Annotated in this window: 47 protein-coding genes, 1 tRNA gene, 1 pseudogene and 1 riboswitch (1 of these 50 only partly in view); of the genes and pseudogenes, 22 read left to right on the top strand and 27 right to left on the bottom strand. The window is 70.7% G+C overall.

The window, feature by feature from the left end; genetic code table 11:
* Positions 1–129: 129 nt before the first annotated feature.
* Positions 130–3,744: a transcription-repair coupling factor gene (mfd, locus tag V1457_RS11490; protein WP_200069262.1), complete on the bottom strand. Its 3,615-nt coding sequence runs from the start codon at positions 3,742–3,744 to the stop codon at positions 130–132.
* Between the two features lie 329 nt (positions 3,745–4,073).
* On the opposite strand from mfd, the gene V1457_RS11485 reads away from it, so the two are divergent.
* Positions 4,074–5,255: a sorbosone dehydrogenase family protein gene (locus V1457_RS11485; RefSeq protein ID WP_295150233.1), complete on the top strand. Its 1,182-nt coding sequence runs from the start codon at positions 4,074–4,076 to the stop codon at positions 5,253–5,255.
* Here V1457_RS11485 and V1457_RS11480 read toward each other — a convergent pair.
* The 3 genes from V1457_RS11480 to V1457_RS11470 all read right to left on the bottom strand — a co-directional run bounded on the left by V1457_RS11480 (position 5,247) and on the right by V1457_RS11470 (position 7,726).
* The gene (locus tag V1457_RS11480) at positions 5,247–5,870 is read right to left on the bottom strand and encodes a Uma2 family endonuclease (RefSeq protein ID WP_338603334.1); all 624 of its coding nucleotides are present in this window, start codon (positions 5,868–5,870) and stop codon (positions 5,247–5,249) included. The genes V1457_RS11485 and V1457_RS11480 overlap by 9 nt on opposite strands.
* 121 nt (positions 5,871–5,991) lie before the next feature.
* Entirely contained in the window at positions 5,992–6,588 is a 597-nt protein-coding gene (locus V1457_RS11475; protein WP_200069410.1) for a TetR/AcrR family transcriptional regulator, read from the bottom strand.
* Between the two features lie 172 nt (positions 6,589–6,760).
* A complete protein-coding gene (locus V1457_RS11470) occupies positions 6,761–7,726 on the bottom strand; it encodes an acyl-CoA desaturase (RefSeq protein ID WP_338603331.1) in 966 nt (321 codons plus the stop codon).
* 333 nt (positions 7,727–8,059) lie between these two features.
* On the opposite strand from V1457_RS11470, the gene V1457_RS11465 reads away from it, so the two are divergent.
* The 4 genes from V1457_RS11465 (at position 8,060) to V1457_RS11450 (ending at position 13,057) form a co-directional block, all read left to right on the top strand.
* Positions 8,060–8,130, top strand: a tRNA-Gln gene (locus V1457_RS11465).
* 61 nt (positions 8,131–8,191) lie between these two features.
* Positions 8,192–10,030, top strand: a complete 1,839-nt coding sequence (locus tag V1457_RS11460; protein ID WP_338603328.1) for a GGDEF domain-containing protein — start codon at positions 8,192–8,194, stop codon at positions 10,028–10,030.
* Between the two features lie 425 nt (positions 10,031–10,455).
* Complete coding sequence (gene glmU, locus V1457_RS11455; protein ID WP_338603325.1) at positions 10,456–12,048, top strand: bifunctional UDP-N-acetylglucosamine diphosphorylase/glucosamine-1-phosphate N-acetyltransferase GlmU; 1,593 nt, start codon at positions 10,456–10,458, stop codon at positions 12,046–12,048.
* A 37-nt stretch (positions 12,049–12,085) separates the two neighbouring features.
* Positions 12,086–13,057 (top strand): ribose-phosphate diphosphokinase, encoded by a 972-nt coding sequence (locus V1457_RS11450; protein WP_233626980.1) that lies wholly within the window; start codon positions 12,086–12,088, stop codon positions 13,055–13,057.
* A gap of 81 nt (positions 13,058–13,138) precedes the next feature.
* Here the strand turns inward: V1457_RS11450 and V1457_RS11445 are convergent, their stop codons facing one another.
* On the bottom strand, positions 13,139–13,753 hold the full coding sequence (locus tag V1457_RS11445; RefSeq protein ID WP_295150683.1) for a malonic semialdehyde reductase: 615 nt from the start codon (positions 13,751–13,753) through the stop codon (positions 13,139–13,141).
* A 76-nt stretch (positions 13,754–13,829) separates the two neighbouring features.
* A complete protein-coding gene (locus tag V1457_RS11440; protein ID WP_200069255.1) occupies positions 13,830–15,149 on the bottom strand; it encodes an Nramp family divalent metal transporter in 1,320 nt (439 codons plus the stop codon).
* Between the two features lie 553 nt (positions 15,150–15,702).
* Here V1457_RS11440 and V1457_RS11435 point away from each other — a divergent pair.
* Positions 15,703–16,332, top strand: a complete 630-nt coding sequence (locus V1457_RS11435; protein ID WP_200069254.1) for a 50S ribosomal protein L25/general stress protein Ctc — start codon at positions 15,703–15,705, stop codon at positions 16,330–16,332.
* Between the two features lie 110 nt (positions 16,333–16,442).
* Entirely contained in the window at positions 16,443–17,018 is a 576-nt protein-coding gene (gene pth, locus V1457_RS11430) for an aminoacyl-tRNA hydrolase (protein WP_200069253.1), read from the top strand.
* Between the two features lie 15 nt (positions 17,019–17,033).
* Here pth and V1457_RS11425 read toward each other — a convergent pair whose 3' ends face one another.
* Together V1457_RS11425 and V1457_RS11420 are read right to left on the bottom strand one after the other, a co-directional pair.
* Complete coding sequence (locus tag V1457_RS11425; RefSeq protein ID WP_338603317.1) at positions 17,034–18,683, bottom strand: fatty acyl-AMP ligase; 1,650 nt, start codon at positions 18,681–18,683, stop codon at positions 17,034–17,036.
* 184 nt (positions 18,684–18,867) lie between these two features.
* Positions 18,868–19,434: a TetR/AcrR family transcriptional regulator gene (locus V1457_RS11420; RefSeq protein WP_338603314.1), complete on the bottom strand. Its 567-nt coding sequence runs from the start codon at positions 19,432–19,434 to the stop codon at positions 18,868–18,870.
* A gap of 87 nt (positions 19,435–19,521) precedes the next feature.
* On the opposite strand from V1457_RS11420, the gene V1457_RS11415 reads away from it, so the two are divergent.
* Positions 19,522–19,983 (top strand): nuclear transport factor 2 family protein, encoded by a 462-nt coding sequence (locus V1457_RS11415; RefSeq protein ID WP_200069250.1) that lies wholly within the window; start codon positions 19,522–19,524, stop codon positions 19,981–19,983.
* 212 nt (positions 19,984–20,195) lie between these two features.
* On the opposite strand, the gene V1457_RS11410 is transcribed toward V1457_RS11415, so the two are convergent.
* The 9 genes and pseudogenes from V1457_RS11410 to V1457_RS11370 all read right to left on the bottom strand — a co-directional run bounded on the left by V1457_RS11410 (position 20,196) and on the right by V1457_RS11370 (position 30,629).
* A complete protein-coding gene (locus tag V1457_RS11410) occupies positions 20,196–21,983 on the bottom strand; it encodes an ABC-F family ATP-binding cassette domain-containing protein (RefSeq protein WP_338603311.1) in 1,788 nt (595 codons plus the stop codon).
* 34 nt (positions 21,984–22,017) lie between these two features.
* Positions 22,018–22,974 (bottom strand): 4-(cytidine 5'-diphospho)-2-C-methyl-D-erythritol kinase, encoded by a 957-nt coding sequence (locus V1457_RS11405; RefSeq protein ID WP_200069248.1) that lies wholly within the window; start codon positions 22,972–22,974, stop codon positions 22,018–22,020.
* 210 nt (positions 22,975–23,184) lie between these two features.
* Positions 23,185–24,186 carry an ATP-binding cassette domain-containing protein gene (locus V1457_RS11400; RefSeq protein ID WP_338603307.1) on the bottom strand — a complete coding sequence of 334 codons (1,002 nt, stop codon included), beginning with the start codon at positions 24,184–24,186 and terminating at the stop codon, positions 23,185–23,187.
* 120 nt (positions 24,187–24,306) lie between these two features.
* Positions 24,307–24,576: a hypothetical protein gene (locus tag V1457_RS11395; RefSeq protein WP_200069246.1), complete on the bottom strand. Its 270-nt coding sequence runs from the start codon at positions 24,574–24,576 to the stop codon at positions 24,307–24,309.
* A gap of 4 nt (positions 24,577–24,580) precedes the next feature.
* A riboswitch (SAM riboswitch) is annotated at positions 24,581–24,668 on the bottom strand.
* Positions 24,669–24,870: 202 nt separating this feature from the next.
* Complete coding sequence (gene rsmA, locus V1457_RS11390) at positions 24,871–25,746, bottom strand: 16S rRNA (adenine(1518)-N(6)/adenine(1519)-N(6))-dimethyltransferase RsmA (RefSeq protein ID WP_307849947.1); 876 nt, start codon at positions 25,744–25,746, stop codon at positions 24,871–24,873.
* A 181-nt stretch (positions 25,747–25,927) separates the two neighbouring features.
* Positions 25,928–27,496 (bottom strand): resuscitation-promoting factor, encoded by a 1,569-nt coding sequence (locus tag V1457_RS11385; protein WP_295141469.1) that lies wholly within the window; start codon positions 27,494–27,496, stop codon positions 25,928–25,930.
* A 675-nt stretch (positions 27,497–28,171) separates the two neighbouring features.
* Positions 28,172–28,423 (bottom strand): annotated as a pseudogene (locus V1457_RS11380) (transglycosylase family protein); the annotation flags it as partial.
* A gap of 268 nt (positions 28,424–28,691) precedes the next feature.
* A complete protein-coding gene (locus V1457_RS11375) occupies positions 28,692–29,531 on the bottom strand; it encodes a TatD family hydrolase (protein ID WP_338603297.1) in 840 nt (279 codons plus the stop codon).
* Between the two features lie 75 nt (positions 29,532–29,606).
* Positions 29,607–30,629: a DUF4185 domain-containing protein gene (locus tag V1457_RS11370; RefSeq protein WP_338603294.1), complete on the bottom strand. Its 1,023-nt coding sequence runs from the start codon at positions 30,627–30,629 to the stop codon at positions 29,607–29,609.
* Positions 30,630–30,765: 136 nt separating this feature from the next.
* On the opposite strand from V1457_RS11370, the gene V1457_RS11365 reads away from it, so the two are divergent.
* Together V1457_RS11365 and V1457_RS11360 are read left to right on the top strand one after the other, a co-directional pair.
* Positions 30,766–31,653 (top strand): helix-turn-helix transcriptional regulator, encoded by an 888-nt coding sequence (locus V1457_RS11365; RefSeq protein WP_338603291.1) that lies wholly within the window; start codon positions 30,766–30,768, stop codon positions 31,651–31,653.
* Positions 31,616–31,801: a DUF397 domain-containing protein gene (locus V1457_RS11360; protein ID WP_338603288.1), complete on the top strand. Its 186-nt coding sequence runs from the start codon at positions 31,616–31,618 to the stop codon at positions 31,799–31,801. The genes V1457_RS11365 and V1457_RS11360 overlap by 38 nt, the downstream gene beginning before the upstream one ends.
* Before the next feature lie 6 nt (positions 31,802–31,807).
* Here the strand turns inward: V1457_RS11360 and rsmI are convergent, their stop codons facing one another.
* A complete protein-coding gene (rsmI, locus tag V1457_RS11355) occupies positions 31,808–32,653 on the bottom strand; it encodes a 16S rRNA (cytidine(1402)-2'-O)-methyltransferase (RefSeq protein ID WP_338603285.1) in 846 nt (281 codons plus the stop codon).
* Positions 32,654–32,676: 23 nt separating this feature from the next.
* On the opposite strand from rsmI, the gene V1457_RS11350 reads away from it, so the two are divergent.
* Positions 32,677–34,245, top strand: a complete 1,569-nt coding sequence (locus V1457_RS11350; protein WP_338603282.1) for a phospholipid carrier-dependent glycosyltransferase — start codon at positions 32,677–32,679, stop codon at positions 34,243–34,245.
* Positions 34,246–34,344: 99 nt separating this feature from the next.
* Here the strand turns inward: V1457_RS11350 and lat are convergent, their stop codons facing one another.
* Complete coding sequence (lat, locus tag V1457_RS11345; protein WP_338603279.1) at positions 34,345–35,703, bottom strand: L-lysine 6-transaminase; 1,359 nt, start codon at positions 35,701–35,703, stop codon at positions 34,345–34,347.
* Between the two features lie 169 nt (positions 35,704–35,872).
* Positions 35,873–36,367 carry a MarR family winged helix-turn-helix transcriptional regulator gene (locus V1457_RS11340; protein WP_295141486.1) on the bottom strand — a complete coding sequence of 165 codons (495 nt, stop codon included), beginning with the start codon at positions 36,365–36,367 and terminating at the stop codon, positions 35,873–35,875.
* A gap of 45 nt (positions 36,368–36,412) precedes the next feature.
* On the opposite strand from V1457_RS11340, the gene V1457_RS11335 reads away from it, so the two are divergent.
* The 3 genes from V1457_RS11335 (at position 36,413) to V1457_RS11325 (ending at position 38,949) form a co-directional block, all read left to right on the top strand.
* Positions 36,413–38,002 carry an FUSC family protein gene (locus V1457_RS11335; RefSeq protein ID WP_338603275.1) on the top strand — a complete coding sequence of 530 codons (1,590 nt, stop codon included), beginning with the start codon at positions 36,413–36,415 and terminating at the stop codon, positions 38,000–38,002.
* Positions 38,003–38,106: 104 nt separating this feature from the next.
* Positions 38,107–38,487 carry a DUF2267 domain-containing protein gene (locus V1457_RS11330; RefSeq protein ID WP_200069235.1) on the top strand — a complete coding sequence of 127 codons (381 nt, stop codon included), beginning with the start codon at positions 38,107–38,109 and terminating at the stop codon, positions 38,485–38,487.
* Positions 38,488–38,547: 60 nt separating this feature from the next.
* Positions 38,548–38,949, top strand: a complete 402-nt coding sequence (locus V1457_RS11325; RefSeq protein WP_200069234.1) for a DUF2267 domain-containing protein — start codon at positions 38,548–38,550, stop codon at positions 38,947–38,949.
* Positions 38,950–39,047: 98 nt separating this feature from the next.
* On the opposite strand, the gene V1457_RS11320 is transcribed toward V1457_RS11325, so the two are convergent.
* From V1457_RS11320 to V1457_RS11305, 4 genes are all read right to left on the bottom strand, one after another.
* Positions 39,048–39,845: an enoyl-CoA hydratase/isomerase family protein gene (locus tag V1457_RS11320; RefSeq protein WP_200069233.1), complete on the bottom strand. Its 798-nt coding sequence runs from the start codon at positions 39,843–39,845 to the stop codon at positions 39,048–39,050.
* Between the two features lie 23 nt (positions 39,846–39,868).
* Positions 39,869–41,509, bottom strand: a complete 1,641-nt coding sequence (locus V1457_RS11315; RefSeq protein ID WP_200069232.1) for a class I adenylate-forming enzyme family protein — start codon at positions 41,507–41,509, stop codon at positions 39,869–39,871.
* A 67-nt stretch (positions 41,510–41,576) separates the two neighbouring features.
* Positions 41,577–42,317: an SDR family NAD(P)-dependent oxidoreductase gene (locus V1457_RS11310; RefSeq protein ID WP_295147803.1), complete on the bottom strand. Its 741-nt coding sequence runs from the start codon at positions 42,315–42,317 to the stop codon at positions 41,577–41,579.
* Positions 42,318–42,335: 18 nt separating this feature from the next.
* Positions 42,336–43,484, bottom strand: a complete 1,149-nt coding sequence (locus V1457_RS11305) for an acyl-CoA dehydrogenase (RefSeq protein ID WP_338603267.1) — start codon at positions 43,482–43,484, stop codon at positions 42,336–42,338.
* A gap of 214 nt (positions 43,485–43,698) precedes the next feature.
* On the opposite strand from V1457_RS11305, the gene V1457_RS11300 reads away from it, so the two are divergent.
* On the top strand, positions 43,699–44,373 hold the full coding sequence (locus V1457_RS11300; protein WP_200069229.1) for a TetR/AcrR family transcriptional regulator: 675 nt from the start codon (positions 43,699–43,701) through the stop codon (positions 44,371–44,373).
* 80 nt (positions 44,374–44,453) lie between these two features.
* On the top strand, positions 44,454–45,413 hold the full coding sequence (locus V1457_RS11295) for an NADPH:quinone oxidoreductase family protein (RefSeq protein ID WP_338603264.1): 960 nt from the start codon (positions 44,454–44,456) through the stop codon (positions 45,411–45,413).
* Positions 45,414–45,418: 5 nt separating this feature from the next.
* Here the strand turns inward: V1457_RS11295 and V1457_RS11290 are convergent, their stop codons facing one another.
* Positions 45,419–46,369 (bottom strand): LysR family transcriptional regulator, encoded by a 951-nt coding sequence (locus V1457_RS11290; protein WP_233626979.1) that lies wholly within the window; start codon positions 46,367–46,369, stop codon positions 45,419–45,421.
* A 135-nt stretch (positions 46,370–46,504) separates the two neighbouring features.
* On the opposite strand from V1457_RS11290, the gene V1457_RS11285 reads away from it, so the two are divergent.
* From V1457_RS11285 to V1457_RS11265, 5 genes are all read left to right on the top strand, one after another.
* A complete protein-coding gene (locus V1457_RS11285) occupies positions 46,505–47,569 on the top strand; it encodes a PrpF domain-containing protein (protein WP_200069227.1) in 1,065 nt (354 codons plus the stop codon).
* Between the two features lie 14 nt (positions 47,570–47,583).
* Positions 47,584–49,053 carry an FAD-dependent tricarballylate dehydrogenase TcuA gene (gene tcuA, locus V1457_RS11280; RefSeq protein WP_338603259.1) on the top strand — a complete coding sequence of 490 codons (1,470 nt, stop codon included), beginning with the start codon at positions 47,584–47,586 and terminating at the stop codon, positions 49,051–49,053.
* 66 nt (positions 49,054–49,119) lie between these two features.
* Positions 49,120–50,367, top strand: coding sequence for an SLC13 family permease (locus tag V1457_RS11275; protein ID WP_295142177.1), 1,248 nt, complete (start codon positions 49,120–49,122; stop codon positions 50,365–50,367).
* A gap of 307 nt (positions 50,368–50,674) precedes the next feature.
* Positions 50,675–53,899, top strand: a complete 3,225-nt coding sequence (gene ileS / locus V1457_RS11270) for an isoleucine--tRNA ligase (protein WP_338603254.1) — start codon at positions 50,675–50,677, stop codon at positions 53,897–53,899.
* Positions 53,900–53,969: 70 nt separating this feature from the next.
* The gene (locus V1457_RS11265) at positions 53,970–54,575 is read left to right on the top strand and encodes a TetR/AcrR family transcriptional regulator (protein ID WP_338603251.1); all 606 of its coding nucleotides are present in this window, start codon (positions 53,970–53,972) and stop codon (positions 54,573–54,575) included.
* Positions 54,576–54,609: 34 nt separating this feature from the next.
* Here V1457_RS11265 and V1457_RS11260 read toward each other — a convergent pair whose 3' ends face one another.
* A complete protein-coding gene (locus tag V1457_RS11260; RefSeq protein ID WP_338603248.1) occupies positions 54,610–55,809 on the bottom strand; it encodes a transposase in 1,200 nt (399 codons plus the stop codon).
* 25 nt (positions 55,810–55,834) lie between these two features.
* On the opposite strand from V1457_RS11260, the gene tnpA reads away from it, so the two are divergent.
* Positions 55,835–56,254 (top strand): IS200/IS605 family transposase, encoded by a 420-nt coding sequence (tnpA, locus tag V1457_RS11255; RefSeq protein ID WP_338603245.1) that lies wholly within the window; start codon positions 55,835–55,837, stop codon positions 56,252–56,254.
* Between the two features lie 263 nt (positions 56,255–56,517).
* Here tnpA and V1457_RS11250 read toward each other — a convergent pair whose 3' ends face one another.
* Positions 56,518–57,671, bottom strand: the 3' portion of a protein-coding gene (locus tag V1457_RS11250; protein WP_295142168.1) for a lipid-transfer protein. The gene runs 16 nt beyond the window's last position; the window shows 1,154 of its 1,170 coding nt (coding positions 17–1,170); the start codon falls outside the window, past its right edge; it ends in the stop codon at positions 56,518–56,520.

Below are 57,671 nucleotides of genomic sequence, written 5' to 3'. Positions count from 1 at the left end.
CCGGACAGCGCACGAGGTTGCCTCGCGGCGATTTTCCCGTTCTCCGCGGGAAAAAATACGGCAGAGTGAACGCGGGCGTCGCAACGAGCTCGGCGGAACGGTCGATCGCCAAGCAGCGCGAACGGCGGATCAGCCCACCGCGGCGGGCTTTCCGGCCAGCGACGCGAGCAGCTGCGTGCACCACTCCAGCAGCGCAACGTCGCGCAACGGCGGTGCGCCGATCCGCCCGCCCGCGGCACCCTCGGTCGGACGCGGCACCGACACCGTGCGCACCGCCGCCTTGTACACCGCCTTCGGGTACAGCCGCTTGAGCCGCATCTGCTGCGAGTCCGCCAGCTCCATCGGCGCCACCCGCAGCGACGAGCCCTGCAAGGTCACCTCGGTGACCCCGTACTCGCGGCAGACCTGGCGGAACCGCGCGACCTTCAGCAACCGTTCCACCGGCTCCGGCAGCTGCCCGTAGCGGTCGCCGAGCTCGGCGCGCACCGCGTCCAGCGACTCCTGATCCACGGCCGCGGCGATCTTGCGGTACGCCTCCAGCCGCAACCGCTCCCCCGGCACGTAGTCGTGCGGGATGTGCGCGTCCACCGGCAGGTCCACCCGGACCTCGGACAGCTCCTCGTCGGCCGAACCGGGTTCCGCGCCCGCGTGCTGCTTGAACGCCTCCACGGCCTCCCCGACCAGCCGCACGTACAGGTCGAACCCGACGCCCGCGATGTGCCCGGACTGCTCGGCGCCGAGGATGTTGCCCGCGCCGCGGATCTCCAGGTCCTTCATCGCCACCGCCATGCCCGCGCCCAGCTCGGAGTTCTGCGCGATCGTGGCGAGCCGGTCGTGCGCGGTGTCGGTGAGCGGCTTCTCGCCCGGGTACAGGAAGTACGCGTACCCGCGCTCGCGCGCCCGCCCGACGCGCCCGCGCAGCTGGTGCAGCTGGGACAGCCCGAGCATGTCCGAGCGCTCCACGATCAGCGTGTTCGCGTTCGAGATGTCCAGCCCGGTCTCGACGATCGTGGTGCACACCAGCACGTCGTGCTCGCGCTCCCAGAACCCCTGGATGATCTTCTCCAGCCGGTCCTCGTTCATCTGCCCGTGCGCGGTGACGATCCGCGCCTCCGGCACGAGCTCGCGCAGGTGCCGGGCCGCCTTCTCGATCGTCGACACCCGGTTGTGCACGAAGAACACCTGGCCGTCGCGCAGCAGCTCGCGGCGGATCGCGGCGGCGACCTGCTTCTCGTCGTAGGCGCCGACGTAGGTCAGCACCGGGTGCCGCTCCTCCGGCGGGGTCAGGATCGTGGACATCTCGCGGATCCCGGCCATGCTCATCTCCAGCGTCCGCGGGATCGGCGTCGCCGACATCGTCAGCACGTCCACGTGCGTGCGCAGCGCCTTGATGTGCTCCTTGTGCTCGACGCCGAAGCGCTGCTCCTCGTCCACGATCACCAGGCCGAGGTCCTTGTAGCGCACGCCGGTCTGCAGCAGCCGGTGCGTGCCGATCACGATGTCCACCGAGCCGTCCGCGAGGCCCGCAGTGGTCTGCTCCGACTCCCGCGCGTCGGTGAACCTGGACATCCCCTTGATGGTCACCGGGAAGGAGCGCATCCGGTCGGTGAAGGTGTTCAGGTGCTGCTGGGCCAGCAGCGTCGTCGGCACCAGCACCGCGACCTGCTTGCCGTCCTGCACCGCCTTGAACGCCGCGCGCACCGCGATCTCGGTCTTGCCGTAGCCGACGTCGCCGCAGACCACCCGGTCCATCGGCACCGCGCGTTCCATGTCGGACTTGGCCTCGTCGATCGCGGCGAGCTGGTCGCCGGTCTCGGTGTAGGGGAAGGCGTCCTCCAGCTCGCGCTGCCACGGGGAGTCCGCGCCGAAGGCGTGCCCGGTCGAGGACTGGCGGGCGGCGTAGAGCTGCACCAGCTCCGCGGCGATCTCCTTGACCGCCTTGCGCGCCTTGGCCTTGGTGTTCTTCCAGTCCGAGCCGCCGAGCTTGTTCAGCGTCGGCAGCTCACCGCCCACGTAGCGGGAGACCTCGTCGAGCTGGTCGGTGGGCACGAACAGCTTGTCACCCGGCTGGCCGCGCTTGCTGGAGGCGTACTCCAGCACCAGGTACTCGCGGGTCGCACCGCCGACAGTTCGCTGCACCATCTCGACGTACTTGCCGATGCCGTGCTGCTCGTGCACCACGAAATCGCCCTGCTTGAGCGCCAGCGGATCCACGGCGTTGCGCCGCTTGGACGGCATCCGCCGCATGTCCTTGGTCGAGGTGCCGCCGCGGCCGCCGGTCAGGTCGGCTTCGGTGAGCACCACCAGGCCCGCGTCCGGAGCCGCGAAACCGTCCTCCAGGCCGCCGCGGACCACGGTGATCACACCGGGCTGCGGCGCCTCGACCAGGCCCTCCTTGGCGGGCTGCACCGGCAGTTCGGCCTCGCGGAACTGCTGCACCGCCCGCTGCGCCGTGCCCTGCCCGGGGACGACCAGCACGGCCGCGCCTCCGGAAGCGGTGTGCGCGCGCAGGTCCGCGTACGCGCGCTCGACCTCGCCGCGGTACGCCTCGACCTGCTTCAGCGGCAGCTGCAGCGCGCCTTGCTCGCCGTCGCCGGACAGCTGCGTCAACGTCCACCACGGCAGTCCGAGCTCGCGGGTGTGCTCGGCGACGTCGCTCAACCCGCGGTAGGCCGAGGCCCCCAGGTCGATCGGGGCGCGGCCGCCGTCGGCGGCGACCATCCAGGACGCCTCCAGGAACTCCTGGCCGGTGCGCACCAGGTCCGCCGCGCGCGCCCGCACCTTCTCCGGATCGGCCAGCACCACGTGCGTACCCGCCGGGACGAGGTCGGTCAGCAGCCGCATCTCCCCTTCGCACAGCGCGGGGATCAACGCCTCCATGCCCTCCACCGCGGCGCCGCCGGCGATCTTGCCGAGCATCTCGGAGAGGTGCCCGTCGGCGGAGTGCTGCTCGGCGAGCTTCCCGGCGCGCTCGGCGACCTGATCGGTGATCAACAGCTCGCGGCAGGCGGGCGCGTACAGGTCGGTGTCGGTGGCTTCCGGCAGCGAGCGCTGGTCGGCGACGGAGAACGGGCGGATCTCGGTGACCTCGTCGCCCCAGAACTCCACGCGCAGCGGGTGTTCCTCGGTGGGCGGGAACACGTCGACGATGCCGCCGCGCACGGCGAACTCGCCGCGCTTCTCCACCATGTCGACCCGGGTGTAGGCCAGGCCGGTCAGCCGCTGCACCAGCTCCTCGAAGTCGTGCTCCTGCTCCAGTTCGAGCCGCACCGGGGGCAGCTCGCCGAGGCCGGGTGCGATCGGCTGGATCAGGCTGCGCACCGTCGAGACCAGCACCCGGACCGGGCCTTCGGCGTGCTCCTCGGGATGCGCGAGCCTGCGCAGCACCGCCAGCCTGCGGCCCACGGTGTCCGCACGCGGGGAGAGCCGCTCGTGCGGCAGCGTCTCCCACGACGGGAAGACCGCGACGCCGTCGGCGCCGATCAGGTCACCGACCGCTGTCGCGGTCTCCTCGGCTTCCCGGCCGGTCGCGGTGACCAGCAGCACCGGCGCCGAGGCTCCTTCGGCCAGCGCGGCGGCGGTGAGCGGACGGGCCGCCACGGGACCTTCCAGCACCACGTGCGGACTGCCCGCGGACTCGATCAGCCGCTGGAAAGCGGCATCGTCCAGCAGCGGGCCGAGCAGCCCGCGCAGCGCGGCGGCCGGCGCCGCTTCCGTAGCCGTGGCAGGACCAGCCTGGGTCATGGAGCATCCCTCGCACCGAGAATCACCGGAAACGCGCACAGACCCGTCCCCGGGAACGACTTTGCCTCCGGCCCATCGGCGTACCCGGTTGCTGGCCGAGTCGTGCGGCCGCACCCGGCGTGGATCGGTGATCCGGGGCGGCACCACCGGGGGCCGGTAGCTCCGGGAACCGTGCTGATCTCGTCCGGGAATCGGGCACGTCCCGGGAGGTCCGGGCGGCGGGAGTCACCGTCCAGCCTACGACTCCGCACCGACGCTTCTGGGCCGCCCCGGATCGATGGCTCCCGTTCGCTGGACCGGCGGCTATGCCTTGCTGACATACTGTGACCATGCGCACAGTCCGGTTCGCCGCTTTCGCCGTGACCCTGCTGCTCGCTGCGTGCAGCGCTCCGGACGGCACGCCATCGGAGGCCGCCGCGAGGGCGCCGGAACCGGCCGCGCTCGGCGTCGAAGTGGTCGCGGGCGGGCTGACGCACCCTTGGGACATCGGCTTCCTGCCGGATGGCACCGCACTGATCCCGCAGCGCTCCGGCAAGCTCGGACTGCTCACCGGCAACCGCCCGGGAGCGCAGGTCCGGCCGGTGCGGGCCGACTTCTCCGACGTGTTCGCGCGCGGCGAGGGCGGGCTGATGGGCCTGCTGGTGCATCCGGATTTCGCCAGCACGCGGCAGTTCCTGACGTGCCAGACGTACCAGGAGAACGGGCGGCCGGTGGACGTCCGGCTGATCAACTGGCGGCTCTCCGAAGACGGCAGCAGCGCGCAGCGGGTCGGGCCGCCGCTGCTCACCGGGCTGCCGGTGAACCAGGGCGGCAGGCACTCCGGTTGCCGCCCCGCGCTGGCCGAGGACGGTTCGCTGCTGGTGACCACCGGTGATGCCGCGGACCCCGGAGCCGCGCAGGACCGCAGCGGCCTGGGCGGGAAGGTGCTGCGAATGGACTTGCGCACCGGAGAACCGCTGCCGGACAACCCGTTCGCGAACTCGCCGGACCCGGCCGAGCGGCTGATCTACACCTACGGGCACCGGAACGCGCAAGGCATCGCGCCGCGCCCTGGTGGTCAGGTGGTCGTCGCCGAGCACGGTCCGGATCGCGACGACGAGCTCAACGTGCTGGTCCCGGGCCGAAACTACGGCTGGGACCCGTCGCGCGGCGGCAGCTCGGACTCCTACGACGAGTCGGTGCCGATGACCGACCTGCGGCGGTTCCCGGACGCGGTACCCGCGGTGTGGTCGTCCGGCGACGCGACCGAGGCGGTATCCGGAGCCACGTTCCTCACCGGCCCGCAGTGGGGCGAGCTCGACGGGATGCTCGCAGTGCCCGCGCTCAAGGGCTCGAAGCTGCTGCTGTACCGGCTGGAACCCAACGGCGCAGTGCAGGAAGTCCTGATCCCATCGGAGCTCGACGGCACGCACGGCCGTCTCCGCGCCGCACGCCAAGGCCCTGACGGTGCCCTCTATGTCACGACGTCCAACGGCGAGAACGACCAGGTGCTGCGCATCTCGTCAACGTGACCAGGCACCGAAGATCTGCTCGTACAGCACGTCGACGTCGAGATCGACGTCCACCGGAGCGGCCTTGACCGTGGCGGGCCGACCGGACTCCACCACTGCGGACTCGGCGTACTCTCCCTTGTCGAGCTGAAAACAGAAGATCGCGGGCGGCGCCCCGGGCATCGGCTCGACCCGCCAGTAGAACGGAACTCCGGCCTGCGCGTACGCCTCGGGCTTGACCATGCGGTCGTCCTTGCGCGTCCGCGGCGAGACGACTTCCACCGCGAGCAGCACTTCGGACGCCGCCACCTTGATCGTGCCGTCGCTCTGCGCGGGAACAACGCTGATGTCCGGAACGAACCCCATGCCCTCGACGACGCTGATTCCCAACGCGCTCACCGCCACGAGGTCCGAACGTTCCTCGCGGCGCAACGCCTGCCGCAGGAGCAGCCGGAGTTCGTCACTGATCGCCTGATGGGCGTAGCTGGGCGCAGGAGTCACCTTGAAATGTCCGCCAATCAGCTCCACCCGGTTGCCGCCCGGGTCCTCGTCGAGCGACTCCCAATCGGCCAGCGCGTAAGGCGGACCGCCGGTGTACGCGAGTGCACTACTCATAGTGTTCAGATCATCGCACACCGTGATCACCTCAGTTTCAGCGGACCTCTCGTCCCATTATTGCCCAGTCGTAAAGCGAAGTTCCGGAAGTGAACGGACCGTGCGCCCGGTCGGTCCAGCGGACCGTTCACTCGGGGAGGATTCACCGCCAGTTGCCCAGCTTGGGCTTGTGCTCCAGGTGGGACAGCCCGTTCCAGGCCATGTTGACCAGGTGCGCGGCGACCTCTTCCTTCTTCGGCTTGCGCACCTCCAGCCACCACTGGCCGGTCAGCGCGACCATGCCCACCAGCGCCTGGCTGTAGAGCGGCGCCAGCTTCGCGTCGTAGCCCTTCGCGCTGAACTGCAGCCCGAGGATGTGCTCGACCTGGCTGGCGATGTCGTTGAGCAGCGACGAGAAGGTGCCCGTCGTGCTGGCCACCGGCGAGTCGCGCACCAGGATGCGGAACCCGTCGGTGGAGTTGTCGATGTACTCCAGCAACGCCGTGGCCGCCTGTTCCAGCAGCGCACGGGGGTGACCGGCGGACAGCGCGGAGACGACCAGGTCCAGCAGGTTGCGCATCTCGCGGTCCACCACGACCGCGTAGACGCCTTCCTTGCCGCCGAAGTGCTCGTAGACGACCGGCTTGGAGACCCCGGCCCGGTGCGCGATCTCCTCGATGGAGGCCGCCTCGAACCCCTTCTCCGCGAACAGGGCCCGCGCCACGTCGAGCAGTTGCTGGCGCCGTTCCTCACCGGTCATCCGGACCCGGGCCGTGCGCGCCGAACGGCGTCTGGTCTCCGAGTCCGGGGAGTTCCGCTTCCGCCGTCCCGCCACGCGGCAACCCTAGCCGCCGCTGCCGGGCACGATGCGGACCTCCCCGGACGCGTGCCGAGTTCGCGCCGCCCGCTGCGTTCCGGTCGTGCCGCCCGGTTCAGCCCTTGTGCTCGGTGACCGCGATCCGGGCCAGCCGCTTCTCGTTCGGCCAGCGCACCTTCCACGCCCAGCCCAGCTTCTCGAACGCCCAGATCGTCCGCGCCGAGATGTCCAACTGCCCGCGCAGCACCCCGTGCCGGGCGCAGGTCGGATCGGCGTGGTGCGAGTTGTGCCAGGACTCACCGAACGACACGATCGCCAGCGGCCAGAAGTTCGCCGCCTTGTCCCGGCTCTTGAACGGCCGCTCGCCGATCATGTGGCAGATCGAGTTCACCGACCACGTGATGTGGTGCAGCAGCGCGACCCGCACCAGACCGGCCCAGAAGAACGCGGTCAGCGCGCCCCACCAGGACCAGGTCAGCAGCCCGCCGAGCACCGCGGGCAGCACCAGGCTCAGCGCCGTCCACAGCACGAACAGGCTGTTGAGCCGCACCAGCGCGGAGTCCTTGCGCAGGTCCGGGGCGAACCGGTCCTCGTTGGTGAACGCGCGCTCGAACAACCAGCCCATGTGCGCGTACCAGAAGCCCTTGGCCAGCGCCGCGGGCGAGCTGCCGAACCGCCACGGCGAATGCGGATCGCCGTCCCGGTCCGAGTAGGCGTGGTGCCTGCGGTGGTCGGCGACCCAGGTGATCACCGGGCCCTGCAGCGAGGTCATGCCCGCGATCGCCAGCGCAGCGCGCAGCCCGCGCTTGGCCTTGAACGAGCCGTGCGTGAAGTGCCGGTGGAAGCCGACGGTGACCCCGAGCCCGCTGATCACGTAGAAGACCGCGGCGAGCCCCACGTCGACCCAGCCCAGCCCCCAGCCCCAGGCGAACGGCACGGCAGCGATCACGGCCAGCGTCGGCACGGTGACGAACAGGTACACGAAGAACTGTGCGACTCTCGGCCGATCGCCCGCGGTCAGCGGTTTCGGTCCGGTGTCGGCGCTGGGCGCCTCGGGCGCAACGCTCGTTGCTGCTGTCATGCTCACTACCTCAACTGGTCAGGTGGTGGGAAGGACGGTCTGCCTGCGCCGGGTGCGCGGCCGTCGACCCCGAATCCTACGGGACCGTAACCTACGGCAGCGTAAGTTCGTGGATGCACGATCGTCACCCCCCGGCGATGATATTGCGGCGTGTCGCACCAGCTCGGGCGTGTCCGGAATTGATCTGCCGGGCAGGCGCGCTGGACGAACGTGCCACCATGTCGACTGGGCTGACACGGCCTGCAGGCGTGCCGGTAAGCTCTGCCGCCGAACCGGTCCGTGCGCAGGCCGGCCGAAGCGGCGGGCTCGCGAGCGGGACCGCCCACCGACCGATCCGCCGTGGTGTAAAGGCAGCACCTCAGATTTTGGTTCTGATGGTCCAGGTTCGAGTCCTGGCGGCGGAGCAGCGGTCGCAGGCGGTGCGGCCGGGCCGGTAAGGCGGTTGCCGGTCCTGCCGGGTGCGCGATGCCCGGCGCAGCCGTGACGATCGCCGACCTCCCGGCCCCGGCCGGGCTGATTCCCAGCAGGGGGTGTGCGCCGCTGCACGAGGACGCGACGGACGTGCGCGACGACGCGACAACCGCGCTGAGCGAAGTCAGCGACGCGTGGTTGGTGGGTCGCGCGCGCGAACTGAGCGCCGTCGGGCAGAACAGCGACGCACTCGGCCAGCGCGGCACCATCCGCGAAGCCGACGGCCTGCTCGCCGAGGCGCAGCGCCGCGGCGAACCGCGCATCGTCGCCCAGCTGCTCCGGCACTGCGCCGCGATGCGGCTGTCCACCCCCGGCCTCGCGCACGGCGCGGACCCGCTGCTGGACGAACTGCTCACGCACAGCCGCAGGCACGGCCTGCTGGTGCTGGAGGCGGACGCGCGGGCGCTGCGCGGCAGGCGGCAGCTGCTGGCCAGCGGTGAGGACAACGCGATCAGCGAGGTCGCGTGGGGCCTGGCGATGCTGGAGGACGAACTCGTACCGGACACCGCGCTGGGGCGGCGGTCCTGGGACCGGCTGCTGGCGACCGCGCTGATCGACCTCGGTTACGTGCTCACCCAGCTCGGCGTCTACGAGATGGCCGAGGTCGTCATGGGCCGCGCGCACCACCGCATCCGGGAGAGCGGCGGGCCGCACGAGATCGCGGTGCACATGATGAACCGCTGCCGGATGCTGCTGGGCTGGGGACTGCGGCTGGAGCGCATCGGCGAGGACGACGAGGCCGGTGAGCGGTTCGCCACCGCCTCCGCGCTGGCCTACGCGGTCGAAGGCCCGTGGCAGGAGTCGTTGTTCCCGCGGCTGCCGGACCGCACCGCGTGGGACCAGATCCCGCTGCTCGGCGCCGCGCACGCGCTCGCGCAGCCCGGTCCGGAGCACATCGAGCGGTTGCAGCGGTTGCGCTCGCTGGACCGCGCGATCCACCCGCGGGAGAAGATCATCGTGGCGATCGCGCTGTCCCGCTGCCTGATGTCGGCCGATCGGCGCGCGGAGGCCGTGTCGGTGCTCGCCCCGTCCAGGGCGGCGGGGCAGGACTCCCGCTCGCACGTCACGACCGACACCTCCGACCCGACGCTGCGGATCTCGCTGGCCAGGGAGTACGCCCGGCTGGTCGAGATCGACGAGCCGATCAGCGACGCGCTGGGCGAGTACGTGCTCGAGCTGGAGACCGAGCTGTGGACGATGCGGGAGGCGCGGTACTCGACGCTTTCCAGCCGGTTGGAGAACGCGCGGCTGAACCTGCGCCACGACGCGATCACGCAGCAGGCGCTGCAGGACCCGCTGACCGGGTTGTCCAACCGCCGGGCGCTGGACGACCGGCTGGACTCGCTGCTGGGCAGCGCGGAGGCGCAGCCGCTGTCGATCGCGCTGGTCGACCTGGACGGGTTCAAGGAGGTCAACGACCGCTGCTCGCACGCCGAAGGCGACGACGTGCTGCGCGTCGTCGCGACCACGTTGCGGGACACGCTGCGGGTGGACGACTTCGTGTCCCGCTACGGCGGCGACGAGTTCGTCGTGCTGCTGCCCGTCGTGGCGCTCACGGACGCGGAATCCGCGTTGCAGCGCACGGTCGAGGCGATCGCCCGGTTGCCGAAGGCCCTTTCGCGCGGGGTGACGTTGTCGATCGGCGTGGTCGCGATGCGCGCGCAGGAGTCCGGCGCCCAGGTGCTGGCCCGCGCGGACGCGGCGATGTACCAGGCCAAGCGCGGCGGCGGGAACCAGGTCGCGACGTTCGCGGCGGCCGAGGACGCGCAGTACCCGGCGGGGCCGAGCGGCCCGCGCGAGCAGGAGACCTGGATCCCTCCGCAACCGCACTGAGCGCGGGTGCGTCCCCGCCGCCACACGGCGGCTTCGTCGGAAATCACCCCGATCGCGCTATTGCGTCCACGGCTCGCACGCTCGGTGATCAACCTGATGCCTTCTCCGCACATTTGCCGCTATTCCGGCGCCGCCATCCGCCTGCGGTGGCCGCGCGCCGCAGCAGCTACGCGTCCGATCACGAATACCCAGTTGAGACGGGCCATGGCGACGGGGCCGGACCTTGCGGGGGAGGTATCATCGGCTTCCGCCGGAACGAGCGGACGGGGCACCCGGCCCGACCCGGAGTCGATCCGGTTACCCTTCACCCGCTTGGACGCCATCAGCAGTCGGCCAGCGGCGCCATAGCGCACCGTGGCCGCACCGAACAGGGCGACTCCGGCGTATCGGCGTCGAACCCGCTTGAGACCCGAGGGAGTGCGTTGATGCCCCAGGGCGCGAACGCCCGGCCCGCCCCCGACAGCACGTCCGGCGCGGCTGCTTCCGGCTCCCCCGGTGGCGGCTCCCCCGGTGGCGGTTCCCCCGGTGGCTGGTCCCCGGACGACGCCCGGGTGCACGCGATCGTGCTGGCCGCGGGCGAAGGCACCCGGATGCGTTCGGCCACGCCGAAGGTCCTGCACCGGCTCGCCGGCCGCCCGCTGGTGGAACACGCGGTGCGCGCCGCGGCGGGCACCGATCCCGAGGACCTCGTCGTCGTGATCGGGCACGGCAAGGACGCGGTCGGCGAGCACCTCGCCGACGTCGCGGGCGAGCTGGACCGCGACGTCCGCACCGCCGTGCAGGACCAACAGCTCGGGACCGGCCACGCGGTGGCCTGCGGGCTCGACGCGCTCGCGGACCGCACGTCCGGCACGGTCCTGGTCAGCTACGGCGACGTGCCGCTGCTGGACGCGACGACGCTGAGCGCGTTGCTGCGCGAGCACCACGACAACGGCAACGCGGCCACCGTGCTCTCCGCGGTCGTCGCGGACCCCACCGGCTACGGGCGCCTCGTGCGCGACGGGTCCGGGCAGGTCACCGGGATCGTCGAGCAGAAGGACGCGACCGCCGAGCAGGCGGCCATCGACGAGATCAACTCCGGGGTCTACGCCTTCGACGCCGCGGTGCTGTCCGAGGCGCTGGCCCGGCTCTCCACCGACAACGCGCAAGGTGAGCTGTACCTGACCGATGTGCTCTCCATCGCCCGCGGCGACGGGAAGTCCGTGGGCGCGCTGGTGTGCGCGGACACGTGGCTGGTCGAGGGCGTGAACGACCGGGTGCAGCTGGCGCGGCTCGGCGCGGAGTTCAACCGCAGGCTCGTGCTGGACTGGATGCGCGCGGGTGTCACGGTCACCGACCCGGCCTCGGTGTGGCTGGACTGCGACGTGTCCTTGGACCGGGACGTGCTGCTCGAACCGGGCGTGCAGCTGCGCGCGGGCACCAGCGTCGGCGAAGGCGCGGTGATCGGGCCGGACACCACGCTCACCGGCTGCGCGGTGCGGCCCGGCGCGTCCGTGGTGCGCTCGCACGGCGAGGGAGCCGAGGTCGGCCCCGGTGCCTCCGCGGGCCCGTTCGCCTACCTGCGCCCCGGCACCCGGCTCGGCGCCGACGGCAAGATCGGCACCTTCGTGGAGACCAAGAACGCCGAGATCGGCGCGGGCAGCAAGGTGCCGCACCTGACCTACGTCGGCGACGCCGAGGTCGGCGAGAACAGCAACATCGGCGCGGCCACCGTGTTCGTCAACTACGACGGAGTGGCCAAGCACCGCACCGTGATCGGATCGCACGCCCGCACCGGCGCGGACAACATGTTCGTCGCTCCGGTCGAGGTGGGCGACGGCGCCTACACCGCCGCCGGTTCGGTCATCACCCAGAACGTCCCCCCGGGCGCCATGGCGGTCGCCCGCGGGAGGCAGCGCAACATCGAAGGCTGGGTGGCTCGCCGCCGCCCGGACACCGCCGCCGACCAGGCCGCTCAGCGGGCGCTGGAGCGGTCGGGATCTGACCTGACCACCAATCCGATCAGTGACTCCCGATGATGGGCGTCAACGGGGAGGGACGATGACCGTGAGTGCCATGTCTGCGACCCCGAAGAAGAGCTTGAAGCTCTTCTCCGGGAGCAGCCACCCGGAACTTGCCGAGGAGGTGGCCAAGCAGCTCGACGTGACGGTCACGCCCCAGGCGGCCTACAAGTTCGCCAACGGCGAGATCTTCGTCCGCTACGACGAGTCGGTCCGCGGCTGCGACGCCTTCGTAATCCAGTCGCACTGCACGCCGCTGAACGACGCCATCATGGAACAGCTGATCATGGTGGACGCGCTCAAGCGGGCCAGCGCGAAGCGGATCACCGTGGTCATGCCGTTCTACGGCTACGCACGGCAGGACAAGAAGCACAAGGGCCGCGAGCCGATCTCGGCGCGGCTGATGGCGGACCTGTTCAAGACCGCCGGTGCGGACCGGATCATGACGGTGGACCTGCACACCGACCAGATCCAGGGCTACTTCGACGGGCCGGTGGACCACCTGCTGGCGCAGACGGTGCTGTCGGACTACGTGCGCGAGACCTACTCCGAAGAGAAGATCACCGTGGTATCGCCGGACTCCGGCCGGGTGCGCGTGGCCGAGAAGTGGGCGGACAACCTCGGCGGGACTCCGCTGGCGTTCATCCACAAGACCCGGGACCCCACGAAGCCGAACCAGGTGGTCGCCAACCGCGTCGTCGGTGACGTCGAGGGCAGGCTGTGCGTGCTGGTCGACGACATGATCGACACCGGCGGCACGATCACCAAGGCCACCGAGCAGCTGCTGGAGGCGGGCGCCAAGGCCGTGATCATCGCGGCGACGCACGGCGTGCTGTCCGGCCCGGCGGTGGAGCGGCTGTCCTCCTGCGGAGCCAAGGAGGTCGTGCTGACCAACACGCTGCCGATCCCGGAGGACCACCACTTCCCCACGCTGCGGGTGCTGTCCATCGCCCCGCTGGTGGCCGAAGCGATCCACCAGGTCTTCGAGGACGGCTCGGTGACCAGCTTGTTCAACGGCCACGCCTGAGCGTCCCCAGAACGCCGAAAAGCCCGGTCCCCCGCTTCGGGGGCCGGGCTTTTCGGTGTCGTGCCGGGTGTTTCCGGGCCGTCAGAGCGTGGTGACGACCTCGTCGTAGTCGAGCCGGGGCAGGCGGTCGAACCAGGGGTTCTCGCCGGGCTTGCCGATGTTGACCACGACGAGGACCTTCTCGCGGCCGTCCGGGAAGAACTCGGCGTTGATGCCCGCGGCGTCGAAACCGGTCATCGGGCCCGCGGCCAGCCCCGCGGCGCGCACGCCGAGGATGAAGTAGCCGACTTGCAGGGTGCCGTTGAGCTTGGCGTGCTCGGCGCGGAACCCGTCGTCGCCCGCCCACATGTCCTTGGCGTCCGGCTTGTGCGGGAAGACCTTGGGCAGGTTCTCGTGGAAGTCGGTGTCCGCGGACAGGACCGCGACCAGCGGCGCCGACTCGGTCTTGGCCCGGTTGCCTTCGGACAGGTGCGGCAGCAGCCGCTGCTTGCCCTCGTCCGAGCGCACCAGCGCGATCCGCAGCGGCTGCTGGTTCATCGAGGTCGGGCCCCACTTGACCAGGTCGTAGATCGCGCGGATCTGCTCGTCGTCGACCGGTTCGGAGCTGAAGGAGTTCGCGGTGCGGGCGGCGCGGAACAGCAGGTCCTGCGCGTCCTCGGAGAGCTGGAAGGCTGCGGCGCGGTCGGTCGAGGTCATGATCACTTCCTGTCCGGGCGGTGTTTGCCCGCCAGAACATCCGGCGCACCGGCCGGAATTCCAGCCGCGACGGAGATCACATCACCGCGCCGACGAGTTCGTTGACCGCCACCCCGACGAACAGCACCAGGCACAGCCCCAGCAGCACGTTCGAGACCCAGCGGGAGCGGTGCTCGGGCGGCATCATCGAGCGCGAGTTCAGCAGCACCAGCAGCGTGCCCGCCAAGAACGGCATGAACAACGCACCCAGCACGCCGTAGACCAGGGTGAGCTGGAACGGCTTGCCGAACAGCAGCAGGATCATCGGCGGGAACGTCAGCCACAGCAGGTAGAGCCGGTACGGAGTGCTGTGCATCCCCGCCTTGTGGTCGTAGGTCTCGGCGGTCTCGGCCGGGGCTTCCTTGGGCAGCCGCCAGGTCCGCCACCAGTCGGCGAACAGCAGGCTCACCCCGTTCCACACCCCGATCACCGAGCTGAACGCGACCGCGAAGAACCCGACCAGGAACGGGATCCGCGCCCATTGGCCGTAGTCCGCGGCGAGCACGTCGCTGAGGTTGAGCAGCCCCTTGTCGCTGTCGGTGAGGTCCTGGCCGAGCAGGATCTCCGCGCCGACGACCAGCATCGCGACCACGAAGATCCCGGTGGTGACGTAGCCGACCGCGTTGTCGGTGCGCATGATCGGCAGCCACTTCGGCCCGCGCCAGCCCTTCGCGAAGGTCCAGTAGCCGTAGGCGGCCATGGTGATCGTGCCGCCGACGCCGCCCATCAGGCCCAGCACGTAGGCGACCGAGCCGTCCGGCAGCGTCGGCACCAGCCCCTTGCCGAGTTCGAGCAGGTTCGGCCCGACCAGGATCGCGGTGCCCACGACGGTCACGAACATGACGCCGACCAGCACCGTCATGAGCTTTTCCAGCACCGCGTAGCGGCCGAACCACACCAGTCCCAGCCCCAGCAGGCCGCAGACGATCGCCCATCCGCTGACCGGCAGCACCGGGAACAGCGCGTTCAGCGGCAGCGCCGATGCCGACATCGCGGTGGCGCCGTAGACGAAGCCCCACACCACGATGTAGGCGCCGAAGTAGCCGGTGGCCCAGGAGCCGAGCGTGCGCCAGCCGGAGAGCATGGTGCGTTCGGAAGCGAGGTGCCAGCGGCCGACGGCCTCGCCCAGCGCGAGCTTGAACACCGTGCCGAGCACGACCGCCCAGAACAGGGCGTAGCCGTAGCGCGCACCGGCGATCATCGTCGCGACCAGGTCGCCCGCGCCGACTCCGGTGGCGGCGGCCATGATGCCGGGGCCGACTTGCCGGAGCCGGTCGGCCCAGCCGGTGGCCGGTTCGGCCCCGGCTTGCGCGCTCCCGTGGTCCTCGGTGGAACCGGAGCTGGTGTCAGCGGACATGAGCGTCAAACTAACGCCGGGCGGTGCCGCGGTCATCCGCAAGCGACCAAACCGTGACGGTCGCTGAATCGAGGGACGAACGAACACCCACCGCACGCGGACGAGCGGGCGGGCGCGAACTCGGCTGACCCGATCGGGAAGCAGCTGCGCGAACCCGGCGGCACGTCGCCCGCCGCGACCCGCCGGTGAACACGGCACGGGTCGAGTGCACCCGGTTCTCGCAGGCACAGCGGATCATCCGGTTAGACCGGCCGAGGCCGGATCGGTACCCCAGCAAGCAGCTGCCGCGCGGCGGCTCCTAAACTGTTCGGGTTGCCTCGGCGAGGCCGGGTACGCGACCCGGCGTGATCGACGCGGCGGCACGGTGTTCGCCCCTGTGGCCGCGAGAGACGCCGGTGCCGCCCACATCGCGGCCGTTGTCCGGCCGCGAGCGGCACCGACCCCCGCAGGGCCGGTGTTCGCGAGCACGGCGTCGGCCACGTCATCGGTCGCACCCGCCGCCGCAGGCCGCCGACATTTCGATTCCGCCCGACTTCACGAGGAGTGCAGCACCGTGTCCGAGGTACGTCTTTCCGTCGAGCCGCGCACCGAGTTCGGCAAGGGTGCCGCCCGCCGCACCCGCCGCGCGGGCAAGATCCCCGCGGTGCTCTACGGGCACGGCTCCGACCCCAAGCACCTGTCGCTGCCCGCCATCGACTTCGCCCGCGCCGTGCGCGAGAACGGGCAGAACGCGGTGCTGACGCTGGAGGTCGCCGGGTCGGCCAGCGAGCTCGCGCTGACCAAGACCGTGACCGCGCACCCGATCAAGAACTACATCGAGCACGTGGACCTGCTGCTGGTCCGGCGCGGCGAGAAGGTCACCGTGAACGTGCCGGTCGTGCTCTCCGGCGACCCGGCCCCTGGTGTCCTGGTCACCCAGGACGCCAACGAGGTCGAGGTCGAGGCCGAGGCGCTGCACATCCCCGAGCAGATCGAGCTGTCGGTGCAGGACGCCGAGGACGGCACCCAGGTGCACGCCTCCGACCTGCAGCTGCCGCGCGGCGTGACGCTGCAGGCCGACCCGGAGACGCTGATCGTCAGCGTCTCCGAGGCGCCGACCGCCGCCGACATGGAGTCCGAGCTGGACACCGAGGGCGCGGGCGTCGTCGAGGAAGCCTCCGACGAGGAGACCGCGAGCGAGTGAGCTCCGACCCGCCGGTGACCGGGACGCGGCGAGCACCGCGCCCCGGTCCCGGCCGGGCCATCGCATTCATCCGCCGCCGCTTCGGCGGTGCGTCCGAGGGAAACGATCAGGTGAGCACTCCCGAACCGCCCGCGCTGATCGTCGGGCTCGGCAATCCCGGCCCGCGCTACGCGGGCAACCGGCACAACGCCGGTTTCCTGGTCGCCGACGAGCTCGCCGACCGGATCGGCGGGAAGTTCAAGGCGCACAAGGCGAACGCCGAGGTGGTGGAGGGCAGGCTCGGGCAGCGCCGGGTGGTGCTGGCCAAGCCGCGGACGTTGATGAACCTCTCCGGCGGGCCGGTCGCCGGACTGGTGAAGTTCTTCAAGCTCCCGCCCGAATCGCTGATCGTGATCCACGACGAGCTGGACCTGCCGCACGGCGCCGTGCGGCTCAAGCGCGGCGGCGGGGAGAACGGGCACAACGGGCTCCGTTCGATCACCAAGTCGCTGGGCACGAAGGAGTATCTGCGGGTGCGCTTCGGCGTGGACCGGCCGCCGGGGCGGATGGATCCGGCGGACTACGTGCTCAAGGACTTCTCCGGGGCCCAGCGCAAGGAACTGGCGTACTTCGTCGACCTGTGCGCGGACGCCACCGAGGCGCTCGCCGCGCACGGCTTGGAACCGGCGCAGAACCAGTTCCACTGAGCGGCCGCGTCGTCCTCAACAGGCGGGCACGAGCTCGGCGGTGGCGGCGCGGCGGAGCTTGCCGGACGGGGTTTTCGGCAGCGAGCCCGGTGCGAGCACGACCACCGCGGCCGGTCGCACCCCGACTGCGTCCACGACCCGCGCGGCGACCGCCTTGCGCAGGTCCTTCTCCGCTTCGCCGGTTCCGGCGGACTTCGATTCCAGCACCACGGCGAACCGTTCCCGCCGATCGCCCGCGTCCAGCCGGACCGCCGCGGCGTTGCCCGCGCGCACTCCGTCCACTTCGCACGCCGCGCGTTCCACGTCCACCGGGAAGATGTTCCGGCCGCCCATGATGATCACGTCCTTGCGCCGTCCGCAGATCACCACCTGCCCGCCGACCAGGTAGCCCTCGTCACCGGTGTGCAGCCAGCCTGCGGCGTCCTGCGCGGGCAGCGGGCCGTTCGCGGTGAGGTATCCGGGCGTCACCGCGGCGCCGCGGATGCGCAGCTCGCCGACAGCCCGCTCCCCCAGCGCCTCGCCCGCGTCGTCGACCGCCTTCACTTCCAGCCCCGGCAACGGTTCCCCGAGCAGCGCGAACGAGCGGCTGCGGCCGGTGCCCGCGGGCTCCGCGCGCCGCTCGCGCTCCAGCGCATCGACGTCCACCTCGTCGACTTCCACGCCGCGGTCCAGCGGCGCGAAGGACACCGCCAGCGTCGATTCCGCCATCCCGTAGGCGCACACCATGCACGTCCCGGACAGACCGAACCGGGCGCCCGCGCCGGTGAACGCGCGCACCGCCTCCGGGTCCACGGGTTCGGCTCCGTTGAGCGCGAACCGGAGGCTGGAGAGGTCGAATTCGCCGTCCTCGGCCCGCGCCATCCGGCGTCCGGTCACGGCGTAGGCGAAGTTCGGCGCGGCCGTGACGGTGCCGCCGTAGCGGCTGATCAGCTCCGGCCACAGCAGCGGGCGAGCCAGGAAGTCCGCGGGAGTGACCTTGACCGCCTCCATGCCGATCGACATCGGCACCGTCAGGCAGCCGACCATGCCCATGTCGTGGAACAGCGGCAGCCAGGAGACCGCCACGTCGCGTTCGGCGTCCAGCCGGGCGGTGGCCACCATCGCGGCCGCGTTGGCGTCCAGGTTGCCGTGCGTGATCCGCACGGCTTTCGGTTCAGCGGCGGAACCGCTGGTGAGCTGCAGCAGCGCGGTGGCGTCTTCGCCGACCGGCACGGGCTCGTCCAGCCGCCGGTCGTAGGCGGCCCATTGGGTGAGGTCGCGGTGCTCGACGCCGTTCTCGTCCAGCACCCCGGCCAACTGCTCGAACGGCGGGCCGAGCAGCACCAGCCGCGCGTCGATCATGGCCAGCACTCGCAGCGTGTCCTGCGCCCACTCCGCCAGGTCGGTACGAGGGGTCGGTTGGTGCAGCATGGTCACGCTGCAACCGGCCAACCACCCGCCCTGCACCGCCGGGGCGATCAGTCCGGGATCGGCGGCCAGCACGGCCACCGCCGAGCCGGGGGCGAGTTCGGCGCTGAGGGCGGCGGCGACCCGCGTGGCCTCGTCGTGCACCTGGTTCCAGGTGCGCCGCCGCGGGCGGTCCGGCTCGCCGGTGACCAGCCCCCGCGCGCCCGGTCCGGCGTTCTCCCGCGCCGCGGCCACGATCCCGTCCACGAACCGGCTCATGTGACGAAGCCTACGTCGAACGGGCGAACACCGGAACAGCTCGGTTCCGGCCACCGAAGCCACATCGGGACGTCCGAGACAGCACGGCCGCAAACCACTCCTGGAGAAATCGCCCGGCTCGCGAGGCCGCAGCAACGATCCCTAGTTGTTGCGGGCAAAGAGGTTGTTGACGGCGTGGCTGTAATCAAGGGGTTCCGAGCAACGTCGCGACGGCTGCGTGTGCCTGGCGGGCTGGGGCGGGGTCGCCACTGATGCCGGCCGTCACGATGGCTCCTTCAGCGAGCAGGAAAACCGGTTCAACCACCGACAGCCCGGTGGCATGGACCCACACCGCGACCTGGTCGTGGAATGCCCGCTTGTGCGACCGGACTTCGGCTCGCACCGCCTCGGATGCGGGGCCCAGTTCGCCGTAGGCATTGATCCAGGCGCATCCGCGGAAGCCGGGTTCTGCGAACCACTCGGCAAGCCAGTCGAAGATCGCGAGTACGCGCTCGTAGGGATCTACGACCGCCTCCACGCGGGCGGCCAGGTTTGCTCTCCATCGCTGATCGCGACGCCTGAGCACCGCCACCACGAGGTCTTCCTTCGCCGCGAAGGATCGGTAGATCCGCTTCAGAGGCAGACCGGATGCAGCACGGACCTCATCCATGCCGACCGCCTGGATCCCTTGCTCGTAGAACAGCCGTTCTGCTGCGTCAAGCAGGGCGTCGCGGTCCAAACGGTTCTGCTCCTCAGTGATCGGGGCTGGCATCCGAAGCTCCTTGGCGTTGAGAACGTACGTTCCCTATCGTAGACTCCGCCGATAGAGAACGATCGTTCTCAACGATAGGAGACTGCAATGCCGGAAGATCGTCCGCCGTACCCGCCGTTCACGCAGGAGGCGGCCCTGCAGAAGGTCCAGGCAGCTGAAGATGCATGGAACACCCGTGACCCGCACCAGGTGGCCATGGCCTACACGCCGGACTCGACGTGGCGGAACCGTGACATCTTCGTCCGCGGCCGCGAGGAGATCATCGCGTTCCTGACCCGGAAGTGGGAGCGCGAACTGGACTACGCGCTGCGTAAGAGCCTCTGGGGCTTCCGCGAAAATCGAATCGCTGTCCGCTTCCAGTACGAGTGTCACGACGCAGAAGGCCAGCGATGGCGCAGCTACGGCAACGAACTGTGGGAGTTCGACGAGCACGGACTCATGCGGCGCCGCGAGGCGAGCATCAACGACGTCGCTATCACTGAAGCCGATCGGCGCATCCACGGCCCCCGGCCCACGGGCGAGTACGGCGTCGACATCCCACTCCGGTAGTGCCGATACCACGTCCCTTAGTCGGTGGGCTCAGGCAACACGACCGCCTGAGCCCACCGAACTCGTGTCGTCTATAGGAAACGCTGTGCTCCACGCCAACGCGCCCCTGTCCATCGAGGGACGACGTCGCCTCGTCCGCACAGCGGAGCAGGTGAGAGGCCGCCAGCATCTCGCCTCCGAGACGGCGTCACCAACGTCCAGCCCTCACACACCTAGTCGAGCTGATCGGCCAGTTCGAGCCAGCGGGCTTCCACGTCGTCCTTCTCCTGCTGCAGCGCCTGCAGATCGGCGCCCAGCGATTGCAGCTTGTCCGGCTCGGTAGCGGCCTCGGCCAGCCGCGCGTGCAGCTCCTGCTCCCGCTTGCCCAGCTTGTCCAGCTGCCGTTCCAGCTTCGCCAGGTCCTTGCGCGCGGCCCGCTCCTCGGCGCCGGAGAGCTTGTCCGGCTTCGCCTCGACCACGTCCGCGGCCTGCTTGCCGACGTCGCCACCACCCGCGGCCAGCAGCGAATGCCGCCGCTGCAGGTACTCCTCGATGCCGCCGGGCAGGTGGGTGAGCCTGCCGTCGCCGAACAGCGCCAGCACCGTGTCGCACACCCGCTCCACCAGGTAGCGGTCGTGCGAGACCACGACGAGCGTGCCCGGCCAGCCGTCCAGCAGGTCTTCGAGCTGCTGCAGGGTGTCGATGTCGAGGTCGTTGGTGGGCTCGTCGAGCACCAGCACGTTCGGTTCGGACATCAGCAGCCGCGCCAGCTGCAACCGCCGCCGCTCACCGCCGGAGAGGTCGCCGACCGGGGTCCACTGCCTGCCCTTGCCGAACCCGAACCGTTCGCCGAGCTGGGAGGCGGTGAGCTCGTACTTGCCCAGCTGCACCCGTTCGGCGACGTCCTCGATCGCCTCCAGCACCCGCCAGTTGCCCGGCAGGTCGTGCAGCTCCTGGGTCAGGTGCGCCAGCCGCACCGTCTTGCCCTCGATGCGCCTGCCCGCGTCCGGCTCCCGCTCACCTGCGATCAGCCGCAGCAACGTGGTCTTGCCGGAGCCGTTGACGCCGACCAGCCCGATCCGGTCACCCGGCCCGATCCGCCAGGTCACGTCGTCGAGCAGGGTGCGATCGGCGATCCGCAGGTCCACGTCCTCCAGCTCGATCACGGACTTGCCGAGCCGGCGTTTGGCGAAGGTGACCAGCTCAACGGTGTCGCGCGGCGGCGGGACATCCGCGATGAGCGCTTCGGCTGCCTCCACCCGGAACCGCGGTTTCGAGGTGCGGGCCTTCGCGCCGCGCTGCAGCCAGGCGAGTTCCTTGCGCGCCAGGTTCTGCCGCTTCTCCTCGGCCTGCTGGGCCAGCCGCGCGCGTTCCGCGCGGGCGTAGACCCAGTCCGCGTAGCCGCCTTCGTACTGCTCGACCCTGCCCTGGGTGACCTCCCAGGTGCGGTTGCACACGGTGTCCAGGAACCAGCGGTCGTGCGTGACGATCACCAGTGCGCAGCGGCGTTCCATCAGGTGGTCGGCCAGCCAGCGCACGCCCTCCACGTCGAGGTGGTTGGTGGGCTCGTCGAGCACCAGCACGTCCAGGTCGCGCACCAGCGCGGCCGCCAGCGCGACGCGGCGGCGCTCACCACCGGAGAAGTCGGCGACCGGGGTGTCCAGCCCGAGCCGGGTCATGCCGAGCCCGGTCAGCACCGAACGCACCCGGGCGTCGGCGGCCCACTCGTGCTCGGCGGTGAAGCCGTGCGGATCCAGCACCGCGTGGCGCACCGTCGAGCCCGGCGGCAGTTCGGTGCGCTGGGTGACCACCGCCAGCCGCAGGTCGCGCTGGTGGCTGACCCGGCCGGAGTCCGGTTCCTCGCTGCCGGAGACCACTTCCAGCAGCGTCGTCTTGCCGCCGCCGTTGAGGCCGACGACGCCGATCCGCTCCCCGGCGCCGATGCCGATCGAGACGCCGTCCAGCAGCGGGCGCTCTCCGTAGCTCTTGCGCACCGATTCGAGGTTGATCAGATTGGCCATCGGGGTTGCGGTACTCCAGGAAAACGAGGGGTGATCAGGCGTGCACCTGCGGCGGCGTGGGCCGGTCGGCCCGGTCGTCGCCGATGATCCGGGCTCCCGGCACCGGCCCCTGCGCGACCCGGACGGTGCGGCACACGCCCGCGCCGGACAGTTCCGCGGCGACCCGGACCGCGGAGTCGTTGTCGGTGCACAGGAACGCGCAGGTCGGTCCGGAGCCGGACACGATCCCGGCCAGCGCGCCCGCCTCCACGCCGGCGCGCAGCGTGCGGCGCAGGTTCGGGCGCAGCGAGACCGCCGCGGACTGCAGGTCGTTGCCCAGCAGCAGGGCCAGCTGGTTCGGATCGCCGGAGGCCAGCGCCTCCAGCAGCGGCTCGACCTCGCCGACCCGGTTCGGCCCGGTGTCGGCGCGCAACCGGTCCAGCTCGCCGTACACACCGGGGGTTTCCAGGCCGCGGCGGTCCAGCGCGATCACCCAGTGGAAGGTGTGCCTGGCGAGAACCGGCACGAGCCGCTCGCCGCGGCCGGTGCCCAGCGCGGTGCCGCCCTGCAACGCGAACGGCACATCGCTGCCGATCTTGGCGGCGATGTCGCTGAGCTCGTCGCGCCCGATCTCCAGGCGCCACAGCGTGTTCAGCGCCAGCAGCGCGGCCGCGGCGTCGGCGCTGCCGCCCGCCATTCCGCCGGCCACCGGGATGCCCTTGCGGATCGAGACCTGCACGCCCGGCTCTTCCGGGTCGCGGCCGGAGTGCTCGGCCAGCAGCCGCACCGCCGTCCACGCCAGGTTGCTCTGCCCGGTCGGCACCGAGTCGGCGCCGTCGCCGCGGACGTCGATGCCCGGCTCGTCGGCGCTGTGCACGGTGACCTCGTCGGTCAGCGACAAGGCCTGGAAGACGGTGACCAGCTCGTGGTAACCGTCCGGGCGAGCGTCGCCGACCGCCAGGTGCAGGTTCACCTTGGCCGGAACACGCACGGTGATGGGGGTGGGTACCACGGAGAGCACTCCTAGAGCGTACGTGTCCGCGCGATCCGGGTGCCGCCCCAGCACCGACTTCGCAGCACGCGGCCGCCGGTCGAGCCCGGTGCACGGGCTCGGCCGGCGGCCGGTCGGTTCTTGTGCCGCTGCTGCGCGCTTCGGAGGATTCCGAGTGCAGCGGCACCGCAAGGGACGCCGTCTGCTATTTCCGCGATCCCAGTTCGGGGATCAGGCGGCCACGCCTTCGACGCTGACCGGAGTGCGGCGCACCTGCGCGTCCCGGTCGACCATCCACTTCAGCGCGGCCTCGGAGCGCTCACCGGTGAGCCCGATGCGGAACTTCGCCACCGGCGTGTCCCCGAGCCGCGTCATGCCGCCGCCCAGCACGGCCAGGTCCACGCCGAACCGCCCGGCCGCTTCCGGCAGCAGCGCGCCGACGGCGGCGAAACCGACCAGCACCACCTCGGCGACCACGTCGTGCCTGCGGCCGGATCCGGCCTCCGGCAGCAAGCTGGTGCCGAGGCGGCTGCCCGGCTCGGAGACCAGGTCGAGCACCTTGCCCTGCTCGACGACCCGGCCGCCGTCGAGGACCACCGCCTCGTCGGCGATGCGCCGCACCACGGCGGTGTCCCCAGTGGTCAACAGCACCGTGGCACCCAGCTCGGAGCGCGCGCGGTCGAGCACCGTCAGCACCGCCTCCGCGGTCGACGAGTCCAACCCGGCGGTCGGCTCGTCGGCCACCAGGACCGAGGGCTTGGCCGCGAGCGCGCGGGCGACCGCGACCCGCCGCCGCTGGCCGTCGGTCAGCTGTTCCGGGTGCAGCGGCGCCTTGTCGGTCATGCCGACCAGGTCGAGCAGTTCGGCGACGCGGGCGCGGCGTTGCGGCCCGGGCATCTCGGCGGCTTCCAGCGGCAGCGCCACGTTGCCCGCGGCGGTGCGCTGGCGCAGCAGCGAGTCGCCGTCCGGGACCACGCCGATGTGTCTGCGGGCGGCGCGCAGCGCGGCGCCGTCCAGCGCGGAGAGGTTCGTCCCGTCGATCTTCACGGCACCGCGGTCCGGCTTGTCCAGCAACCCGACGCAGCGGGCGAGGGCGGACTTGCCCGCATCGCTGGGACCGACCACGCCGCACACCGACCCGGCGGGGACCTCCAGGGACACGTCGTCGAGCGCGACGGCGCCTGCGCGGGATTCGCCGCGGAAGGATTTGCTCAGGTTCTCGACAGTGATCATGTTCGGCTCCACATCAGCTCACTCCGGGAGCGCAGGCTGCTGCGCATCGACCGGCCGGAAGGAAACGCTGGTTCGCTGGCCCGAACCGGCCCGGCGGACCGGATTCGGTGGCTCGGGCAGCTAGCCGCGACAGGCCGTGGTCGTGCGCCGTCCTTGATCGATGATGCGGCGCTGGGTGAGCGCGAGCCCGTGCGGCGCGGAGCGCGCGCGGGCGCGGCCGCCGCGGGCGGTTCGCCGGAGCTTGTCGTGCTGCGCGCCCGTGCTGCCGGGCAGCGCGATCTTGAGCTGGGCGATCTCGAGCTGGGCGCTCCCGAGCTGGGCGGACCCGGACTGAGCGAACGCGGACTGGGCGAACCCGGGCCGGGCGCCGGTCAGCGGAGTTTCAAACACGTCGACTCCATCGGCCCTGGCGTTAGCACCTGCCCACGGGGTGGTTGCTGCGGCGTCGTCGAGCCAGGTCTCTCGGCCGCTCGGGATGGATTTCCCGGATAGTAGAACCCAGTCGTGTCCGCGAACGCAAGGCGACACTGGTCACTATGTGGAATCGTTCGGCAGATCACACCACCTGGCCGAGTCGCTGACCTTGATCAACAGATCCAGCCCGGACACACTGGGTAGTCAGACTGCGCGCTCGCCACTCGCCTGGAGTGATCGGCGGAAGCGCCCTGCCGCGTCGCCGGGAACTCAGCGCACGGATTCGGCGCCCGCTGCGGCCACCCGGGCGAAATCTTCGACCGTGAGCTGCTCGCCGCGAGCCGTCGGATCGACCCCGGCCGCGCGCAACAACTCCTCGGCACGCGCCGCCGAACCGGCCCATCCGGACAGCGCCGCCCGCAACGTCTTGCGCCGCTGCGCGAACGCGGCGTCCAGCACGCGGAACACCTCGGCGCGGTCCGCGCTCGACGGCGGATCGGTGCGGGAGAACGAAACCAGGCCCGAATCCACGTTCGGCACCGGCCAGAACACGGTCCGCGGCACCGGGCCCGCGCGGCGCACCTCGGCGAACCACGCCGCTTTCGCGCTCGGGAGCCCGTAAGTGCGGCCGCCGGGTTTCGCCGCGAGCCGGTCGGCGACCTCGGACTGCACCATCACCAGGCCCTTGCGCAGCGACGGCAGCTCCGCCAGCAGGTGCAGCACCACCGGCACGGCGACGTTGTACGGCAGGTTCGCCACCAGCGCGGTCGGCGGGTCTGCTGCGAAGTCGTCGGCGTGCACCCGCAACGCGTCGGCGCTGAGCACTCGGAGGCGGTCCGCGAGGCCCGGGGCGAACTCGGCCGCCGTGCGCGGCAGCCGCTCCGCGAGCGCGGGATCGACCTCCACCGCGACGACCCCGCGCGCCGCCGACAGCAGCGCCAGCGTGAGCGAGCCCAATCCGGGGCCGATCTCCAGGACCACGTCGTCGGCCGTGAGCCCGGCGGCGCCGACGATGCGGCGCACGGTGTTCGGGTCGTGCACGAAGTTCTGGCCGAGCTTCTTGGTGGGGCGGATCCCCAGGTCCTCCGCCAGCCGGCGAACATCGGCGGGCCCCAGCAACCGCGCCCTGTCCGCGTCACTTTCCACGCACCAGAACCTACCCGCGCCCGCACCCGGCCCTGCGCGCGGCCCGCCGCACTACCCGCCGACTCCGAGCGAACGGACCGTTCTTCCGATCGGGAGTGGTTAGTGCCGGGAGAACGAAGTGAGCGGACCGCTCGGCCGGGCATGCCGGGCGAACGGTCCGCTCACTTGGTGATCGTGCGGGTCAGCTCAGACCGAGCTTGGAGGAGCAGCCCGGCCAAGCGCCGTAGCCGCCGCCGCGCGAGTCGCGAACCTTGGTCGCGACCTGGATCTGCTGCTCCCGGCTGGCCTGGTGCGGATAGGCCGCGAACTGGTCGCCGCCGAAGGCGCTCCAGGTCTGCTTGTCGAACTGCAGGCCGCCGTAGTAGCCGTTGCCGCTGTTGATGGCCCAGTTCCCGCCGGCCTCGCACTGCACCAGCTTGTCCCAGATGGCGCTGTTCGGCGGTTCCTTGCCACCGACGCGCTTGACCGTCGGCGTGGCTTCCTTCGTGATCTTCTCGCCGACCGCCTCGCGCCCGGTCTCCTCACCGTTCTTGGTGGTGATGCGGGTGAAGACGATCTTCTCGCCGGGCGTGCCCTGCTTCTCGACCTTCTCCTCGCCCTGGAACATCGAGTCGTCGACGATCTCCTGCACGGGCGGCTGCACCGGCTGCGTCAGGTTGACCACCTTGCTGCCGGTGCGGTTGATCTGCACCTGCGCGCCGTCGGTGATCTTCTGGTCGCCGCCGGGGGTGATGTGGTCCTCCGGCCCGAGCTGGAGCTTCTGCTCCTTGACCAGGTCGTCGACGGTGACCGCGGTGGTGGTCAGCTGCCGCGGCGCCTCGCCGCCGTCGGTGACGGTGATGTCCTTGGCGGTGTTGACCGTGAGGTCCATGCCCTGCTCGGGCACTTCCATGTTCCGGTCGGCCGAGACGAACGCGCCGTCGGCGGGCACGCCGAGCTGGCGCAGCGCCTGGTCGACGGTCACCGACCGCACCCACTCCTCGCGGGGCTGGCCGTCCACGGTCATCTTCACCAGCCGGCCGCGGTCCAGCGTGATCGTGTCGTTGTGCCCGACCTGGGCCTGCGGGGACGGGCTCAGCGCGTCGTGCGGGCCGACGTTGATGCCCTCTTCCTGCAGGACTTCACCCACGGTGGAGTCGTAGGTGTTGACCTGGCGCTCCTGGCCGTCCACCTCGACGGTCACGGACTTGTCCATGGCCGCGGCGGCACCGCCGGAGCCGGCCAGGGTGACGATCACCGCGGCGACCGCGCCCTTGAGGAAGCGCTGCTTCCAGTCGGTGACGGCTTCGACGAACTCCGGTGCCGGGTTGCCCTCGGCGTCGGTCTCCGGCACGTCGTCCGGCAGCACCAGCGGCGGCAGCACGACGGTTTCGGCGTTGACCAGCCGGATCAGCTCGTCCACGTCGATGTCGGCGGTGGCGAGCATCTCGTCGGCCTGCGGCCCGAGCGCCTCGAAGACGTCGTCCGGGGTGATGTCCAGTGTTCCCGGCGGGAAGCTGGGGTGGTCGGCGGCGGGGTAGTTCCCGCCGCTGATGGGGGCGAAGCCGTGGTCGGCGGTGATCTCCAGATCGCTCTCGCGATCGAGTTCGACCGGCCGGTCCAGCACGCCGACCGCGGTGGGCTGCTCCTTGCTCACCGGGGTGAACCAGTCCGTAACCGGTTCAAGCGAATCGGCCCAGTAGCCGTGGTCCCGGCCGGTATTGCCGCGGGAATTGCTGGCATGGGCACCGGGAATGCCGCGTCCGTTCACAGGGTCGCTACCTCTCGAAAGCGGAAGCTCTCCGCAGCGTCGATGATCCCGTGGAGTTCGCCGGCCATGCTTGGTGAACTCCTTCATCCGCCGCTGCGCGACTTCGTGCTTCGTCTCCGTATCCGACTCCCGTAGCCAAGCGCCGTCATAGCCGTTGCCACGTGCGGAACCGGTCCTGTCCCGGTCCGCCCGCTCGGCACCGACTTCCCCGACGAAACCCGGCGGCGACTAGCGGGTGTTCCCCATGACTTCGTTGTCATCGGTTACGAGGCCGAGACTCTAGCGTGATGCGACCAGTGCGCCAAGAGCCCGATCGAGCACTGTGACTTGGGTTACGCCGTTTTGCCGGGCAACCCAGCACCCTGGGTGATCATCTAGTTGTTCGGCCCGGAGGATTTTCCCATCCCCGCAAGGAGTTCCCGCACCCCGCCCGTAGGTCCAATAAGGACGGACGTCGCTGCTGGTGAGGAGATCGAAAGGGCCGTCGGAGCCGGTGCGCGCGGGCGCTCGGCGACGGCCTCCAGGCCAAGCGGCGGGAGAGCGGACACATCTCCCGCCGCCGGCGTTCTGCGGCCCCGCGGATGCGTTGGGTGATCGCGATGGGTGTTCGCTCACACGCTCGGGGGCACTTTTGGGATCAAGATCTGCTGCTGAGATGCGGCGAAGCCGCACCGCTCAGCGCGGCAGGCCGAGCTGGCGGGCGCAGGCGGGCCAAGCGCCGTATCCACCGCGGGCGTCGCGCAGCGAGGTGGCGACGGAGATCTGCTCTTCGCGGGAGGCGCGGTGCGGGTAGGCGGCGAAGTCCCTGCCGCCGTGCGAAACCCAGGTGCCGCGGTTGAACTGCAAACCGCCGTAGTAGCCGTTGCCGCTGTTGATGGCCCAGTTCCCACCGGATTCACATTGGGCCAGCCGGTCCCAGACGGAGCCGGCGCGGGTGTCCGGCGCGGGCTGGGCCTGGGCGGTGGGGGCGCCGCAGAGCATGATCGCTGCGGCGATGCCGATCCGGGATAGACCGCTGGTGCGCATACGAGTCCTGACTGCCGTTCCTCCGGGCAGCGGGCCCGCAGTCCACTGTGGTCGATCGTCGCGGGCGGGCCCCTCCCGGCTTCCACAGTGGACGCTAGGAGTCCGGGCGGCGGTCGCAACTCCAGCGCGGCGCAGCGCGCAATACCACAGAACGCGGAGTAAGCGCTGGTCAGGCGGCGATCACCGGATCGAGAGCGAAGACCCGCTCGGCGGTGGCAGTCGTAGCCACGATCAGTTCCGCCAGATCGACTCCGCGTAGCTCGGCAAGATCCCGAAGGGTGTAATTGACGCAGTAAGGCTCGTTCGGCCGCCCGCGGAACGGGTGCGGGGTGAGGAACGGCGCGTCGGTCTCCACCAGCAGCTGCTCGACCGGCACCAGGGCGGCGGCCTCGCGCAGGTCCTTCGCGTTGCGGAACGTCGCGGTGCCCGCGAACGAGAGCACGAACCCGCGGTCGACGCAGGCGCGGGCGAACTCGGCGTCGCCGGAGAAGCAGTGGAAGATCACCGTCTCCGGGGCGCCTTCCTCGGTGAGGATGCGCAGGATGTCCTGATGCGCTTCCCGGTCGTGGATCATCAGCGGCTTCCCGCAGCGCTTGGCCAGGTCGATGTGCCAGCGGAAGGCTTCCTGCTGCGGCTGCGGCGGGGAGAAGTCCCAGTAGTAGTCCAGGCCGGTCTCGCCGACCGCGACGACGCGGTCGCGGGTGACCAGGTCCTCCAGCACCCGCTGGTCGGCTTCGGTGAAGTCCTTCGCGCGGGTGGGGTGCAGCGCGGCCGCGGCGAACACCCGGCTGTCCCAAGTGGACGCTTCGACGGCCCAGCGGGCGGCGTCGATGTCGTCGGCGACGGTCACGACCCGGCCGATGCCCGCGGACTCGGCGCGGTCCAGCACCGCTCGCACGTCCTCGGCGCTCGTCGCGCCGCAGGCGTCCAGGTGGGTGTGCGCGTCGACCGCGGGGGCGGGCAACGCCTCCGGAACCGGCGGCCGCTGGCTTCTGTCCTTCTTGCTCACCGTCACTCCCGCGATCTGCTGCTCACCGCTGTGGCCTGCCGGTTTCCACCCTATCCGGGCAGGTGAGCCCGGGGTTCAGGCGAGGTCGGCGCGGAACAGATCGACGTTGTAGGGGCGCCACTGCGTCATCGTGCAGTAGATCGCGGGTCGGTCCGCGGCCCACGGGTGCTGGAAACCGCCGTAGAGCGCCGGATACTCGGAGCCCGTGGTCAGCACCTCGCCTTTCGACCAGGGGCCGGTGAGTTCTTCGGCGGTGCGCAGCACGATCGCTGCGCGGTGTTCGTCCAGGTGCACCGCGAACCAGCGGCCGAAGTGGGAGTTGTACTGCACGGACAGTTCGGCGACCGGAGCGCTGAGCACGGGCGCCGCGGCGAACGGGTCGGTGCCCCAGCCGCTACCGGTCCAGTACTCGTAGCCGGCCGGGTCGAGCAGGTCGCCTTCGGGCGCGCGGGCGAGGTGGCCGGAGCCGAAGCGGCCGCTGGGCGTGCCCAGCAGGTGCACGTACCCGTCGAGCGCGCCCGCGAAGGCGATCAACTGGAACGGGTGGCCGCCCTGGTCGCGGCGGCGGAATCGGCGCAGCGCGCGTTGCCCGCGGTTCGGCCAGATCGCCGCGTCCGACTTGGTCCAGGTGCGGCCGCCGTCGTCAGAGTAGGCCAGTGCGCCGTAGTTGGTGTGCCACACGCCGGGCACTCCCCAGCGCCGCACGGACATGTAGTGCAGGTAGTTGCGTCCGCCGACGCAGATCCCCGCGGTCGGAATGATCGTGTTCTCGCGCGCCTTCGGATCGCGGGGCAGGAATTGCCCGGCCGCGCCGTCTTCGCGCTGCACGACCCAGTCGAATTCGAGCCCGGTGTCGAGATCTTCGCTGGTCGAGCGGGCCAGCACGTTGCACCGCCAGTCCGCGTGCTTCGGCCCCGCGCCGTTGCCGCCCCACTCCGCGCCGTAGGTGTCGCCGAACGCGATCAGCACGCCGCCGCGCCCGTCGTCCCACATGATCCCGAGATCGGTCGCGGTGAAGCCGAACCTGCTGCTCGTGGCGTTGCAGGAATCCTCACCGGTGATCCGGCCGATCCGCGTCACGCCCTGCACCCGCGCCATCTCCCCACGGTAGTGCACCCTTTCGGCTTAACCGCAAGGGAAAACCGGTTCGCCGATGATCGGAGTCGCTACCGTGCGCATCCCAAGTGATCACGCACCGGAATCGCCGGACGGTGGTGATCACGGATCGAGTCGGGTGAATCCGGAGGAGAACATGAAGCGTTCGGAGCGGCTGCGCCAGCTCGGAGTCGGCGCGCAGCTCAAGGAGATGCGGCACAACAGCGGTATGAGCACCCGGAAGGTCGCGGGCGCGCTGGGAATCTCGCCCGCGTCGGTCAATCGCAACGAGATCGGGCAGCGGGTGCCCGGACAGGACGAGATCACCGCGCTGTGCGCGCTGTACGGCGTGACCGGTGATCTCAAGAAAGCGCTGCTGGATCATGCGGCGGAGTCCGTGGACACGGCGGCCTGGGTGGAGCGCGGCCGGATCACCGACGAACTGGCGAGTCTCGTCGTGCTGGAGAGCAAGGCAACCGAGATCACTTGCGTCGCAACCTCGTTGGTACCTGGTCTCGCCCAGACCGCGGAATACTCCCGTTTGATCATCGACGGTTCGCCGGTCGAGCCGGACGACATCGAACGCAGGGTCAAGACCCGGCTCGGCCGCCAGGCGGTCTTGTCCCGGCCGGACGGACCGCGCATCAAGATGGTTCTGGAAGAAGGCGTCCTGCATCGAACGCTGGGCGACTCGCGCGTCTGGCGTGACCAGCTGTTTCAGTTGATCAGGTTGCAAGGTCAGGCGAACGTGAGCATCCGGGTGCTTGCCTCCGGGGTTGCCGCGCGGCCCGCGAACAACGCGTTCTCGATGTACCAGCTGGGCGACGGTGCACCTTATGTCTTCGTGGAAACGGAGGGAGCAGGCGTGTTCGTGACAGATCCTTCTGAGGTCACGCCCTTTGTGACAACCTCTCAGGTGCTCGATCGGGCAGCGCTGAGCGAAGACGAGTCCGGCGAGCTCATCAGGAACGTCGCCGAAGGGTTCCATCTTGAGTCAGCTCATCTGGCGCACCAGCAGCCGCTCTAATCAGGTCGAATGCGTTGAGGTCGCGCTCTCCGACGAAGTGGTCGCCGTCCGCGACTCGAAGGATCGCGGTGGCGGCCACTTCGCCGTCTCCGGCGGCAAGTGGCAGAACTTCCTGCGCGGCTTGAAGAACGGCCGCTACGACGGCTGAGCCCGCTCAGCGCCGCGCAGCCAGCACCGCGTTGTAGAGGTCGTTCTTGCGCAGGCCGGAGAGTTCGGCGACCTCCGCGACGGCGTCTTTGAGGCGCATCCCGTCGGCGGCGCGTTCCTCGACCTGCGGGACCAGCTCGTCGGGGTCTTGGGAGGCCGGGGCGGCGCCCGCGAGCACCACGGTGATCTCGCCGCGTACTCCATCGGCGGCCCACGACGCCAGTTCGCCGAGATCGGCCCGCTTCACCTCTTCGTAGGTCTTGGTGAGCTCCCGGCACACCGCTGCCGCGCGGTCGGCGCCGAGCACCGACGCCGCGTCGGCGAGCGTGTCGGCGAGGCGGTGCGGGGCCTCGAAGAACACGCAGGTGCGCTGCTCGGCGACCAGGCGGCCTAAGAAGCGCCGCCGCTCCCCCGGCTTGCGCGGTGGGAATCCCTCGAAGCAGAACCGATCGGACGGCAATCCGGACACCGCCAGCGCGGTCGTCACCGCGGACGGGCCGGGCAGGCACGTCACCGGCAGCCCCTCGGCGGCGCACGCGGACACCAGCCGATAGCCCGGATCGGACACGCTCGGCATCCCGGCGTCGGTGACCAGCAGCACGTTCTTGCCGTCCCGCAACGCATCGAGCAGCTGCGGAGCGCGCGCTGCTTCCACCGCCTCGTAATAGCTGATGACCTTCCCGGCCGGGTGCACGCCGAGCGAACTCGCCAGCGCACGCACGCGGCGGGTGTCCTCGGCCGCCACCACTCCCGCCGAGGACAGCGCCTCCACCAGCCGCGCCGAGGCGTCCCGCGCATCACCGAGCGGAGTCGCGGCGAGCACCAACGTGCCCGATCCGGATTCGAGGTCCATGAGCACAACCCTACGATTCAGGTGTGAGCGTGCTCGTGCCGAACTCCGCCAAAGCCGACGACCTCGTCGGCCCCGGACAAACGCCGCCGGCGGCCGCACCCGGGACGTCCGACACCGCGCATCCGCTCACCGCGAAGCTGCCCACCGACCGGCTGCGCGGGTGGATCGTCACGCTGGTGATCACGCTGGTGGCCGCGGTCGTGCGGATCTGGGACCTCGGGCACGCCACCGACAAGGGCACGCCGGTCTTCGACGAGAAGTACTACGCGATCCAGGCGTGGCAGATGCTGCGCAACGGCGGGTACGAGGACAACCCCGGCTACGAGGTCGTCGCGCATCCGCCGGTCGGCAAGCAGCTGATCGCGATCGGCGAGTGGATCTTCGGCTACGGGCCGTTCAGCTGGCGGATCGCCGCGGCCCTCGCGGGTGTCGTGATGGTGCTGCTCGTCGTGCGGATCGGGCGGCGGCTCACCCGGTCCACGCTGCTCGGCGCGATCGCCGGGATCCTGCTGATCTGCGACGGGGTCAGCCACGTGCAGTCGCGCATCGGGATGCTGGACATCTTCCAGGCGCTGTTCGTGCTCGCCGCGTTCGCCTGCCTGCTCGCCGACCGCGACCAGATGCGGCAGCGGCTCGCGGTCGTGGTCCGCGAGGGCCGCATCGCCGAGAGCGTCTGGGGACCGCGGACCGGGTTCCGCTGGTGGCGGTTCGCGGCCGGGGTGTCGCTGGGGCTGACCTGCGGGGTGAAGTGGAACGGGATCTACTACATCGCGGCGTTCGGGCTGCTCAGCGTGCTGTGGGACGCGCTTTCCCGGCGCACCGCCGGAGTTCGCCGCCCGTGGGCGGGGGCGCTGCTGCGGGACACGGTGCCCGCGCTGGGTTCGCTGCTGGTGCTGCCGATCGCGATCTACTTCGCGGTGTGGTTCAACTGGTTCGCCAGCGAAACCGCCACCGACCGGCACGCTTCGCTGGTCGCCGACGACGTCGGGTTCGGCTGGGTGCCGGAGCCGTTCCGGTCGCTGCTGTACTACCAGGCCAACGTGCTGGACTTCCACACCCACCTGACCACCGGCAACAGCCCGCACCCGTGGGAGTCGAAGCCGTGGGCGTGGCCGATGGGCATGCGGCCGATGCTCTACTACTACGAGTCCGGACTGCCCGGCTGCGGCGAATCGGACTGCGTGCAGGCCACGATGCTGCTGGGCACTCCGGCGATGTGGTGGCTGGCGCTGCCGGTCGCGGCGTGGACGGTGTGGCGCGCGGTGACCCGGCTGGACTGGCGCTACACCGCGGTGCTGGTCGGCTACTGCGCCGGGTTCCTGCCGTGGTTCGTCAACCTCGACCGGCAGATGTACTACTTCTACGCCACGCCGATGGCGCCGTTCCTGGTGCTCGGGATCGTGCTGGTGCTCGGCGAAATCCTCGGTGCGGCGCAGGAGCACACCGAGCGCCGCAAGACGGGACTGCTGGTGGTGGCGCTCTACGTCGGGCTCGTGGTGGCGAACTTCGTGTGGTTGTGGCCGGTGCTCAACGGCGCCTCGATCACGCAGGAGCACTGGCAGGCCGAGATGTGGCTGCCGTCCTGGCGGTGACCGGAGTTCCCTGGGTGCTCCGCCCAAGTTCGTCCGGAGTGAACGGACCGTTCGTCCCAATAGACTGGGCGAACAGTCCGTTCACTCCTGGTGAAAGCGTCAGGGCAAGCTGGTGAGGGTGGCGCGGAGCGCGGCTACGGCGGCGGTGAGTTCGGACGGGTCCGCCGACAGCGGCGGGCGGAACCGCAGGGAATCCGGGCCGGACGGCAGGAAAAGCGTGCGGTGATCGGTTCGGGCCGCGGCGATCGCCCTGTTCCGGAGCTCGGGGTCGCGGAAGGTCACCGCGCACATCAGCCCGCGCCCGCGCGGGGCGGTGAGCAGGCTCGGGAACTCGGCGGCCAGCTCGCGCAGCTCGGTCAGCAGCAGCGCACCGATTTCGCGGCTGCGCTCGAACAGCCCGTCCCGCTCGATGATCTCCAGGATGCGCGTGGCGCGCACCATGTCCACCAGCGAACCGCCCCAGGTGGAGCTGATCCGGCTGGCTTCCCGGAAGGCGTTGTCGGCGACCTCCAGCACCCGGCGCCCGCCGAGCACCCCGCACACCTGCATCCGCTTGCCGAACGCGACCAGGTCCGGCTCGAGCCCGAGCGCCTCGTGCGCCCACGCCCCGCCGGTCAACGCGCCGGTCTGCACCTCGTCGGCGACGGTGAGCACGTCGTGCTCGCGGCACAGCTCCTGCATCGCCCGCAGGAACCGCGGCCGCAGGTGCCGGTCGCCGCCTTCGCCCTGGATCGGCTCGTAGACGAAGCACGCGACCTCCGCCCCGTACCGGCGCAGCGCGGATTCCGCGGCGTCCAGCGCGACCTTCTCCTCGGGCAGCAGTTCCGGGCTGTCCCAGCGCGGACCGGGATCGACGGCGGGGCCGGGAATCCGCGGCCAGTCGAACATCGGGTAGTCGCGGATCTTGGCCGGGTCGGTGTTGGTCAGCGACAGCGTGTACCCGCTGCGGCCGTGGAAGGCGCGCTCCAGGTGCAGCACCCGGCTGCCGCGCACGGCGAGTCCGGTGCGGGCGTTGCGCTTGGTCTTCCAGTCGAAGGCCACCTTCAGCGCGTTCTCCACCGCCAGCGTTCCGCCGTCGATGAGGAACAGCAGCGGCAGCTCCGGCACGCCCGCCACGCGGCGGAACGTCTCGGCGAACCGCGCCTGCTCGACGGTGGCGAAGTCCGGGTTGGACGGCTTGATCCGGGCCGCGCGCAGCAGCTCGGCCTCGAACTCCGCCGCGCGCAGGCCGGGGTGGCCGTGCCCGAGCGGGGCGGAGCTGAAGAACATCGTCATGTCCAGGTACTCGGTGCCGTCGCGCAGGTCGCGCAGCCGGCAGCCGTCGCCCGAGTCGAGGTCCACCACGATGTCCAGCAGGTCGCCGGTCACCCGCGCCCGCAGCGCGGGCACGGCTCCGGTCGCAGCGGTCGTCGGGGTGGTCGGGGCGGGAGTGAGAACGGCTTCCTGCTGGGTCGTCATGTCAGCCTCCTCGTTCTGCAGCCGCGGTAGCGGTCGCATCAACTACGGAAAACTATGACAACTAACGTGCTATCGCCGCAATATTCCCCGTAACATCAGCTTATCGCCGAAAGATTTTCTTCTGCTGAGCAATGGGAGCGCCGCTCGCAGCATCACGGGACGCCCCCGCTCAAGGCCCTTCGACGGCGTGCAGCAGGTCCGCCAAGTTGCCCGCCAGGGCCTTCTGCTGCCGAGCGGTCAAGCCCGTCAGCAGCGACCGCTCCGCGGCGATCGCGCGCGGGAAGATCCCGTCGATCACCTCCTGCCCGTGCTCGGTCAGCTGCACCCGCGCGCTGCGCCGATCCCGTGCATCGGTGGAGCGCTGCACGAGGCCGCGGTCCGCGAGCTGCTGGAGTCGTTTCGTGGTCGCCGCACCGGACGAGACGGTGAGCTCGTTCAGCCGCCCCGGCGTGACCGGCCCACCGCTGCGCCGCAGCGCGCACAGCAGGTCGAACTCGGCGCGGTTGAGCCCGTCCTCGGCGATCGTGCTGTCGAGCTTGCGCCGCAGCACCGCGGCCGCGCGCAGCACCCGGCCGATCACTTCGATGCTGGCGGTGTCGACATCGGGGTGGATCCCGCTCCATTGCTCCCGGGCCGCGTCGATGAGATCCGGTGTTCGGTTCATCTCACCATCGTTTCACTAGTGAACTTTTTTGGCTAGCTTGGCAGGGTGCCGACAACCGTGCTGACCCGCAACGTCTCCGACGCCTTCCGGCTGCGCCCCGGCGGCCCGTTGGCCTGGCCCGCCGGACGCGCGTTGCTGTCGATGGCGGTCCCGCTCGGCGTGCTGCTGGCCATCGGGCGGCTGGACCTGCTGCCCGGCGCGGTGTTCGGCGCGCTCACCAGCGTGCACTGCCGCAACGAGGCGCATCCGCGGCAAGCCCGCACGTTGGGCGTGGTGGCGATCGGCATGGTGGCGGCGGTGACCACCGGCGACCTGATCGCGGTGTTCGCGGGCGGGCAGCCGTGGCACGAGCCGATCGCGATGCTGGCCACCGCCTTGGCCGGAGCGATCGGCACGGTCGCGGCCACCGCGGTCAAGATCGGACCGCCCGGTGGATTGATCTTCACGTTCGCCGTCGGCGCCTGTTCGCACCTGCCGCTGCAGGCCGCCGGGCTCGGTGCCCACTTCCTGACGATCGTCGCGTCCACGGCGTTCGCGTGGACGGTGACCGTGCTGGGCACGGCGGCGAGCGGGCTGAATCCGCAGCGGCGCGCGGTGGCCGCGGCGCTGGACGCGACGGCGGACGCGCTCGCCGACCGCGCCGACCTCGCGCTGCGGCACCGCGCCGCGGTCGCGGTGGAGACCGCCTGGAACGGCGTCGCACTCGTCGGCAGGCGGCAGCGCGACACCGGGCCGCACCGCGACCTCGTGCGCGCGGTCGAAAACTGCGAGGCGCTGCTGAGCCCGGACGCCCCCGCGGTGCAGGTGCACGAGGTCAGAACCGCCGCGCGCGAAGTCCGCGCCGGTCGTCCCTTCGCCGAGCCGCACGGACGGGAGTCCGCGCCGGCGGTCCCGCCGACGCCGGTGTCGCGCTGGTGGATCATCCGGGACGTGCTGCGGGCTGCGCTGCTGCCGCACCGGGTGAAGTCGTGGTTGATGCCGTACGCGGCCCGGGTCGTCCTGGCCGCCCTGCTGGCCGGTGTCGCGGCCGGTCTGCTCGGCATCGAGCAGACCTACTGGGCGGCGGTGTCCGCGGTCTCGATCCTGCAGGCGACCAGCACCGCTGGTTCGGTTCCGCGGATGCTGCAACGGGTCTGCGGCACGGTCCTCGGAGTGCTGGTCGCGGTGGCCGTGCTGCACGCCGGGCCGCCGGTGTGGGTGCTGGTGGTGCTGCTGGCCGTGCTGCAGTGGGGTGCGGAGATGACGGTCACCGTCAACTACGCGTTCGGCCTGCTGTTCGCGACACCGGTGGCGCTGCTGGTCAGCGCGCTGGGAACCGCCTCCGATCCGGGCGTGCTCGGCTGGAACCGGTTCTGGGCGACGCTGCTGGGCGCCGCGATCGCGGTGGCCGTGGCCTGGGCGCTGCCGAACCGCGCGTGGTTGTCGCGGGTGCAGGCCGCGCTGACGCGGGTGCGAAGGTTGAGCGAGTCCCGGCCGCTGCAGCCTGCGCGGCTGCGCTCGGCGCTGGTCGAACTGCACGAGGCCCACGACGTCGCCGCCGGTGAGGTGCGCCCGTCCGAGCTGCCGACCGAGGAGCTGCTGGAGCTCTCGCACCGGGCCTACGCACTGCTCGACGCCACGCCCGCCCGCCGGTAGCCGGGCGAGTTTGCGCCCGCCGGGCTCCGGGCACACCGGGCCCGGAACCGCCCGACCGGATCGCGACCCGGAAATCGCGGGCCGATCCAGGAAGCGGAGGCGACATGAACTACGACGAGTTCCTCGCAACGGTGCGCCGGCGGACCGCGCTGCCGGACAACGCCGAAGCCGAGCAGACCACCCGCATCGTGCTGTCCACGCTCGGTCAGCGGCTGGCCGGGCAGGAACCGCGCGACCTGGCCGACCAGCTTCCCGAACAGCTCAAGGACCCGCTGCTGGAACGCACCGGCTCGGCCGAGAACCGGGACGACTTCGACGACTTCCTGGAACGGATCGCCGATCAGGAAGGCCCGAACTCGAACCCGGATCTCGCGCGAGAGCACGCGCACGCGGTGGTGGGCACGATGGCGCAGTTCGTGAGCCGCGGTGAACTCGAAGACCTGCGCTCGCAGCTGCCGTCTTCGTACGCGCCGCTGTTCGGCTGAACGGCGCCCGGCGAGCAGTATCCCGGCAGGCAGTATCCCGGCAGGCAGGAAGGAATGGCGATGACCGAAAGCGTGCAGAGCAGTCCGCAGTGGCAATCGTTCGTCGGCGAGGTCCGCCGCGCCTCCGGCGTCGAGTCGACGGCCGAGGCCGAGACGCTGGTGCGCGCCACGCTGCGCACCCTCGGCGAGAGCATCACCGCCGGTGAGCTGGACGAACTCGTGGAACCGCTGCCGAAGGAGGCCCGCGACGCGGTGCACGACCGCAGCGGCCAGGCCCGCCAGGTGGACAAGAACGGGTTCCTGGACCGGGTCAGCGCGGACATCTACACCACCGACCTCGACACCACCGAGCAGCAGGTCCGGGCAGTGCTCTCGACGGTGCGCTCCTGGACGGAGCCGGGGGAAGTCGACGACACGGTGGCCCAGCTACCGAGCAGCATCGCCGCGCTGTTCCGCGGCTGAGCCCGAGGCCCGGGCCGAGCTGCGAGGACGGCCCGACCGCGTGCCGCCGATCCGATCCGGCGGCACGCGCTGCTGTGCGCAGCCGGTGATCTCGCGGATCAGCGGGCGGACGGGAAATCGGGCTGCCGCTTCTCGGCCAGCGCGGCGGCGCCCTCGGGCACGTCCGGCCCCATGAAGCAGAGCATTTCGTAGGCAGCGGACTGGTCGAAGATCGGCCCGGCCGTCTTGAGCCAGTTGCTCAACGCCCGCTTGGTCCACCGGATCGCAGGTTGCGATCCGGTGGCCAGCCCGTCCGCGACCCGCAGCGACTCCTCGAGCACCTGCTCGCGGGGCAGCGCGCGGCTGACCATGCCGATCCGCTCGGCTTCCGCACCGCTGAGCATTTCGCCGGTGAGCAGGTAGTACCGGGCCTTGGCCATGCCGCACAGCAGCGGCCACAGGATCGCGGCGTGGTCCCCGGCGGCGACGCCTAGCTTCACGTGGCCGTCGCCGAGCTTGGCGTCCTCGGCGCAGATCGAGATGTCGGCCAGCAGCGCCACGACCGTTCCGGCGCCGACCGCGACGCCGTTGATCGCCGAGACGACCGGCTTCTCGCAGTTGATGATGTTGTAGACCATGTCGCTCATCTCGGAGAGCATCCGCGAGACGCGGTCGTGGTCCCCGGCCATCCGCTGCACCATGTCCAGGTCGCCACCGGCGGAGAACGCCTTGCCCGCGCCGGTCACCACCGCCACCCGCGTTTCCGGGTCGGCCGAGACATCGGCCCACACCCGGGCGAGTTCGTTGTGCATCTCCTCGTCGGTGGCGTTGTACTTCTGCGGCTGATCCAGCGTGATCAGCAGGACTCCGTTGTCGCGGCGCTCGAAGCGGAGTTGCCGGTAAGCGGAGAAATCCATGGCGGTCCTTCCCTGGGTGCGGATCAAGCGGGCGTGCCGAGGCGGGTGAACAAGCCGCGGGAGAATTCGTCGGCGGCCTGCTCGCGGGCCTTGTAGTGGATCTTCTTGCCGGTGGCGGTCACCGGCAGCGAATCGACGAGCCGGTAGGCGCGGGGGCGCTTGTAATCGGCCAGCATCGGATGCTCGCGGCAATGCCGCTCGCACTCTTCGGCCGTGAGGGAGCCGTCGGCGGGGACCACGTAGGCGACGACGAGGCGGCCCCAGTGCTCGTGCGGGATGCCGACGACCATCGAGTCCTCGACCGCGGCGTGCTCGTTGAGCACCTCCTCCACCTGCACCGGGTGCACGTTCTCGCCGCCGGAGACGATCATGTCGTCCTTGCGGCCGACGATCGTGACGAACTCGTCGGCGTCCCAGGTGGCCAGATCGCCGATGTAGAGCCAGCCGCGGTGGAACTTGCCCGCCTCCTGCTCCGGCGCGTTCGCGTAGGCGTAGCCGCACTTCGGGGAGCGGACGATGACCTCGCCGACCTCGGTTCCGTCGCGGGCGACGGTCTCGTGCGGCTCGGCGAGCCGGTCGCCGAGCACCCGGACCACGGCCATGTCGTCGTCGGTGCAGGCCCGGCCCGCGCTGCCCGCGTGCTCCGGCAGGTCGGCGGGCCGCAGGAAGCTGTTCCAGAACGCTTCCGTGGTGCCGTAGCCGTTGAAGATCCGCGGGCACAGGACCTGCTGGTAGCGCAGCGCGGCTTCCGCCTCCAGCGGCGCTCCCATCGTGACGATGCCGCGCAGGCTGGAGAGCTCGCGCGGGCGCGCGGACTGCTCCGCGGCCAGCATCGCCAGGTTCGTCGGCGCCCCGATGAGGAAGGTGATGCCGTGCCGCTGCACCTGGTCCAGGCACTCCGCCGCATCGAACGTGCGCATCGGAACGACCTGCGCACCCAGGTAGAACGCCGGGTTCGGGCCGCCGGCGTAGAGCCCGCCGCGGTGGAACCACGGCGTCATGTTCAGCGTGCGGTCCTCCGGCGAGAGCAGGAAGTGCATGATCACGTCGTGCGCGCTGAAGATCTCGATCATGCTGTTCAGCGGCACTCCCTTGGGCATCCCGGTGGTGCCGGAGGTGTAGAGCCGGGTGGTCTCGTCGTAGACCGTGCGGGAGGGCGCAGGCGGCTCGGCCCGGTCGCTGATCAGCGCCTCGAACGGTGTCGCGCCGGGTGTTCGCCCGCCTGCGGCCACCACCAGATCGGGCCGGTGCTCGGCGTGCTCGAGCGCGGCGGCGACGGTTTCGGCGAGCGCGGCATCGTGCACGAACACGCGCGGGCGGCTGTCGTCGAGGATGAACGCGACCTCGCCCGCCGAAAGCCGGAAGTTGATCGGCGCGCCGACCGCGCCCGCCGCCTGCGTGGCCAGGTAGAGCTGCGCGAACTCCGGGCCGTTGTGGAGCTGGTAGACCACCACGTCACCGGGTTCGACACCGGCCGCTGCCAAGCCGGATGCCAGCCGGTCGACCCGATCACCGAGTTCGGCGTAGGTGAATTCGGCGCCTGTCGACGGGCAGTGCAAGGCGATCCGGTTCGCGTACCGGTGGGTGTTGCGCCGGAATCCGTTGAGGTAGGTGAAATCGCGCTCGATGAACTCGCGGTACGCCGCGGGGTCGTAAGTGGTCATGCTGATTCCCTCCGCATCGAGGTGCACGGCTGCTGACTCGGCCGTTCCAGTGGCGCCGCGGCCCGGATCAGCTCATCGTGAGGCCGCCGCTGACGCTGACGGTCTGCCCGGTGAGGTATCCGGCCTCGTCCGAGGCGAAGAACGCCACGGTGTTGGCGAGATCGGCCGGATCCGCCAGCCGCCGGAACGGGATGGCCTTGATCAGCGATTCGCGCAGCTTGGGGTCGTCCCCGCCGATCGAGGCGAACAGCTCGGTGTCGGCAGGGCCGGGGCACACGCAGTTCACGTTGATCTTGTTGCGGGCCATCTCGCGGGCGAGGGTCTTGGTGAACGACACGACACCGCCCTTGGCCGCCGAGTACACCGCCTCCCCGGAGGAGCCGACCCTGGCCGCGTCCGATCCGAGGTTCACGATCGACCCGGACTGCTGCTCGATCATCATCGGCAGCGCCGCCTTGGTGGTGTGCAAGGTGCCGAACAGGTTGATCCCGACGATCTTGTGCCAGTCGGCGGCGTCGGTGTCGACGAACGGTTCGGCCTTGTCCCAGCCCGCGTTGTTGACCAGCACGTCCAACCGGCCGAACCGTTCCCGGACCTGCGCGAGCATCGCCTCGACCGAGTCCGCGTCGGCGACGTCGGTGCGCAGCCCCACCCCGCCGACGGCTTCCGCGGTGGCGTTGGCGGACTCCCCGTCGATGTCCGAGACCACGACGGTGGCGCCTTCGGCGGCCAGCTTCTCGGCGATGGCCCGGCCGATGCCGCGGCCCGCGCCGGTCACCGCGGCGATCTTGTGCTCCAGTCGTCCCATTTCGTCTCCCAACCCGGCTCAGGGAGCCAGCTGCCGCCCGAGCCGCTCCCGGGCGATGATCAACTTCATGACCTGCGCGGTGCCGTCGCCGATCTGCAGGCCGAGCACGTCGCGCAACCGCTGCTCCAGCGGCAACTCGGTCCGGTAGCCGTACTGGCCGTGCAGCAGCAGGCAGTTCTGGATGGCCTCGAACGAATCCTTCGGCGCGAGCCACTTGCACATCGCGGCCTCCGCGGTGTGCGGCATCCCCCGGTCCCGCAGCGAAAGCGTCCGGTAGCACAGCAGCCGCGCCGCGGTGAGCCGCGTGTCCGCCTCGGCCAGCGGGAACGAGACTCCTTGGAACTTGCTCAACGGCTGGTCGAACGCTTCGCGCTCGCTGACGTAGCGCCAGGTCTCGGTGACGCTGGCCTGCGCGGCTCCGACGCACTGCAGGCCGATCAGCGCGCGGCTGAAGTCGAAACCCCGGAGCACCTCGGAGAATCCCTTGCCCTCCGCACCGAGGAGGTGCTCCGCAGGAACCCGCACGCCGTCGAAGTGCACCGCGCCGCGGCCGACCGCCCGCGTGCCCATGTCCGAATAGGACTCGCGGGTCACCCCGGGCAGGTCCAGCGGCACCAGGAACGCGCTGATGCCCTTGCCGCGCGCCTGCTGCTCGCCGGTGCGGGCGAACACGACCGCGGCGGCCGCGTCGCCGCCGAAAGACAGCGACTTGGTGCCGGTGAGCAGGTAGTCGTCGCCGTCGCGCCGTGCGGTCAGCCGCGGCATCCCGGCGTCCGAACCGGCGTGCGGCTCGGTCAGGCCGATGCCGACGATGTGCTCCCCGCGGCAGATGCCCGGCACCCAGCGGGCGGCAACCTCGGAAGCAGCGTTGCTCGCGAGGATCTGGCCGACCAGCGAGCCCACCACCTGCAGGTAGGCCACCGAGAAGTCACCGCGGGCGATCTCTTCGGTGAGGATTCCGGAGGTGACCCGGTCCAGGCCGCGCCCGCCGATCTCGACGGGCAGCTCCGGGGCGATGAAGCCGCGATCGCCCATCTCCCGGCGCACCTGCGGCTCGACGGATCCGCGCTGTTCCCGCTCCCGGTAGTGCGGCGCGAGCCGTTCGGCGGCGAACCGGCCGGCTTCGTCGCGCAGGCGCAGCTGGTCTTCGGTCAGCGTGACGTCCATCGGCTACTCGATGTCCTCGCGGGTGGTCATGGCCCTCCTCGGTGAGCGGATCTTCAGCTAAGGTGAATGCATGTTCAGCGGAACTGAAGATTGATTCATCGGGCCTGCGGTGTCAAGGACGCCGGCACGACCGGCGCCGGACACCCGCCCGGCCGGTGCGCACCAGCGCCCGGGAAGATGAACTCGGCGTTCACCGATGTGCAGGGAGAACCGCGTGCCCACGCCCACCAGGTCGGAACCGCAAGATCCGAACGAGGCCGCCCGCGCCGCGCGCTCCGAGTGGCGCCACCGGCAGCTGCTGGACGCGGCGGCCCGGCTGATGGAGCGCGACGGCTTCCACGGGGTGTCCATGCAGGCGCTCGCCGCGGAGGCCGAAGTCAGCGTCGGCCTCATCTACCGCTACTTCGGCGGCAAGGACGACCTGCTGCTGGCGGTGATCGTCGACGTGCTGGACGCCTTCGCGGCACAGGTGCCGCCTGCCGTGCGGGCGGGGACCGATCCGGTGGAGCGGATCGCCGGTGCCTTCCGCGCCTACTGCGAGGTGATCAACGCGCATCGGCACGCCGCGGTGCTGACCTACCGGGAGAGCAAGTCGCTCGGCACCGAGGGCCGCGCGAAGATCAAGCGGCTGGAGATCGAGACGAGCGAGCCGCTGCGGGAAGCGCTGCGCGCAGGCGTCGCCGGTGGCCTGCTCACCGACGTGGACGTGGAACTGGTCTCGCAGGACTTCCTGCTGCTGGCCCACGGTTGGGCGTTGAAGCGCTGGTACCTCGGGCAAACGATGGACTTCGAGGAGTACGTCGTCAAGCAGACCGCGTTGCTGCTGGGCGCGATCGTGCGCACGCAGCACCGGGATGACTACCCGCACCTGCTGCGACCGGCGGGCTGACGAACCGCGAACCGGTTTACGGCTGATCGCGCGGATGATCGGCTGCGGACGGCGAACGCCGACGTGCAGGGAGGAACGACATGCGAGCGGTGCAGATCACCGAGCTGACCGGCCCCGATTCGGTGCGGGTCGCCGACGCCGAAGACCCGGCGCCAGGTCCGGGCCAGGTGCTGATCGAGGTGCGCGCGGCCGGGGTGACCTTCCCGGACGTGCTGATGACCCGCGGCGAGTACCAGATCAAACCGGAGCCGCCGTTCGTGCCGGGCTCGGAAGTCGCAGGTGTGGTGCGCGAAGCGGCCGAGGGCTTCGAGCAGGGCCAGCGGGTCGCCGCCTTCCCCGGCATCGGCGGTTTCGCGGAGCTGGCCGCGGTCGACGCCGAGCGCGTGTTCCCGCTGCCGGAGCAGGTGCCGTTCGACGCCGCGGCCGGGATGCCGATGAACTACCTGACGGTGCACTTCGCGCTCGCCCGCCGCGGCCGGTTGCGCGCCGGTGAGACCGTGCTGGTGCACGGGGCTTCCGGTGGCGTGGGCACGGCCGCGGTGCAGCTGGCGAGCGTGCTGGGCGCGCGGGTGATCGCCGTGGTCTCCCAGGAGTCCAAAGTGGAGGCTGCGCGTTCCGCGGGCGCGCAGCACGTGGTGCTCGCCGAAGGATTCCGCGACGCGGTGGCGGAACTGGTCGGCAAGCGCGGCGTGGACCTGGTGGTCGACCCGGTGGGCGGCGACCGGTTCACCGACTCGCTGCGCACCCTGCGCGACGAGGGACGGCTGCTGGTCATCGGCTTCACCGCGGGCGAGATCCCCACGGTGAAGGTGAACCGCCTGCTGCTGAACAACCTCGACGTCGTGGGCGTCGGCTGGGGCGCGTTCTGCGGTTCCCGACCGGAATATCCGCGGCAGCAGTGGCAGGAGCTGTTGCCGCACGTGGAATCCGGCGGGTTGCGCACGCTGGTCGGTTCCACCCACCCGTTCCAGGACGCCGCGCACGCGCTTCGGGAACTCGATCAGCGCCGAGCGGCCGGGAAAGTGCTGCTGCGGCCCTGACCGACTCAACGCGCGCGGACGGTTCCCAGCTGCGCCAGGTGCAGGTTGGTGGCGGCGAACTTCGGCGCCACCGCGCGCAACGTCTCGATCATGACCTCGGTGGCGGGCGTCGGAGTCCGGTTCACCGGCCGGGCCAGCAGGATCCGCCGGGCCGGCGCCGGTCGTCCCCGGGATTCGAACGCGATCAGCCGCACGTCGTGGCGGCGGTTGGTCAGCGCGAGCCGCGGCGCGATGGCGATGCCGAGTCCGGCGGCCACCATCGCCTGCGCTTCGTGGTAGTCGTGCGACTCGTAGGAGATGTCCGGTTCGAAGCCCGCCAGCCGGCAGCTGCGGTGCAGCACCTCGGCGACCGGGTTCTCCGTCCGCGTGATCCACTTCTGGTCGGCCAGCTCGGCCAGGTCCACGCCGGAGCGCTCCAGCAGCTCCGAGTTCGCGGGCACCACCAGCACCATCGGATCGTCCAGCAGGTGCGTGACCCGCAGCGCCTCGTCCTCGACGCGGTTCCACTCGTAGTCCCACAGGATCGCCAGCTCCACCTCTCCCGCGTGCAGGAACTCCTGCAGTCCGGCCAGCAGCGACGAGCGCACGGTGACCCGCACGCCCGGGTGCTTGCGGGAGAAGCGGGTCAGCGCCAGCGGCAGCAGCGAAGAGCTGGCGGTGGGGAACGAACCCATCCGCAGCGAACCTTCGGTCAACCGCGCGAACGAATCCAGGTCGGCCTGCGCGCCGCGCAGTTCGCTGCGGATGCGGCGCCCGCGCGCGGCCATCGCCTCGCCCGCGCCGGTGAGCCGCACCCCGCGCGGCAACCGTTCCACCAGCGGCTGGCCGGACTCCGCCTCCAGCCGCGAGAGCTGCTGCGAGGCGGCCGACGGGGTGATCGCGAGCGCGTCCGCGGCCGCGCTGATCGAGCCGCGATCGGCCGCTTCGGTCAGCAGCAACATGCGGCGCACGTCCATGATCTCTCCTCCTGCCTTTAGTGGTGCTTAAGTCAGGGTAAGCGACGGGACATTGTGGTAACAGCTCGCCGTTGTCAAAGTCGTCGGCACTCGAGCGCGGCGATCGGCGCCGCTGCGGCAGGAAGGGGAGCCACCGTGCGGGTACCGGCGAGCCTGGTGCGGGGCGGCACCAGCAAGTGCTGGCTGTTCGACGCCACCGCGTTGCGCAACCGGATGGAGCTGGACCGGCCGAATCTGGACCGGCTGCTGGTCGATGCCTACGACGCCGGCGATCCGGCGCACGTGGACGGTGTCGGCGGTGCCACCCCGACCACCTCGAAGGCCGCGTTCGTGCGGCCCGGCGCGGGCGTCGACGTCGAATACCTCTTCGGGCAGGTCGGGATCGGTGTCGCCGGCGTCGAATGGGGCAGCAACTGCGGAAATTGCGCCACCGCGATCGCGTTGTGGGCGCTCGCCCGCGGTCTCGTCGCGCCCACCGGGGACACGACCCGGGTGGTGCTGCGCAACGTCAACACCGGTGCCGTGCTGGAGGCCGATGTGGACACCGGCGGCGGCCGGGTGCACGAGTTCGGCACCGAGACCGTGCCGGGCACCCGGGCGGGCGGCGTCGGCGTCGGGCTGGCCTTCGTCGATCCAGCGGGCGGGACCACGGGCAGCACGCTGCCCACCGGCCGCGCAGTGGACGACCTGTCCGTCGACGGAACGCCGGTGCGGGTGAGCATGATCGACGCGGGTGCGCCGATGGTGCTCGTGGACGCGGTTTCGCTCGGGCTGACCGGGCAGGAGCCGATCACGCGCGAGCGCACCGAGCAGTTGCGCCGGATCCGCCGGGCCGCCGGGGAACGGATGGGCCTGCCCGGCGGTGACGCGATCCCCAAGGTCGGCGTCGTCGGCGGGCCGGAGCACGGCGCCGACGTCTCGGTGCGCATGTTGTCGATGAACTCTCCGCACCCCGCGATCGGCCTGACCTCGGCGGTCGGGGTGGCCGTGGCGAACTCGCTGGACGGGACGGTCGTCGCCGCGCGCTCGGACGCTCCAGGCGCCGCACGGCTGCGGATCGGCACGCCCGCCGGTGCCGTGGCGGTCGACTGCGCCGATTTCCACGACGGACCACCGCGCCGAGTCACCGTCCGGCGCGCGGCCCGAATCCTCTGCGACGCCGAGATCCGGGTGCCGGAGACGACCGCAACCCGCCACTGACCCTGGGAGCAACGATGCAGACCGAGAAGTTCGACGTCGTCGTGGTCGGCGGCGGCAACGCCGGCTTCAGCGCCGCGCACGCCGCGGCCGAACGCGGCAGGCGGGTCCTGCTGCTGGAGAAGGGAACACCCGCGGAGGCCGGCGGGAACAGCTACTACACCGCGGGCGCGTTCCGCATCGCGCACCACGGCCTCGACGAGCTCGCCGATCTGCTCGACGGCGACGACCGGCACACCGCGTCCGTCCTGAACCCCTACACCGCGCGGGATTTCACCGCCGACATGGCGAAGGTGACCGGCGGGCACAACGATCCGGCGCTGACCGGGGTCCTGGTCGGCGACAGCCAGGACGCGCTGCGCTGGCTGCACGGCAAGGGATTGCGCTTCCGGCTGATGTACGAGCGGCAGGCGTACCCGGACGAGCAGGGGCGGCAGGTGTTCTGGGGCGGCCTGGCGGTCGGCTCCACCGGCGGCGGGACCGGGCTGATCGAGCAGCACACCGCAGCCGCCGAGCGGGCCGGGGTCGAGATCCGCTACGGCGTTCGCGCGCAGCGACTCGTGCTGCGCGCCGGGGCGATCGAAGGTCTCAAGTGGACGGATGCGACGGGCGGATCCGGCGTGCTGCAAGCGGATTCCGTGGTGCTCGCGGCCGGTGGCTTCGAGGCCGACGCCGGACTCCGCGCGCGGCACCTCGGCGAGAGCTGGCGCAGGGCCAAGGTCCGCGGCACCCCGCACAACACCGGTGACATGCTGACCGCGGCGATCGAGGCCGGCGCGGCTACCCACGGCGACTGGAACAGCTGCCACAGCGTCGCGTGGGACGCCTGGTACCCGGACAACGAAGGCAACCGCGCAGTCACCAACCAGCTCACCCGCGGCGGCTATCCGCTCGGCATCGTGGTCAACGCGCGCGGCGAGCGGTTCCTCGACGAAGGCGCCGACTTCCGCAACCTCACCTACGCCAAGTACGGCGCCGAAATCCTGGCGCAGCCCGGCGGCGTCGCGTTCCAGCTGTTCGACGCGAGCACCCGGCCGCGGCTGCGCGCCGAGGAGTACGACCTGCCCGGCGCTTCCGTCGTCGTGGCGGACACGCTGGAAGAACTGGCCGCGGGCACGGGCGTGGATCCGGCCTCGCTGAACCGCACCGTGACCGAGTTCAACGCCTCGATCGACCGCAGCGCGGCGCTGGACATCGCGGCGCTGGACGGGCGCGCCGCCCGCGTGCGCCCGCCGAAGTCGAACTGGGCGATCCCGCTGGAAACCCCGCCGTACTACGGGTTCCCGGTGACCTGCGGGATCACCTTCACCTTCGGCGGATTGCGCGCGGACACCAGCGGGCGGGTGCTCGACGACGAAGGTGCGCAGCTGCCGGGCCTGCTCGTCTGCGGGGAAATGCTCGGTGGCCTGTTCAGCGGCAACTACCCCGGCGGAACCGGACTGACCTCGGGCGCGGTGTTCGGGCGCCGCGCAGGCGCACTGGCCTGAGCACCACCGGCGCACCAGCCCGCGCTCCGTCGGTTCCGCACAACAGAGATTCGAGCTAGGACAACGATGTCTGAGATCCTTCCGCTTCTAGCGCTCGCGGTCATGTTCGTGGTCGCGACGTTGTTCCCCATCAACATCGGCATTCTCGCGTTCGTCGGCGCGTTCTTCGTCGGCACCGCGTCGCTGCACCTGTCCGAGGACGAAATCCTCGAAAGTTTCCCGGCTTCGTTGTTCGTCACGATCCTCGGCGTCACCTACCTGTTCGCGGTGGCGCAGCGCAACGGCACCGTCGACCTGCTCGTGCGGGGCGGGGTGAAGCTCGTGCGCGGCAAGGTGGCGCTGATCCCGTGGGTGCTGTTCGCGGTGTGCGGGCTGCTCTCGGCGCTCGGCACCTTCCCCACCGCGGCGATCGCGCTGCTGGCGCCCGTGGGGTTGAAGTTCGCGCAACGCCACGGCATGAGCCAGCTGCTCATCGGCGCCGTGCTGGTGGCGGGCGCGCACGCGGGGTCGTTCTCCCCGATCGCGGTCTCCGGCGCGATCGTGCTCGGCATGATCGAGCAGACGCCGCTGCAACTCGCGCCGCACGCGCTGTTCCTGGCCAGCCTCGCGTTCAACGTGCTGATCGCAGCGGTGAGCTTCGTGGTGCTGCGCGGGCACCGGCGCGCCGATCCCGCGGCCGCGGTGGAGCAGGAAGCGGACGACGACGCGTCCGCGGGGGTCGACTGGCGGCAGGTGCTGACGCTGGCGATGTTGGTCGTGCTGGTCGGCGTGGCGCTGGTGTTCCGGCTGGAGATCGGGTTCCTCGCGCTGGGCGCCGGTGCGCTGCTGGCGCTGGTCGATCTCAACCGGCAGTCCAAGGCGATCGAGGGAGTCAGCTGGTCCACGATCGTGCTGATCGGCGGCATGATCACCTACGTGGGGATCCTGGAGGAGGCGGGCACCATCGACGCGATCTCGCACGGTGCCTCGCAGCTGGGCAGCCCGCTGCTGGTCGCGTTGCTGCTGTGCGTCGTCGTCGCGGTGGTCTCCGCGTTCGCGTCCTCGACCGCGATCCTCACGGCGATCATCCCGATCGCCGTTCCGCTGCTGCTCTCCAGCGATCTCAGCGCCGCCGGCCTGGTGGCCGCGCTGGCCGTGTCCGCGACGATCGTCGACACCTCCCCGTTCTCCAGCAACGGCGCGCTCGTGCTGAGCAACGCCCGCGGCTCGGACCGGACGATGATCTACCGGCAGCTGCTCGGCTACACCGGCGCCGTCGTCGCGGTCGGCCCGCTGTTCGCCTGGGGGCTGCTGGTGCTGCCGGGGGCGTTGTGACCTGCGGCGGGTGCGCTGTGAGACCGGGATGCGCGGTTGGCTATAGTCGGAGGCAGCAGGCGTTGATCCGGCCATCACCGGGGAGCCTCCGGAAGAACGGGCGTCGCGGCGGCCCCGGCAGCAGCCGGAGCAGCAGCGGCCCTCAGTAGAACCGGACGGGAGCCGCCCGTCACAGCCGGCACGAAGGAGAGGTGCCCGCGCCGCGGGCACAAGCGGGGTGGTACCGCGGGTCGTTCGCGACTTCGTCCCCGCGTGGGCAGCGATCAGCTGCCCGTGCGAGCGAAGCGAACCAGCCCGAGGAGCCCCGATGGCGCAGCCCCGATCCGGTGCAGCCCCCCACTCCGGCGCAGCCCAGCCCGGTGCAGCCCAGCCCGGTGCAGCACAGCCCGGTGCGGCACAGCCCGGCGCGTCCCCGTTCGACGCGCTGCCCGCCAAGATCGACCTGCCGGAGATGGAGCACCGGATCTCCCGCTGGTGGCAGGACGAGCGGATCTTCGGCCGCGCCCTGGAGCAGACCGCCGACGGTCAGCCGTGGGTGTTCTACGAAGGGCCGCCGACCGCGAACGGTCACCCGGGCACGCACCACGTCGAGGCCCGCGTCTTCAAGGACCTCTTCCCCCGGTTCAAGACGATGAAGGGCCACTCGGTGCCGCGCCGCGCGGGCTGGGACTGCCACGGGCTGCCGGTGGAGCTGGCGGTGGAGAAGGAGCTCGGGCTGTCCGGGAAACCGGACATCGAGAAGTACGGCGTGGCCGAGTTCAACGCCCGCTGCCGCGAATCGGTGCAGCGCTACGTCGGCGAGTTCGAGGCCGTGACCGAGCGGATGGGCTACTGGATCGACCTGGAGCACCCGTACCGCACGATGTCGCCGGAGTACGTGGACAGCGTGTGGTGGGCGTTGCAGCGGATCTTCCGCAACGGGCACCTGTTCCAGGACTACCGGGTAGCGCCGTACTGCCCGCGCTGCGGGACGACGCTGTCCGATCACGAGCTCGCGCAGGGCTACGAGACCGTCACCGACCCGTCGATCTACGTCCGGTTCCCGCTGCGCGACGAACTCGCCGGGTACGCCGGCGCCGAACTGCTGGTGTGGACGACGACCCCGTGGACGCTGGTGTCGAACACCGCGGTCGCCGTGCACCCCGAGGCGACCTACGCGGTGGTGCGTTCCGAGCAGGGCACGTTCGTGGTGGCCGAGTCGCTGATCGAGGCGGTGTTCGGGGAGCAGACGCCGGAGAAGCTGGCGACGATGCCCGGCAGCGAACTGGTCGGGCTGCACTACCGGCGCCCGTTCGAGCTGGTGGACATCCCCGGCGCGCACTTCGTGGTGCCCGCCGATTACGTGACCATGGACGACGGCACCGGGCTGGTGCACCAGGCTCCGGCGTTCGGCGCGGACGACCTCGCGGTGTGCAAGGCGAACGGGTTGCCGGTGGTGAACCCGATCGAGCCGGACGGGCACTTCGCCGGCTCGATCGAGCTGGTCGGCGGGAAGTTCTTCAAGGACGCCGATCCGCTGCTGACCGAGGACCTCAAGCAGCGCGGGCTGCTGTTCCACGCGATGCAGTACGAGCACTCCTACCCGCACTGCTGGCGCTGCCACACGCCGCTGATGTACTACGCGCAGCTGGCCTGGTACATCCGCACGACCGCGATGCGCGACGCGCTCAAGCGGGAGAACGACGCGACGAACTGGTACCCGGAGCACGTCAAGCACGGCCGCTACGGGGACTGGCTGGACAACAACGTCGACTGGGCGCTGTCGCGCACCCGCTACTGGGGCACGCCGCTGCCGATCTGGCGCTGCGCCGCGGAGCACGTCACGGTGCCCGGTTCCCGCGCCGAACTGGGCGAACTGGCCGGTTCGGATCTGTCCGAGCTGGACCCGCACCGGCCGTACATCGACGAGATCACCTTCCCGTGCCCGGACTGCGGCGGTACTGCCGAGCGGGTACCGGAGGTGATCGACGCCTGGTTCGACTCCGGCTCGATGCCGTTCGCGCAGCTCGGCTACCCGCACGTGCCGGGCAGCGTGGAGCGGTTCGAGCGCAGCTACCCGGCGGACTACATCTGCGAGGCGATCGACCAGACCCGCGGCTGGTTCTACACGCTGATGGCGATCGGCACGCTGGTCTTCGACCGCTCGTCGTACCGCAACGTGGTCTGCCTCGGGCACATCCTGGCCGAGGACGGCCGGAAGATGAGCAAGCACCTCGGCAACATCCTCGAACCGCTGCCGCTGATGGACCGGCACGGCGCGGACACCGTGCGGTGGTTCATGGCCTGCTCCGGGTCGCCGTGGTCGCCGCGGCGGATCGGGCACGGACCGCTGGAGGAGATCACCCGCAAGATCCTCATGACGTACTGGAACGTCGCGTCGTTCTTCACCCTCTACGCCAGTCACGCGGAATGGTCGCCGAGCAGCGCTTCGCCGCCGCCGGAGCGCCCGATCATGGACCGGTGGGCGCTGGCCGAGGTGCACGCGCTGGCGCAGGAAACCGACCGGCGGCTGGAGGAGTACGACACCGCGGGTGCCGGCCGGTTGCTGATGGACTTCATCGACGACCTGTCCAACTGGTACGTGCGCCGCTCCCGCCAGCGGTTCTGGGCCGCGGATCAGAACGCGCTGGTCACGCTCTACGAATGCCTGGACGTGGTGACGCGGCTGCTGGCTCCGGTGGTGCCGTTCATCACCGAGGAGGTCTGGCAGCGCGTCGTGCGGCTCGGCGATCCGGACGCGCCGGAGTCGGTGCACTTGGCGGCGTGGCCGCAGCCCGGTCCGACCGACCCGGTGCTGTCCGAGCAGATGCACTCCGCCCGCGCGCTGGTGGAAGCGGGCCGGGCCGCGCGCAAGGCCAGTGACGTGCGGATCCGGCAACCGCTCGAGCGCGCGCTGATCGGGCTGCCGGAGGGCACCGAGCTGCCGCCGGAGCTGCTGGACGACGTGGCCGCCGAGCTCAACATCAAGAGCCTGCAGCCGCTGTCCTCGGCCGGGGACGTCGTGGACGTCTCGGTGAAGCCGAACTTCCGCGCGCTGGGCAAGCGCTTCGGCAAGCAGACCCAGCAGGTGGCGAACGCGATCAACGCGGCCGACCCGCGGGAGATCGCCGACGGCGTCCGCAACGCCGGGCAGGCCGCGATCACCTTCGACGGCGAGCCGCTGGTGCTGTCCCCGGACGAGGTCGCGTTGACCGAGGTGCCGCGCACCGGCTGGACCGTGGAGTCCCAGCGGGGCACGACGATCGCGCTGGACACCGAGATCAGCGAGGAGCTGGCCGCCGAGGGCGTGGCCCGCGACGCCGTCCGCGTGGTGCAGCAGGCGCGGCGGGACGCCGGGTTGGAGGTCTCCGACCGGATCGCGCTGACGATCTCCGGGCCCGCGGAGACGCTCGCGTCGGTGCGGGCGTTCCGGGACTCGCTGGCGACCGAAACGCTCGCGGACTCGGTTCAGTTCACCGACGCGGAACTGGACGGATTCGCAGGCACTGTCGGCGCGGGCGAGAAGATCGAGGTCGCGGTCGCGAAGGTCTGAGCCGATGGCGGGCGGACCGTTCCCGCGCTGCACGAACGGTCCGCCCAGCGGCGAAACGGAGGGTCCACGCATGGCAGGGGATCGAGCGCCTTCCTCGGGAACCAAGCGGCGGCTGATCGCCGGGGCGCAGCGCTGCATCACCGCGCGGGGTTTCGGGGCGACGACCGCGCGCGACATCGCCGCCGAGACCGGCGCGAACCTGGCCGCGGTCAACTACCACTTCGGTTCCAAGGACGCGCTGCTGACCATCGCCATGCTGGACGCGATCGGCGCCTGGACGTCGCAGCTGGACCAGGCCGTGCTGGAGGTGGATTCGGACGCACCGCTGCAACGGCTCGAGCGGTTCCTGCGCGGAATCCACCGGACGCTCACCGAGCAGCGCGAGATGGTGGTCGCGAGCGTGCAGGCGTTCGCCCAGGCCGAGTACTCCGAAGAGATCCGCGGTGCGCTCATCGACGTTTACGAGCAGGCGCGGGCCAACCTGCCCAAGCTGATCTTCGGCGACTCCGGGGAAGTGACCGCGCAGCAGCGCGGTGTCGGCTCGGCGGTGCTGGCGATGATCAACGGTTTCGTCCTGCAATGGCTCATCGACCCGGACACCGCCCCGGACCCGGCAGAACTCGCCGCCGGGATCGCCGCGCTCGCTCCGAGCCCGCCCACCGCGGGAACCGATTGAATCCTCTCCCGCCTGAAGGCGGGAGATTCCTGACTCAGGCAGCCTGACCGCGTTGCACGCGGTCAGGACTCACGCCCTCAACATCAGCCGGGTTGAAACCAGCCCGGACTAGCATCACGCGTGCGGAGTTCTTGTCCCTCGGGGACCAGGCTCCGCACGCAGTGCAGGTGTAGGTACGTTCCGACAGCGGCAGGCGGTGCTTGGCTCTCGCGCCGCACTGTCCGCAGTCCATCGTGGTGTGCTTCGGGTCGACCAGCCGCAGCACGCGGTCGTGCTTGCGGGCCTGCTCGACCAGCGCAGTCTTGGTAGCGCCGATCGCAGCGTCAGCGGCCTTACGGGCCATCGTGGTCTTCGCGAGAAACCTTGGTCGGAAGTCCTCGACGGCTACCGCGTCGTGGTCGCGCACAACACGCTTAGCCCATTTACGCCCGGTGTCCTGCCGCTGCCGAGCGACCTTCTTCGCCTGCTTCGCGGCCTGTCGCTGCGAGCGCCGGTACCCCTTGGACTGCGGCCTGTTCCTCGGGCGTTCCCGCCGGGACATCTGCCGCTGATAGTGCGCGAGCTTGGCAGCAGCAGACTTCCCACGCTGCGCGTGGGCCAAGTCGTAGTCGTCGTTGGTGGTCGTGGCGGTTTCACGCACGCCCCAGTCGATACCAATCGCCTGGCCGGTTTCCGGCAGCGGCTCCACTTCGACGGCGACAACGAACGAGCAGGACCAGTGCCCCAGGTTGTCCTGGTACACCCGCACCGACGACGGTTCGGACGGCAGGTCCCGCGACCACACCACCGTCAACGCGAGACCGCCCGCGAGGTGGAGGCGGTCGTTTTCAAGGCGGAACCCGCGCTTGGTGTAGTTCAGGCTCGGAGACGTACCACGCTTCTTCTTCGGCCTGGGCATTCCAGCGCGCTGCGCGATCGGCAGTCGATCTTTGATGTCCTTCAGCGCCTTCGCACGGGACTTACCGAAGTCGCGGATGCTCTGCTGCTGCGGAACGGACGAGCCTTCCCGCAGCCACGAATTCCGGGCGCGCGCGTCGGTCAGCATCTTGTCCAGCGCAGCCGGGCCGCACTTCTCGCCATCGCGATGGGCCTTGCGGGAGCGGGCGACGCACTCGTTCCACACCCACCGGCATCGCCCCCACTCGGCTAGGAGTGCCTGCTGGGCGGTGGAGGACACGCGGAGGCGGAACGTGTACCGAGCGCTGCGCCCGTCGATGTCCTGCTGCGTGTCCATGTTGATCACTGTAGCATTTGGTTTCATGCCCATCGATGACGGTTTCCGCACTGGTCGGCACGTCATGCACAAGATGCACGCGCACTTGGTTTTCGTCACGAAGTACCGGCACCCGGTGTTCGCCGACACGCACCTGCGGCGGATGGAAGAGGTCATGCGGGCGGTGTGTGAGGACTTTGAAACCGAATTGGCCGAGTTCAACGGCGAGTCGAACCACGTGCACCTGCTCGTACACTTCCCACCCAAGGTCGCCGTGTCCAAGCTGGTCAACAGCCTGAAGGGTGTGTCCTCGCGGATGCTGCGGAAGGAGTTCGAGGACCTGCGGTTCTCGTACTGGAAGGGCGTCCGACTGTGGTCCGGCAGCTACTTCGCCGGTTCCGTGGGTGGCGCGCCGCTATCGGTAGTGCGGCAGTACATCGAGCAACAACAGCGTCCGCCTGTGTAGGTCACCGCTGGGCACGTCGCCCACGGACTGGACGCGCTTCCTTCCCGCCCTGAAGGGCGAGGCATCCGCGCTACGTTCGTTTGGTGACCGGCTTCGGAACCGAGTGAACGGACTGTTCGCCCAATCTATTGGGACGAAAGTTCCGTTCACTGCGCACGCTGGGCCGATATCGGGCGGGCGTGTCGGCCGCCCGCCCGAGGGAGTGAAGGGGCCCATCGCCCCGATCCGTTCGGGCGAAGCGGTCCCGCGCTCGTTGCCGGGAGTCAGGCCGCGGACAGGACCAGGGCGCTGGTGGGTACTCCGGTCCCGGCGGTGACCAGGGCGTTGTGCACCTCGGGCAGCTGGTTGGCCGCGGTGCCGCGGATCTGCCGGACACCTTCGGCGATGCCGTTCATGCCGTGGATGTACGCCTCGCCGAGCTGCCCGCCGTGCGGGTTGACCGGCAGCGCGCCGTCCAGGCCGATGCCGCCGTCGGCGATGAAGTGCCGTGCCTGCCCGCGCCCGCAGAACCCGAGTTCTTCCAGCTGCACCAGCACGAACGGCGTGAAGTGGTCGTAGAGCACGGCGACCTGCATGTCCTCCGGCCCGGCCCCGGCCTGCCGCCACAGCTGCCGCGCGACCAGCCCCATCTCCGGCAGGCCGGTGAGGTCGTCGCGGTAGTAGCTGGTCATCGTGAACTGGTCGGTGCTGCTGCCCTGCGCGGCGGCGCGGACCAGCGCCGGAGGATTCGGCAGGTCCTTGGCGCGTTCGGCGGAGACGACCACCAGCGCGACGCCGCCGTCGCTTTCCTGGCAGCAGTCCAGCAGGTGCAGCGGCTCGGTGACCCACCGCGAGTCCTGGTGCTCGGCCAGGGTGATCGGGCGCTGGTAGAACCAGGCGTTCGGGTTCGTCGCGGCGTGCTGCCGGTCCACGACCGCGACGCGGCCGAAATCCTCGCTCGTGGCGCCGAATTCGTGCATGTAGCGGCGGGCGAACATGGCCACCTGCCCGCCCGGCGTGCCCAGGCCGACCGGGTAGCTCCACCCGGCGTCGATGCCGGTCGAGGTCGGGGCGGCGGCCAGCCCGGACTGCACCTGCCCGAACCGCTGCCCGGAGCGCTCGTTGAACGCCCGGTAGCACACGACGACCTCGGCCATGCCGGTCGCGACGGCCATGGCGGCCTGCTGCACCGTCGCGCAAGCCGCTCCGCCGCCGTAGTGCACCCGGCTGAAGAAGCTCAGCTCCGGCACCCCGAGTTCCCGCGCGACGGCGACCTCGGTGTTGTTGTCCATCGTGAACGTCACCATGCCGTCCACATCGGACGGTTCGAGCCCCGCGTCGGCCAGCGCTGCGCGGGTGGCCTCGGCGGCGAGCTGGAGCTCGGTGCGGCCGGAGTCCTTGGAGAACTCCGTCGCGCCGATCCCCGCGATGGCGGTCT

Source organism: Saccharopolyspora sp. SCSIO 74807 (assembly GCF_037023755.1).
In the GTDB taxonomy this organism is placed as follows: Bacteria; Actinomycetota; Actinomycetes; order Mycobacteriales; family Pseudonocardiaceae; genus Saccharopolyspora_C; species Saccharopolyspora_C galaxeae.
This window is presented reverse-complemented; position numbering and strand designations above follow the sequence as displayed.

Excerpts from the sequence above, each read along its gene's own strand:
- mfd (WP_200069262.1), bottom strand. The coding sequence starts at position 3,744 with ATGACCCAGGCTGGTCCTGCCACGGCTACGGAAGCGGCGCCGGCCGCC.
- V1457_RS11485 (WP_295150233.1), top strand. The coding sequence starts at position 4,074 with ATGCGCACAGTCCGGTTCGCCGCTTTCGCCGTGACCCTGCTGCTCGCT.
- V1457_RS11475 (WP_200069410.1), bottom strand. The coding sequence starts at position 6,588 with ATGACCGGTGAGGAACGGCGCCAGCAACTGCTCGACGTGGCGCGGGCC.
- V1457_RS11470 (WP_338603331.1), bottom strand. The coding sequence starts at position 7,726 with ATGACAGCAGCAACGAGCGTTGCGCCCGAGGCGCCCAGCGCCGACACC.
- V1457_RS11460 (WP_338603328.1), top strand. The coding sequence starts at position 8,192 with ATGCCCGGCGCAGCCGTGACGATCGCCGACCTCCCGGCCCCGGCCGGG.
- glmU (WP_338603325.1), top strand. The coding sequence starts at position 10,456 with ATGCCCCAGGGCGCGAACGCCCGGCCCGCCCCCGACAGCACGTCCGGC.
- V1457_RS11450 (WP_233626980.1), top strand. The coding sequence starts at position 12,086 with ATGTCTGCGACCCCGAAGAAGAGCTTGAAGCTCTTCTCCGGGAGCAGC.
- V1457_RS11445 (WP_295150683.1), bottom strand. The coding sequence starts at position 13,753 with ATGACCTCGACCGACCGCGCCGCAGCCTTCCAGCTCTCCGAGGACGCG.
- V1457_RS11440 (WP_200069255.1), bottom strand. The coding sequence starts at position 15,149 with ATGTCCGCTGACACCAGCTCCGGTTCCACCGAGGACCACGGGAGCGCG.
- V1457_RS11425 (WP_338603317.1), bottom strand. The coding sequence starts at position 18,683 with ATGAGCCGGTTCGTGGACGGGATCGTGGCCGCGGCGCGGGAGAACGCC.
- V1457_RS11420 (WP_338603314.1), bottom strand. The coding sequence starts at position 19,434 with ATGCCAGCCCCGATCACTGAGGAGCAGAACCGTTTGGACCGCGACGCC.
- V1457_RS11415 (WP_200069250.1), top strand. The coding sequence starts at position 19,522 with ATGCCGGAAGATCGTCCGCCGTACCCGCCGTTCACGCAGGAGGCGGCC.
- V1457_RS11410 (WP_338603311.1), bottom strand. The coding sequence starts at position 21,983 with ATGGCCAATCTGATCAACCTCGAATCGGTGCGCAAGAGCTACGGAGAG.
- V1457_RS11400 (WP_338603307.1), bottom strand. The coding sequence starts at position 24,186 with ATGATCACTGTCGAGAACCTGAGCAAATCCTTCCGCGGCGAATCCCGC.
- V1457_RS11370 (WP_338603294.1), bottom strand. The coding sequence starts at position 30,629 with ATGGCGCGGGTGCAGGGCGTGACGCGGATCGGCCGGATCACCGGTGAG.
- rsmI (WP_338603285.1), bottom strand. The coding sequence starts at position 32,653 with ATGGACCTCGAATCCGGATCGGGCACGTTGGTGCTCGCCGCGACTCCG.
- lat (WP_338603279.1), bottom strand. The coding sequence starts at position 35,703 with ATGACGACCCAGCAGGAAGCCGTTCTCACTCCCGCCCCGACCACCCCG.
- V1457_RS11340 (WP_295141486.1), bottom strand. The coding sequence starts at position 36,367 with ATGAACCGAACACCGGATCTCATCGACGCGGCCCGGGAGCAATGGAGC.
- V1457_RS11330 (WP_200069235.1), top strand. The coding sequence starts at position 38,107 with ATGAACTACGACGAGTTCCTCGCAACGGTGCGCCGGCGGACCGCGCTG.
- V1457_RS11325 (WP_200069234.1), top strand. The coding sequence starts at position 38,548 with ATGACCGAAAGCGTGCAGAGCAGTCCGCAGTGGCAATCGTTCGTCGGC.
- V1457_RS11320 (WP_200069233.1), bottom strand. The coding sequence starts at position 39,845 with ATGGATTTCTCCGCTTACCGGCAACTCCGCTTCGAGCGCCGCGACAAC.
- V1457_RS11315 (WP_200069232.1), bottom strand. The coding sequence starts at position 41,509 with ATGACCACTTACGACCCCGCGGCGTACCGCGAGTTCATCGAGCGCGAT.
- V1457_RS11310 (WP_295147803.1), bottom strand. The coding sequence starts at position 42,317 with ATGGGACGACTGGAGCACAAGATCGCCGCGGTGACCGGCGCGGGCCGC.
- V1457_RS11305 (WP_338603267.1), bottom strand. The coding sequence starts at position 43,484 with ATGGACGTCACGCTGACCGAAGACCAGCTGCGCCTGCGCGACGAAGCC.
- V1457_RS11295 (WP_338603264.1), top strand. The coding sequence starts at position 44,454 with ATGCGAGCGGTGCAGATCACCGAGCTGACCGGCCCCGATTCGGTGCGG.
- V1457_RS11290 (WP_233626979.1), bottom strand. The coding sequence starts at position 46,369 with ATGGACGTGCGCCGCATGTTGCTGCTGACCGAAGCGGCCGATCGCGGC.
- tcuA (WP_338603259.1), top strand. The coding sequence starts at position 47,584 with ATGCAGACCGAGAAGTTCGACGTCGTCGTGGTCGGCGGCGGCAACGCC.
- V1457_RS11275 (WP_295142177.1), top strand. The coding sequence starts at position 49,120 with ATGTCTGAGATCCTTCCGCTTCTAGCGCTCGCGGTCATGTTCGTGGTC.
- ileS (WP_338603254.1), top strand. The coding sequence starts at position 50,675 with ATGGCGCAGCCCCGATCCGGTGCAGCCCCCCACTCCGGCGCAGCCCAG.
- V1457_RS11265 (WP_338603251.1), top strand. The coding sequence starts at position 53,970 with ATGGCAGGGGATCGAGCGCCTTCCTCGGGAACCAAGCGGCGGCTGATC.
- V1457_RS11260 (WP_338603248.1), bottom strand. The coding sequence starts at position 55,809 with ATGGACACGCAGCAGGACATCGACGGGCGCAGCGCTCGGTACACGTTC.
- tnpA (WP_338603245.1), top strand. The coding sequence starts at position 55,835 with ATGCCCATCGATGACGGTTTCCGCACTGGTCGGCACGTCATGCACAAG.